This window comes from Streptomyces sp. NPDC012835 (assembly GCF_042900885.1).
GTDB lineage: Bacteria > Actinomycetota > Actinomycetes > Streptomycetales > Streptomycetaceae > Streptomyces.
In genome coordinates, this window is record NZ_JBIBBW010000005.1 from 395,879 (window position 1) to 453,549 (window position 57,671).

Here is a 57,671-nt window from a genome sequence, read left to right on the forward strand (position 1 = left end):
GGCCCGGTGCCGAGTAGCCCGGTGCCGAGGGGGTCTGAGCCGAGGGGCCGGCCGACAGCGCCGGGAGCGCCCGCTGCTCGGGGCGCCGCGCCCGGCGCCCGTTCCCGGCGGGACCCGCCTCCACCGGCACTCCCTGCGGCGGTACGGCCTGACCGAGCGCCGCGCGCCCGGTCGGATGCGCCCCCTCGGCGGCCGTGACGACCGCTCCCTCGGAGGGCGCGGGCTGCGCGGGAGCGGGCACGGCGACGCCGGAACCGGCCGCCGCGTCCTCAGCGGGGCTCGGCCGGCCGCGCCTGCGACCGGTGCCGCCGTTCGTGCCGCTCGTACCTCCGGTGTCCTGCGCCGGGATCAGCTCCGCCGCACTGACACCCGGAGCCGGGACATCCGCGTCGGTGGTGCGGGCCCTGCGCCGTCCCGTGGGGGCGGACGCGGGCTGCTCCGGCTGTGCCTCGGGATGCGTCTGGGGGTGTGCCTGGGGGTGTGCCGGGGCCGGGGCGTGCGGCTCGGGCTGTTCCCGCTCGCCGGTGTCCTCGATCGGGGAGTCCAGGAACGCGTCCGTGGAAGCCCGCCGCGCCCGCCGCCTGCCGCCGCCCGACGTACCGGGACCATGCTGCGCCCCCGGACCCGTACGGGGCCCCGCGTCCTCCGCCGTACCCGTATCCGTGCCCGTACCCTCGCCCGTACCCGTACCCGTACCCGTACCTGTGTCGTCGGCGTGCCGCGACGGCGGCGCGGGCAGGGCCGGCTGGCCGCCGACGGGCATCGCTGCGGGCGGCTGAACGGTCCCCGCGCCCTGCCCCAGCGGCAGTTCCAGCACAAAGGCGCTGCCGCTCATGCCCGGCACCTCGTGGGTCTGGAGCACCCCGCCGTGCGCCCGTACGATCCCGCTCACGATCGGCTCGTGCACCGGGTCGCCGCCGCCGAACGGGCCGCGCACCTCGATCCGTACGACATCACCGCGCTGCGCCGCGGCCACCACGATCGTCGAGTCGACATATCCCCCGCCGGGCATCAGCCGGGCCCGGCCCGTCGAGTCGACCCCGGCCACATCCGCGATCAGATGCGCGAGAGCCGTCGCCAGCCGTCCCGCGTCCACCTCGGCCTCGATAGGCGGCGCGTGCACGGCGAACTGCGCCCGGCCGGGACCGATCAGCTCGATGGCGCCCTCGACCCCGGCGGCCACCACTCCGTCGAGCAGGACATTGGCCTTGGCGAGCGGTTCCGTGCCTACATCGAGCCGCTGGTAGCCGAGCACGTTGTCGACGAGCGTCGTCATCCGCGCGTAACCGGCGGACAGGTGGTGCAGGATCTGGTTGGCCTCCGGCCACAGCTGCCCGGCCGGATCGGCGGCGAGCGTGGTCAGTTCGTCACGCAGCTCGACGAGCGGGCCCCGCAGCGACTCGCCCAGTACGGCGGTCAGTTGGGAGTGCCGCCCGGCCACGTCCCCGTACCGCTCGGTGAGCTTCTCGATCTCGGCCGCGTACCGGTCGCTGCGGTCCGCCAACTCCGCCGCGTGCGCCTCCGACGCCTCCGCCAGCTCGGAGTTGAGCCGCTGCGTCGTCTCCTTCAGCTCGGCGGCGAGCCGCTCCCTGGTCTCCTTCAGCTCCGCGCCGAGCCGCTCCCGTGTCTCCTTGAGCTCCGCCGCGTGCCGCTTCTCGGCGGCGGTCACCTCGTCGGCGTGCTGCTTGGTCAGCTCGTCGTACGGACGCCGGTCGGTGAACGTCATCACGGCGCCGACGAGCTGGTCACCGTCCCGTACGGGCGAGGTCGTCAGATCGACCGGCACCTGCTTGCCGCTCTTCGCCCACAGCACCTGCCCGCGCACCCGGTGCTTGCGGCCCGACCTGAGCGTGTCGGCGAGCGGCGAGTCGGAGTACGGGAAGGGCTCCCCGTCGGCGCGCGAGTGCATGACGAGCGTATGCAGCTCACGGCCGCCGAGATCGCCGGCCCGGAACCCGAGGATCTGCGCGGCGGCGGGGTTGACGAGGACGACCCGGCCGTCCGTGTCCGTACCGACGACCCCCTCGGAGGCGGCGCGCAGGATCATCTCGGTCTGCCGCTGCGAACGCGCCAGCTCGGCCTCGGTGTCCACCGTCCCCGACAGATCCCGTACGACCAGCATCAGCAGCTCGTCGCCGGTGTAGCTGTGCGAGTCGTTGTACGCGTCCCGGCCGTCCTCCAGGCTCGCGCTGGTGACCTCGGCGGGGAACTCGCCGCCGTCCGTACGCCGCGCGACCATCCGGGTCGGCTTCGTACGGCCACGGGCGTCCGCCGACGCGGGTCGGCGCATCGAACCGGGGATCAGCTTGGAGTCGAACTCGGGCAGCAGATCGAGCAGTCCGCGCCCCACGAGCGCCGTACCGGGGGTCTCGAACATGTCCAGTGCGATGGTGTTCGCGTTGACGACCGTGCCGTTGGCGTTGACGAGCACCAGGCCGTCGGGGAGTGCGTCGAGTATCGCCGCGAGGCGAGCAGCGCCCCGGGATGGCCTGCTGCTCACGAGACGCTTCCTCCCTGACCTACTGCACCTGGCGGACGGCGGCACCCATCTTGCCTCTCGGGTTCCGGCCTGTCACGGAAGGGAGTCTAAAGGCTGGGACGGTGCCCGCGACGGCGGATGAGGCGGAGTTCCCCCTCCGGAGCGGGCACGAGGGGGCGCGCGGCCTGCGGCCGACCGCCCCCTCGCCGCCTGCTTCAGGCCAATGCCCGTACGGATCGTGGGCGTTGTCCCGTGCGCTGCCGGGGCGGGGCTCAGGCGGTGGTGGCCGGAAGTACGGGTTCCAGCGCCCGCCAGCGGGAGATCTCGCAGCCGTTGGCCTTGTTGAAGGACGAGTCGACGGTCCGGCCCTGCCAGGTCCCGGTGATCCGGGCGGTGGCGGGGCCGCCGTACATCATGGTGCACATCGTGTCCTTCGACACGGGCGCGAAGGGGTCCTGCCCGCCGACGGCCAGCTCCCCGCCCAGCTGCCCCAGCCGGTCGCACGCGGCGCGCGCCTGCTGGTGCGTCCCCCCGGCCGGCCGGCAGCTCAGCCGGAACGTGCCGTCGGCACCGTCGACCCCGCTGTCGGCGATGGTGACGGTCAACACATCGACGCCCTTCGCCGCGCCCGTACCCACGCCCGAGCCCGCGCCCGTGCCGCCGGCCGGAGCCACGGTCCAGGCCGGAGCCCCGGTCTCCGTCATGGGCAGCGGTACGGGGAAGCCCCCGGCCCCGGCGAAGGCGGCGGGCGCCCCGGCGCCCAGAACGGCGAGGGAGGCGACGGCGGCGAGGGCGAGACGACGCAGCGGCTTGGCGGGCATCGCAGGCGTGGCGGGCATGACGGGCATGACGACTCCTTGTGCTCCGTGACGGACGGGGCGCGAAGGGCCCCGGGTGGTGTCACCCGTCTAACGCGCGACAAGCCCCGGCGTTGCGCACCGGCTTTGTGCTTTGCCCTCGGGGCCAACCTCCTAGTACCGTGAGCAGCGATTGGTGACACCCCACCCGGTTGTGTCATCATCTGCACGCACCATCCGCGCCCGCGCGGATGTGCTGGAGGCGTCGCCTAGTCCGGTCTATGGCGCCGCACTGCTAATGCGGTTTGGGTCTTAAAGCCCATCGAGGGTTCAAATCCCTCCGCCTCCGCGCACGCACCACCCGAAGCCCCGGCCCACCGGCCGGGGCTTCGGCCGTTCCGGCAGACTTTCGGGCTTTGCGTCGTTTCCGCAGGTCAGACCAGGTGCGGTCAATGGATTTCACCTGACGCCGCAGGTCATGTAATGTTGTTCTCGCAACGCCAACGGGGCACAAAAGCCCGGAAGGCAACACCAGCGGTCCAGGCCGCAGGCGGGCACTCGTAGCTTAACGGATAGAGCATCTGACTACGGATCAGAAGGTTGCAGGTTCGAATCCTGCCGAGTGCACAGCAGGCCAGAGGCCCTCAGGAGAAATCCTGAGGGCCTCTGGCGTATGCCGTGACGGCAGTGATTGACGGCAACCGCTTCGATCGCGCCAGCCCCTCGCGGAGGCGAAGGGTGAATAGATTCCGGCGATCCTGCGATCAAATCGGGGTGAAACATGGCAAAACAGCTCACTCCCTGCCGGCCGAAGCAGTCGAAGGGGCGAGCTGTCCAAAGTTTCTTTACTGGATCAAGGCGGCCCGCTGGCGCGGGCCGCGCGGCGCGGCGGCCCGTGGCCGCCGCCGCTCCCCGTCTCCGCCACCGCTCCGGCGGCCCCCCCGCCGCTCAGCGCGCAGCACCGCCAAGGCTGTCGACCAGGCCAGGAGGGAAAACCCACCTCCCCGAGCACGAGGACCAGGCCGACGCTGACCATGCGTGACCACACCGCCCAACCGGCCACCGTTTCGAGCCGGATGGGCCGCAGAGCCGCATGCGGTGCCGATGCGTCATGCAGCGCTGACAACGCTCCGGCCGGAATGGAACCGAGGACCGTGACGCACTGAAGAAGCGTGGTCGAGGCCGGCGGGTGGTCGCTGGAAACACACGTGACGGGTGCTCGTTCGGCGCACCCGCCGTCGTGGCTGACTTTCGGTGGCTCAGGTCAGAACTCCTCTCCAACTCGACAACGAGGGACCGGGGTTCCAGCAGCACCCGCATACGAGCACGCCAACCGCCCCGGTACCATCGGCACCAGGGTCCTGACCAGGGATTCCGCGACCGGGCCGCCCTGAATGCTGTCCAGGCGGAGGAGTGGTCCGGTCTTCTGCTTGTGGGTCTACGGCTCAGCTCAGGGCCTCACCGACCTCGTAGATCGTGGGCCTGTCCTCGGGCGCCGGACTGAGCATGGCGTCGATCAGTTCGCCCAGCTCGCCATGCACCTTCACAGGCCGGCGCTTGCCGCTCGCGACGGCTTGTCTCTGCTCGGGGCGCGGTGCGTCGTCCGGGTACTCGACGGCCCGCCAGCCCGTGGCGGAAATGAGCAGGGACGCGCCGAGCGCATAGATGTCCGCTTCCTGCGTAGGCTGCGCCTCTCCGGTCGTAAGCACGCTGCGCGCGATCTCCGGCGCCTCGTAGTGGACGAGGCAGCCGCGGAACGGAAAGTCGTACCCCTCGGGGATATGTCCGCCGCGCGCCAAGGCCAGGTCGATGAGGTGCGTGCGATCCGGTCCGATGATGAAGTGTGCGGGCTGCACGTCGCCGTGGGTCCAGCCCTTGCCGTGCAACTCGGCCAGCGCCTCTACGCAGCCGAGGGCCGCGCTGGTATGAGGTTCCGTGCGAGAGTCCGGCTCACGACAGGGCTTCCACAGCTCGTACAGGTCGGGCCCTTCGTACCACGGCTGGAAGTTCCAGGTGCCCAGCTCCCATTCGCCGTACGCGAAGTCATCGAGGCCGAGTCGGTACAGCACGGCCCCTTCACGCGCGGGGGCAAGTGCCGTCCAGGGCTGGGCGGGCCAGTCGGCCGTAGCATCGATCGGGTAACCGACCTTCACGGCGTACTGCCCCCGATGGCTCTCGACCTCCCAGACCATCGAGCCCCGGCGATTAACGACCAGGCGCTGAGCCTTGGGCATCAGTGCGTCGAGCACCACGATCGGCAGTTCAGGGGGTGTCCCGGACAACGTCAGTTCTCCTTCCGGGCTGCGCGGCCGACCCCGCATCGAGGCCGGCCGCGTCGCTGGTGTCGTGTCGCTACGCCTGACCGTACGGACGGCCGCAGTCCGCGTCGCATTGCGCGAGGTTCGTGCCGTCCACGGTCCAGAGGTCGTCGAAGACCATGAACCCGGCAGCCTTCATCGCGTGTGCGGACGCGGCGACCTTCTTCGGGTCACGGGGCCCTCCGCCCGGCATGGGGTTGTGGTGGAGGAAGCGGCCCGCGTACCGGTCGCAGAGCGCGGCGTACTCCTTCGTGTGCAGGATGAGCGCGTGCAGACCGAGGTCCGCGTCATCGGACGGGACCATGGGGACGGTCGCGGTCGCGGCAGTGACCACGAAGGCCACCGCCTGGTCCGCGATCCGCTCGGCCCGTCCGCGGGACTGCCTGTTGTGGACGATCACGAAGTGGGTGAGGCTGTCGAACAGTTCCTCGCCAGCCACCGCGCGACCGGTCTTCTGGTCGTTGGCCGTTGCCGTCATGCGAATACTCCTTGAGTGTCGCTGTGCTCTGGCACTTGCGCCCGCATCGGTCGCCGAGGCACGGCCTATGGCGACCGGGGGATGGAAGGCCGACCCCGAACGGGGAAGGGGGAGCCAGGGAAGGTGGCACCCCGTTCGGGGCGGCCGGTCTACTGGCTGGTACCTAGGGCCATGCCGATCACCAGGCCACACGATCCGCTGATCACGATGATGAACAGGACCCCGGCATACCGCCCGATGGCGCGCATCACAGGCCGTCCCGGCTGTTGCCGTTCTTGATGGCCAGGTGGGCGCTCAATTCTTCCCGCGCGGTCGGCGCCACCACGTTGTCCGGCAGGGCATCCCACTCGACGCCGCCACCGACGGGCCTTATCTGCACCCGGGCGCCGACCTCGCCCATGACGACGCCGATACGTCCAATGGCAGCGTCCTTTGCCAGTTCACCGATGCCTGGTCTGGTCTGCTGGTTGCTCGCCATGCGGACGAGCATCCTGCCGCCCATCGGGACGTCGGAACCTCCGACAAACCCCACTTCGGGACGTCCCGCATCGGGTAGAACGTCCCTGGTGCCGTCCCCAGGTCTTAGGAGAGATTGAAATGCCGAACGAGAGGTTACGAGCTGCCATGGCAGCCGGCGGCTGGACGTATAGCGCCCTCGCGGACAAGGTGGAAGTCGATCCCAAGTCGATCGAACGATGGGTCAACCAGGGGCGAACACCGCGTCGTGGAACCGCCATGCTGGCAGCGGAAACGCTAGGAGAAGACGTGCACGCTCTATGGCCCGCGCTCCGGCAGGCTCGCCCTGCCCGCGCTGTCAGTCCGGAACTGGTGGCTCTGTACGACAAGCGGGCGGACATCCCCGTGTCCACCTTCGTGGACATGCTGACCCAGGCGCGCGAGCACATCGACGTGCTGGTGTACGCCGCCGTCTTCCTGCACGAGGCGTACCCGCGGCTCAACGACTTGTTGCGAGAGCGGGCGGACGACGGGTGTGCGGTCCGTATCGCGATCGGCGACCCGGACAGTACGAATGTCCAACAGCGCGGCGCGGAGGAGAGGTTCGGCCACGGGATCGAGTCCCGTTGTCGACTCGCCCTCATGCACTACCGCCCGCTTGCCGGGGTACCTGGCATCGAGGTGCGCACCCATGCCACCACGCTCTACAACTCGATCTATCGTGCGGATGACCAAGCACTGGTCAATGCCCATGTCTGGGGCGTGAATGCCTACGGTGCTCCCGTGTGGCATCTCCGGCGCAGCGGGAAGGGCGGCATGTTCGACACCTACGCCAGCAGCTTCGACGCGGTGTGGGAAACCGCGACGCCGGTACGAGAAGGGTGACCATGGCGCGAACCGAGTACTACGACGACCCAGCGGCACCGGAGCCGAACAGCCTGGTGGTCGCAGCGTCCGCCGTGGTCACCGACGACGAAGGGCGCATTCTCCTTCAGCGTCGACGGGACAACGATCTCTGGGCGCTGCCAGGTGGCGGCATGGAGATGACCGACTCACTCCCGGGAACGGCCGTCCGCGAGGTGAAGGAAGAAACCGGTCTGGATGTAGAGATCACTGGGCTTGTGGGCACGTACACCGACCCTCGCCACGTCATCGCCTACTCGGATGGCGAGGTGCGCCGGCAGTTCAACGTCTGCTTCACCGCCCGTGTGGTCGGAGGCCGGCTCGCGATCTCGGACGAGTCCACGGAACTGCGGTTCGTCCAGCCGGATGAGATCGAGCAGCTGCCGATGCACCACACACAGCAGCTTCGAATCCGTCACTTCTTGGAGCATCGCGAGCGACCGTATCTCGGTTGACCGTATTCTCCGGCCATTGTCCAACTCATTGGATGGTTTCACCTGCGCTAAGGGCTGTCCCGTCATGCCTGGTGGATCAGCGCGAGGCGTCAGATGCGGTGCATCGCAAGGCGGAGGAGCGTCCGCATACTGGATGTACGCGGATGTTCCGACAACGCGGCGAGGTGCCGTAGCTGTCGTCGCGCGCCCGCCGGGCATTACGGGACAGCCCTTAGGCCCTGGCATCGGTGGTCATAGATCTTGACTGTGACTACTGGGATAACCTGTGCAAGCCGAAGACGGTTCTTGCTACTTCTGCCAATCCTCGACCACGCGCATAAACTCTACGTCCCGCCACGGCTTAATCCACTCCGCCATGTACCTAACGTCGCTTGAGGAAGGGGCGGGGCGAGCCTGCTCCATCACAACCCGGATGCCACCACAGCCTCGCCGTGACCGGCGACGACAACGCTCTCCTCACCTGGGGGCAGAACACCTCGGGCCAGCTCGGCGACGGCACCACCGACAACCGGAACAAGCCCGTTCCGGTGCCGGGAGTGAGCGGCGTCAAGCTGGTGGACGGCGGCCGGGAACACACCATCGCCCTGCTCGGCGACAACACGGTCCGCTCTTGGGGCGACAACGGCTCCGGGCAGCTCGGGGACGGCACCACCGACCACAGCAGCAGCCCGGTGACCACGCTCACCGCGCTGACCGGCGTTGACAAGATCGCCGCCCCGGTGGGCGGCGACTTCAGCATCGCGAACTGACCCGGAACCACACCCGAGCGCATCGGCCCGATGTTGAGGCCCGCCGCAGGAACATCCGCGGCGGGCCTCTCCCCGCTCGGCGAGCCCGACGGCGGTAGGCAACCGACAGGCATCCGGGTAGGCGCTGTCCGTGACGGCATCCCGGTGGCAGGTGCCGGGTCTCACAGAGGGGCACGATCAGCCAGCCCAGAGGGAGCCGAACCGGCCGCCGGCGGTGACCGCCGGCGGGGAGGTGCCGGCCATCCACGGGGAGATGAACGTGGCCGCTGACAGAGTCGGTGTCGTCGGCCCGGCATGGTCGTCGGCTGAACGTTGCGCGGCTCGATCGCGGCTCGACCGCGGCTCGACCGCGGCTCGCCGCGAGCACTCGTCGACGTGGACGTACGGGGCCATGGACGACTCGGACGCGTGCCCGAGCAGATCGGAGACCACCGACCGGTCCGTGTCCTGGCGGACCCCCTCGGTAGCGGCACTGTGGCGGATCATGTGGGGCCGGGCGATCAAGTCCGCCCGCTGGGCGAGCCGGTCGAACAGCCCCTTGGCCCCGGAGTGCGTCATCGGCTGTCCCAGCGGCTCCCGGAAGAGGTTGACCAGGACCTGGTCGATGTAGTCGGCCTGCGGGACCGCCGAGCGCCCATGAAGGTAGTCGGCGTAGCAGATGCCCAGCTCGCGCGATCTGCTCGACCGTCAGCCACTTGATCCCCGAGTCGACGCCCGCGCGCCTCGATATGCGAGAACGGACCGTGCGGTACCGGTCGTTCTCGCCCGGGTCGAAGCCCTTGGGCAGGTACCGGAGGTACCGGAGGTAGCGGAGGTAGCGGGGCTTCGGGGCGGATGGCCTGCCGGGGGGCCTTTCCCGGGGTCAGTCGCGTCGTTCCGTGGCGTGGGGGACCACGACGATCTGGTGTTCGTCCTCGTAGACGATCCGGCCCGGGTCCGGCGAGCGCACCGTGGCGCACTCGATTCCGTGCGCGGCGAGGATCTCCAGGTAGCCGGCCACCCGCTGGATCAGTTCCCCGGCGGACGGCTTGAACCAGGCGACCGCGCCCGGGTTGAGGTCCTGGTCGTAGGCGGTCGGGTCGACCGTGGACGGGTTGGTGTAGTTGGTGTCGTACCAGTCGTTGTGGGTGCGCCAGAAGCGCCACTGCTCGGCGGTGAGGGCGCCCGTGCGCTCCAGGTTGTTGGCCAGCGCGAAGACGCCGGGGAAGTGGCCCCGGGGGCTGCGGACCGTACCTTGGAAGCGGACGTAGGAGGCGTCGCACTCCGTCGCGCTCGGCTCCGTCGCGCTCGGTCGCGGGGCGTGCGGGGGCGGGGTCTCCGGGGCGGTCATGCGGTCATGGTGCCATCGGGTCCCGGGGCGCGTCCGTCCGACCTGGGACGGCCGACACTGGGGACGGCCGACCCGGGGACCGGCGACAACGGGCCGGGCGACGAGAGGGACGGCGGTGCGGCGGTGGGCAGGGTGGGCTGGCGGTGTGACGGGATCCGGTGGGGCGGTGGGGTGCCCGCTCTGGGGTGGTCGCGGGGGGACGAGCGGCGGGAGAGCGCCCTGGGGTACGGGCGTGAGCTGGCGTTTCGCGCGGTGGGGACCCGTGAGTGCGTCGGCGCGCGGGGGAACGTCTGCCCCGTGCACGCGGCCGTTCCCGGCCGCTCCACCGGTGGGCGGTGTGCCGAGTGCGCGCGGCTGGAGCGGGCCCACTCGGTGGCGGCGGACACCGTGGCCGACGATCCGCGTACGTACCGCGTCTACCTCGCCTGGTTCGGGCCCGGGATGGTGAAGGTCGGGATCACCGCCGAGCAGCGCGGGCCGGCGCGGCTGCTGGAGCAGGGGGCGGTGGCGTTCAGCTGGCTGGGGCGCGGGCCGCTGATGGCCGCGCGCCGCACCGAGGAGCTGCTGCGCACGGCGCTGGGCGTGCCCGACCGGGTCCCGTACGCCGCGAAGCGGGCCGTGCGGTCGGCGCTGCCGGAGCCGGGAGCGCGGGCGGCGGAGATCCGGCGGATGCACGAGTCGGCCGTGGCCCTGGAGGGGTGGCCGCCGACGCTGGAGCGGATCGCGTTCGCGCCGGTCGACCACGCCGGGGCGTTCGGCCTCGCCGGGCTGCCGCCCGCCACGGGCGTGATCGGCGAGCTGGCCGACGGCGGGTGCGTCGCGGGCCGGCTGATCGCCGCCGCCGGGCCCGATCTGCATCTCGCCGCCGACTCCGGGGTGGTGGTGCTGGACACCCGGCTGATGAGCGGATGGGAGCTGCGCGGCGGCGGTGGCGTGGACACCCGGGGTGCCGTCACCGTGCCCGTCGTTCCCGTCCGTGACCCTCGTGGCGACGGGGCGCAGGACTCGCTGTTCTGAGGTCCGGCCCCCGTGTCGCGGCGGCCCGTCCCGGTCCGGCCAGGGACTGCCCCTGGTGGACGAGGTCCGGCCCCCGCGCGGCGGGCCCCCGCAGGGCGGTCCCGCGCGGCGGGCCCCCCGCAGGGCGGTCCCGCGCCGCGCGTCCCTCCGCAGGGCGGTCCCGCGCTGCGCGTCCCTCCGCAGGGCGGTCCCGCGCTGCGCGTCCCTCCGCAGGGCGGCCCCCGCGCCGCGCGTCCCTCCGCAGGGCGGTCCCCGTCCCCGCACAGCTCCGCACAGCTCCGCACAGCTCCGCACAGCTCCGCACGGTTTTCTCAGGGAATTCACAGGAAGAGGAAAGCCCCCTCTCAGAGCGCTTGCCCAGGGTGAGCACCATGACCATCACCTCGCCCCGCGGGCGTTCCGAAATGCTCAGGCCGGACGGGAGCCCCGTGCGGGTGCTCGTCGTCGACGACGAGGCGTCGCTCACGGAGTTGCTCTCCATGGCCCTGCGCTACGAGGGCTGGGAGGTGCGCAGCGCCGGGGACGGCGCCGGTGCCACCCGTGCCGCGCGGGAGTTCCGGCCGGACGCCGTGGTGCTGGACGTGATGCTGCCCGACATGGACGGGCTGACGGTGCTCGGCCGGCTGCGGCGCGATCTGCCGCAGGTGCCGGTGCTGTTCCTCACGGCGAAGGACTCGGTCGAGGACCGCATCGCCGGGCTGACGGCGGGCGGCGACGACTACGTCACCAAGCCGTTCAGCCTGGAGGAGGTCGTGGCCCGGCTGCGCGGCCTGATCCGGCGGTCCGGCGCGGCGGACGTACGGAGCGAGTCGCTGCTGGTCGTCGGGGACCTCACGCTCGACGAGGACAGCCACGACGTGACGCGCGCCGGCCAGTCCATCCATCTGACCGCCACCGAGTTCGAGCTGCTGCGCTACCTCATGCGCAACCCGCGCCGCGTGCTCAGCAAGGCGCAGATCCTGGACCGGGTGTGGTCGTACGACTTCGGCGGCCAGGCCAACGTCGTGGAGCTGTACATCTCCTATCTGCGCCGGAAGATCGACGCCGGCCGCCCGCCGATGATCCACACCCGGCGGGGCGCGGGCTATCTGATCAAGCCGGGTGAACAGCCGGGCGACGCCCCGCGATGAGCGGGACCCGAGGCGCGGACACCGGCATCGGCGGGCGCGGCCGGCACTGGTCGCTGCGGACCCGGCTGGTGGTCTCGGCGGTCGTGCTGATCGCCGTGGTGGCCTCGGTGATCGGGGCGGTCACCACGATCGCGTTCCGCTCGAAGCTGTACGACCAGCTCGACACCCAGGTGCACGCCATCGCGAAGCGGACGGCGGGCTCGCCCCTCGGCGAGCCCGCGCCCGGCAGGCCGCCCGGCGGGCCCCAGGACGGCGTCGACCCGCTGAAGATCGTGACGGGCGGCGGCGCACCGGTCGGTACGGTCGGCGGCCAGGTCGGGGCGGACAGCAGGGTCAGCCGCGGGCTGCGCCTCGCGACGGTCGAGAACGCCAGTACGGGCCCCAAGGTCACCGAGAAGGACCTCACGTCGGCCCAGAAGAACGCCCTCGACACCGTCGCCCACGACGGGGACGAGCACACCGTGGCCCTGCCGGGTCTCGGGGACTACCGCGTCGAGTACATCGCCGGGTCCAACGGCGCCTTTCTCGTGGGTATGCCGCTCGCCGATGTCCAGGACAACCTCAACACCCTGGTGATCGTGGAGATCTGTGTCACCGTGGCCGGGCTGATCGCCGCCGGGGTCGCGGGCAGCGCCCTGGTCAGCGTCGCGCTGCGGCCGCTGCGGCGGGTGGCCAACACCGCCACCCGGGTCTCCGAACTCCCCCTGCACAGCGGCGAGGTGGCTCCGCTCGTCCGGGTCCCGGACGCCGAGGCCGACCCCAGGACCGAGGTGGGCCAGGTCGGTGCCGCGCTCAACCGGATGCTCGGGCACGTCGGGTCGGCGCTCGCCGTCCGGCAGGAGAGCGAGACGCGGGTACGGCAGTTCGTCGCCGACGCCAGCCACGAGCTGCGCACACCGCTCGCCTCGATCCGCGGGTACGCCGAACTCACCCGGCGCGGGCGCGAGGAGACCGGCCCCGACACCCGGTACGCGCTCGGGCGCATCGAGGCCGAGGCGGAGCGGATGACGGGCCTCGTCGAGAATCTGTTGCTGCTGGCACGGCTGGACGCCGGGCGCCCGCTCTCGTACGAGAACACCGATCTCTCCCCGCTGGTCGTGGACGCGGTCAGCGACGCGCACGCCGCCGGCCAGGGCCACCACTGGCGCCTCGAACTGCCCGAGCCCGACGAGCCCGAGGCCGTGGTACGGGGTGACGCCCCCCGCCTCCAGCAGGTGCTCGTCAACCTTCTGGCCAACGCCCGTACGCACACCCCGCCCGGCACCACCGTCACGGCCCGCGTCCGCACAAGCGGCGCCGCTGGGGGGACGACGGGCGCCGGACAGGGCTGGTCCCGGCCCGCCCCGCCGGGGGTCGTGCTGGACATCGAGGACGACGGCCCCGGTATTCCGCCCGCGCTCCTTCCCCATGTCTTCGAGCGCTTCGCGCGCGGCGACGCCTCGCGCTCCCGCACGGCCGGCTCCACCGGCCTCGGCCTCGCGATCGTCCAGGCGGTGGTGACGGCCCACGGCGGCACCGTGAGCGTCGAGAGCGTGCCGGGCCGGACGGTCTTCTCCGTACGGCTCCCGGCCGCCCCCGGAGCGGTGCCGTATCCCGCGCCCCGAAGGGTCCCCGCGCCGGGTCCCGCCCCCGCGCCGCCGGCGGCCGCACCCGCCCCCGACGCGCCCGACGCCCCCGACGCGCCCGGCGCCCCGCCCGGTGTCCGGCCCGGCACCCCGCCCGGCGCCCCGAACAGTGCCCCGCCCGGTCACCCTCCCCGCGCCCCGGCCCAGCCGTATCCGCGGCCGTGACACCCGCCCTTCACCGGCCCCCGGTGTCCCCGCGCGACTCACAGACAGGGCACAGGCTCACCACACGGCCGTGACAGCGCGGATCGCGAATCTCGAATCATGCGAACCGACACTTCATGGGGCACCCTCCCGGCCCGGGAGCATCTCCCGGTCGAGGTGACCGATGCCCCCGTGCTTGACGTGACGATCCCCGTCTACAACGAGGAGCAGGACCTCGAACCATGTGTGCGGCGCCTGCACGACCATCTCGCCCGTACCTTCCCCTACAGCTTCCGCATCACGATCGCCGACAACGCGAGCACCGACCGCACCGCCGACGTGGCGGCCCGGCTCGACTCGTCGATCCCCGAGGTGCGTTCGTACCGGCTGGAGGAGAAGGGCCGCGGCAGGGCGCTGCGTACGGTCTGGTCGCATTCCGACTCGCCCGTCCTCGCCTACATGGACGTGGACCTGTCCACCGACCTCAACGCGCTGCTGCCGCTGGTGGCCCCGCTGATCTCGGGCCACTCCGACCTGGCGATCGGCTCCCGGCTGTCCCGTTCGTCGCGGGTGGTGCGCGGTCCGAAGCGCGAGTTCATCTCGCGGGCCTACAACCTCATTCTCAAGTCCTCCCTGTCGGCCCGGTTCAGCGACGCGCAGTGCGGCTTCAAGGCCATACGGGGGGACGTGGCGCAGCGGCTGCTGCCGATGGTCGAGGACACCGGCTGGTTCTTCGACACGGAGATGCTCGTGCTCGCCGAGCGCGCCGGACTGCGCATCCATGAGGTGCCGGTGGACTGGGTGGACGACCCCGACAGCACGGTGCACATCGTGCGGACGGCGACGGAGGACCTCAAGGGCGTCTGGCGGGTGGGGCGCGCTCTGGCGGTGGGCGCCCTGCCGCTGGACCGGTTGTCGAGGCCCTTCGGGGAGGACCCGAGGGACCGCCGGATCAACGGGGTGCCGGGCGGGCTCGCGCGGCAACTGGTGGGCTTCTGTGTCGTGGGCGCCCTGTCCACGCTCTTCTATCTGCTGCTGTACTCCCTCTTCCGCTCGACGGCGGGCCCCCAACTCGCCAACGCCGCGGCCCTGCTCGTCTCCGCCGTCGCCAACACGGCCGCGAACCGGAGGCTCACGTTCGGCGTGCAGGGCCGGGCCGGCGCGGTACGGCACCAGGCGCAGGGCCTGGTCGTCTTCGCCATCGGTCTGGCGCTGACCAGCGGCTCTCTCGCGGCGCTCGACGCGGCGACGAGCACGCCCTCGCACTCCACCGAGCTGGCCGTGCTGATCGCCGCCAACCTCGCCTCGACGGTGCTGCGCTTCCTGCTGCTGCGCGCCTGGGTCTTCCCGGAGCGGCGTACGGACGGATCGGGCGTCGACGCGACGGGCCCGGACGCCGCCGGAGCCGCCCCCGCCGGAGCCGCCGCCGCCGGAGCAGCAGCCGGAGCCGCCCCCGCCGGAGCAGCGGCCGGAGCCGTCCCCACCGACGACACCGCCGTCCTCTACTCAAGGAACGCCCGATGACCATGACCCTTCAGCCCGACGGGGCCCTGTCGGCGGCGGACCGCCATGACCGCCGCGCCGCGGGCCGCGCCGCGCGCTTCTGGCGGGGCCGGCCCGAGGACGCGCGCTGGGTGCGTCCGGCCTTCCTCGGGCTCCTGCTGGCCACCGCGCTGCTCCAGCTCTGGAACCTGAGTGCCTCCGGTTACGCCAACTCCTTCTACTCGGCCGCCGTGCAGGCCGGCGGCGAGAGCTGGAAGGCGTTCTTCTTCGGCTCCTCCGACGCGGCGAACTCCATCACCGTCGACAAGCCCCCGGCCGCGCTCTGGCCGATGGCCCTGTCCGTACGCCTCTTCGGCCTCGGTTCCTGGCAGATCCTGGTGCCCGAGGTGCTGATGGGGCTCGGTACGGTGGCGGTGCTGTACGCGGCCGTGCGCCGCCGCTTCAGCGCCGTCGCCGGGCTGACCGCCGGGCTGGTGCTGGCGCTCACCCCGGTCGCCGCGCTGATGTTCCGCTTCAACAACCCGGACGCGCTGCTCGCGCTGCTGATGACGGTCACCGTCTACTGCGTGCTCCGCGCGCTGGAGGCCGGACGTACCAAGTGGCTGCTGTGGGCGGGCGTCGCGGTCGGTTTCGCGTTCCTGGCGAAGACCCTCCAGGCTTTCCTGATCCTGCCGCCGCTGGCGCTGGTCTACGCGGTGTGCGCGCCGGCCCCGCTGCGCCGCAGGCTGGGCCAACTCGCCCTGTCCGCCGTGGCGATGGTGGTAGCGGGCGGCTGGTGGGTCGCGATCGTGGAGCTGTGGCCCGCGTCCTCGCGCCCGTACATCGGCGGCTCGCAGAACAACTCCTTCCTTGAGCTGACCTTCGGCTACAACGGCCTCGGCCGCATCAACGGCGATGAGACCGGCAGCGTCGGGGGCGGCGGCGGAGGGGGCGGTGGCGGCGGCACCGGCCAGTGGGGCGAGACCGGCATCGGCCGGATGTTCAACTCGGAGATCGGCGGCCAGATCTCCTGGCTGCTGCCCGCCGCGCTGATCCTGCTTGTCGCCGGGCTCGTCATCACCCGGAAGGCCGCGCGCACGGACACGGCACGCTCGGCGTTCCTCGTGTGGGGCAGCGCGCTGCTGATGACGATGGGCGTCTTCAGCTTCATGGCCGGGATCTTCCACCAGTACTACACGGTGGCGCTGGCGCCGTACCTCGCGGCCGTCATCGGCATGGGCGTGGCGGTGCTCTGGGAGGAACGGTCGCACATCCTGGCCTCCGCCGCGCTCGCGGTGACGGTGGCGGGGACCGCTGTCTGGGCGTACGTCCTGCTCGGCCGCACCCCGGACTATCTGCCCTGGCTGCGCTGGGCGGTGCTGATCGGCGGACTGCTCGCCGCGGCGGGGCTGCTGTCGGCGGGGCGTCTCGGGCGCCGGCTCGCGCTGGCCGCGGCGGGGCTGGGGGTCGCGGCTTCGCTGGCGGGACCGTTCGCGTACACGCTCTCCACGGTCAACAGCGCGCACACGGGCTCGATCGTGACGGCGGGTCCCGCCTCCATGGGCGGCCCCGGCGGCGGCGGTGGCCCGGGTGGCGGCGGCGGTGGCGGGATGCGTCCCCCGGGCCGGACGGGCACCGGCAACGGTACGGGTACGGGTACGGGTACGGGCACAGGCGCCGGCACGGGTCAGGGCCAGAGGCAGGGCCCCGGCGGGGGCATGGGCCAGCCCCCGACTGGCGGCGGCAACGGCAACGGCCAGGGCATGGGCCAGCCGCCCCAGCAGAACGGCCAGGGCAACCAGACCGGCCAGGGCAACCAGACCGGTGGTGGGCCCGGCACCGCGCCCGGCGGCCAGGACGGCATGGGCGAGCGCGGCGGCATGGGAGGCGGCGGCATGGGCGGCCTCCTCAACGGCCAGGACGTCAGCTCCGAGGTCGGGACCGCCCTCAAGAAGAACGCCTCCGACTACACCTGGGTCATGGCCGCCATCGGCTCCCAGAACGCGGCCAGCTATCAGCTCGCCACCGAGAAGCCCGTCATGGCGATCGGCGGCTTCAACGGAAGCGACCCGTCACCGACCCTCGCCCAGTTCAAGCAGTACGTCGCCGACGGCAGGATCCACTACTTCCTCGCGAGCAGCGGGGGCGGCCCCGGCGGCGGCTCCGGCAGCAGCTCCACCATCACCACCTGGGTGGAGGCCACCTTCAAGAAGGTCACCGTGGACAGCACGACGCTCTACGACCTGACCCGGAAGGCGTCCACCACGGGCTGAGCACCGCCGGTCGGTCCGACCGGCCACACCACCGGCCGCACCGGCCACACCACCGGCCGCACCGGTCCGACCGGCCCCACCACCGGCCGCACCGGCCCCACCACCGGCCGCGCCGGCCCCACCGACCGGCCGATCCGGAGCAGAGCTATACGACGTAAGAGACTCCTTGTACGGTGTATGACGACGATGTCCCATACACCGTACGAGGAGTCCGCCATGTCGGCGACGGCCGCCGAGAACCCCGCCTCCCCCGCCCGGCACCCTCAGCGCTGGCTCATCCTCGGCGTCATCGTGCTCGCCCAGCTCACCGTGATGCTCGACAACACCGTCCTCAGCGTCGCCATCCCCTCCCTCACCCGCGAACTGCACGCGACGACCGCCGACATCCAGTGGATGATCAACGCGTACTCCCTGGTCCAGTCGGGCCTGCTGCTCACCGCGGGCAACGCCGCCGACCGGTACGGCCGCAAGAAGCTGCTCATCGCCGGTCTCGCCCTCTTCGGGATCGGCTCCCTGGTCGCCGGGTTCGCCCAGTCCAGCGGCCAGTTGATCGCCGCGCGCGCCGGAATGGGCGTCGGCGGGGCGCTGCTGATCACCACCACCCTCGCGGTCGTCGTCCAGATCTTCGACGACACCGAGCGCGTCAAGGCCATCGGTATCTGGTCGACCGTCAACTCACTCGGCTTCGCCGCCGGGCCGCTGATCGGCGGGGCCGTGCTCGACCACTTCTGGTGGGGAGCGATCTTCCTGATCAACATCCCGGTCGCGGTCATGGCGCTGATCGCGGTCGCCACGCTCGTGCCGGAGTCGAAGAGCAAGCAGGGCGAACGCCCCGACCTGCTGGGCGCGTCGCTCTCCACCATCGGGATGACCGCTGTCGTCTACGCGATCATCTCCGGCCCCGAGCACGGCTGGACCTCCGGTCAGGTCCTGCTGCCCGCCTGCGCCGGACTGCTCGTCCTCGGGCTGTTCGTGGGCTGGGAGCTGCGGGTCCCGTACCCCATGCTGGACATGCACTTCTTCCGCGACCAGCGCTTCGTCGGGGCGGTGGCGGGCGTCGTCCTCGTGGCGTTCGGTATGGCCGGTTCGCTCTTCCTGCTGACCCAGCACCTTCAGTTCGTGCTCGGCTACGGGCCGCTGGACGCGGGGCTGCGCACGGCCCCGCTCGCCGTCGCCGTCGTCGTGCTCAACCTGTCGGGCATCGGCCCGCGGCTGATCGGGAAGCTCGGCACGCCGGGCGCCATCGCCGCCGGGATGACGCTGGTGTCCGCCGGGCTCGGCGCGATCGCCGTGCTCGGGGCGCACGGGTACGGCGGGATGCTGATCGGGCTCGTCGTGATGGGGACGGGCATCGCGCTCTCCATGCCCGCCATGGCCAACGCCATCATGAGCGCGATCCCGCCGGAGAAGGCCGGGGTGGGCGCGGGCATCAACGGCACGCTCGCCGAGTTCGGCAACGGGCTCGGCGTCGCCGTCCTGGGCGCCGTGCTCAACTCGCGCTTCGCCGCGCTGATTCCGGCCGCCGTGGGCGCGGCCTCGCTGCCCGCCGCGCTCGCGGCGGCGGAGAGCGACGTGGAGCGGCTGCGGATCTCCGACGCGTTCGCCTCGGGCCTGGAGACGAGCCAGCTGGTCGGCGCCGTGGCCGTCCTGGTGGGCGGACTGCTGGCCGCCCTGCTGCTGCGCAGGGCGGACCGCGCGGGACGGGCGGGCGAGCCGGACTCCCCGTCGGCGGTGCCGGGGGGAGCGGCATAGCATCGGGACCGGCCGGAGCGCCGGATTCCGGTGGACGCTCAATGACACGCGCGGCGGCCGGGGGCGTCGCGCCGGGGCCGGGCGGCTCGCGGAAGCGGCGCCCGGCCGGATGGAACCGAGGAGGCTCACCGATGGCGTCGGAACCCGACAGCGGCCGTGACGGCGTGGACGACGGCACGGGCCGCGACGACCGCGCCGGGGCCCGCACCCAGGGCGGCGGTACCGAGGGCCGAAGCGACGACCGCGCCGGGGCCCGCACCGAGACGCGCGGCGACGGCCGCGCCCCGGACGGCGGTGCCGACCGGCCGGCGGCCCGTACGAGCGTGTGGCTGGACGGGAAGCCCGCCGCGCGCGGCCGCAGGAACGACCGTACGGACCACCCCTCCGGACTCGACCGCGACCGCATCACCTCCGTCTCCGTACGGCTGCTCGACACGGAGGGCCCGGCGAAGTTCTCCATGCGCCGGCTCGCCGCCGAGCTGGGCGTGACGGCCATGTCCCTCTACTGGTACGTCGACACCAAGGACGACCTGCTCGAACTGGCCCTGGACTCCGTCTTCGCGGAGATCCGGGTGCCGGAGCCGGACCAGGACCTCGACTGGCGGGCGCGGCTGCGCGAACTGGCGGCCCAGTACCGCGCGTTGCTGGTGCGCCACCACTGGGTCTCCCCGCTCGTCGGCAAGTACCTGAACATCGGGCCGCGTTCGATGGAGTTCTCGGCGGCCGTCCAGGCGGTCGTCCGGGGCACGGGCCTCTCGCCGCGGGGACAGGCCGGCGCGACCGCCGCGGTCTTCCAGTTCGTGTACGGATTCGGCACGGTCGAGGGCCACTTCGTCCAGCGCTGCGCCGACGCCGGGCTGAGCCAGGAGGCGTACTTCCGGCGGGCCATGGGCGCCATCGGCGAACAGCCCCGGCTGGAAGAGGCGTTCGGGAGCACGGCTGAGGTGGCGGCGTCGCGCGGCGGCGGCACGGTGGAGGAGATGCGCGACCGGGACTTCGTCTTCGCGCTCGAACTCCTGGTGGCGGGCATCGAGGCGATGCGGGACCGGGACTGACTGACCGGGACTGACTGATCGGGACTGACTGATCGGGACTGACTCCTGGGTGTCGGTCCGGCAGCCCGCCCGTCAGTTCTCTCCCAGGACCTTGTCCGTACCGGGAGTTCCACGCGGCGCGGAGAACGGGGCGCAGCGGTCCCTGGAAGCGGCGGCGTCGCGCACTTCGGCGGCGCGGGTCCGGCCCCGGCGGGTGGGGAGCGGGGCCGGTGGGGGTGCGGAGGCGGGTGCGCCCCGGCCGGCGCCGCATTCCCCGTCACGCAGCGCTTACGGCCGTCCTGGTGCCCGGCAGGTGTCGCATTCCACCATGGCGGGCGCCACCGGGCTCGGGAGTGGTTCCGTGTCGGTCGGCTCGGGTGGCAGTTTGGCGGTGAGCCGGGAGCGTACGAGTCCGGCCGGGTGGTGTACGGGGAGAGTGATGGGGGCCCGGTGAACCGGTAGGCGCTGTTCCGCAGGGGCAGACGGTGCCGAACTCAGAACTCGCCGGCCTTTATGCTCGCCACGAAGGAAGTGAACGAGTGGACGGGGAAGCCCAGGACCGGGCCACTCGGGTTCTTGGAGTCCCGGACGGGGACGGTGCCGCGCGAGGCGGCGAGGTTGGCGGCGATCTCCACGCAGTCGCCGCCGTTGCTGCTGTGGGAGGACGTGATCCAGCGGGGGGATTCGGTCGTCACGGGGGGCCCTTTCGGAGCTGCTCGATCATGGCCACGGATGCCGCTTGCGACAGTGCTTCGGCCTGTAGCTGATGGTAGGCCGTCAGTATGGGTACGACGGAAGTGACTTCGCGCTCCAAGTGCCCCCGCGTCTGCGCCTCGGCGTACGCGAGCACGGACCGGTCGGCCATGGTGAGGAGGTTGACCGGCAGGTTGAACGACCTCCGCGCCCCTATCCCGAAGGGGGACACCTGGAGTACCCAGTGGGGGAGAGTGGCGATTTCGACCAGCCGCCGGAGCTGCGCTTCCATTACCTCGGCACCTCCGACCGTCTGACGGAGGCAGCTCTCGTCCATGACCACCAGCACCATGGGCGGCCGAGGTCGCTCCAGCGCGACTTGCCTCCCAGCCAGGAAGGAGACGCGCTCCTCGGCTTGTTCGGGCGTGATGGCTCCGCGCCGCACCTCGCCGTCGGCCACCGTCCGCGCGTACTCGGGTGTCTGCAACAGACCAGGGATGAGGCCCACCTGGAACAGCCGGATTTCCACCGCCCGCCCCTCGTACCCCACATACTCCGGGAACCCCTGCAACAGCACTCCGTGCTCGATCTGCTGCCATTCGCGCTCGAAGGTGTCCGCTGTCCCCTCGAATCCGAAGGCGACGTCAGCGGCGATCGAAAACTTGCGGGTTGGCGGTTTGTGGCACGTCTCGACCCCCGAAATGTGCCGTCCTGAATATCCCATCCGCACGCCCAGGTCGTCCTGTTTCCACCCGCGCGCCTCGCGTGCGCTGCGCAGTCGTGCCCCGTACGCCGCTTCCGGACTCGCGTCGGGGTTCAGCTCCTTACGGTTTACCAATGTTCTCCCCTTTGTTGGAACGTTGAGGTCCTCCCGATTCCAGGTCAGCATAACCACCCCTGGTAGTGCGTCCGCTACGGAGGGGAGTTGCTCTCTGTGTGGCGAAATTGACAGTTGACTTCTTGTGTCCAGAAGTTCGCACCCTGCCAGGGGCCGGGTGAGGAGAACTCGCATCGTCACCAAGAACGCCATATCGGAGATCCAGGAAGACGAGTGAAAGGGCAAGAACATGGCGCCTGCTGCGTTACCCGTCGAACAGACCACCACGGGGTTCTTGTGGTGCGATCTGACACGGAAGTGTCAGCTCGAATGCGCGCACTGCTACAACAAGTCTGGGCCGAAAGGCGCCCACGGCACCATGTCCCGCGAGGACTGGATCGGCGTCCTGGACCAGGCCGCGACCGTCGGTGTCACGGACGTGCAATTCATTGGCGGAGAGCCGACCATGCACCCCGACTTCGCGGAGCTGGTGGACCACGCGCTGACCGTCGGCCTGCGCGTAGAGGTGTACAGCAATCTCGTCCACGTGCCGGTGCGGTGCTGGGGCCTTTTCCAGCGCGCGGGAGTTTCCCTGGCCACGTCGTACTACTCGGACAAGGCATCGGAACACAACGAGGTCACGGGTCGTTCGAGCCACGCCAGGACTCGGGCCAACATCGTCAAAGCGATCGGGCTCGGGGTCCCGATCCGAGTCGGCATCGTCGGAGACAGCGAACAGATCATCGCCGCGACGAGGGCCGACCTCGCGTCGATCGGCGTCAGCCGGATCGGAGTTGACCGCATCCGGGAGTTCGGACGGGCGTGCGGTGGCCAGAAACCGGACGCGTCAAATTTCTGTGGCGGGTGCGGCGACGGCAGGGCTGCGATCGACCCGAGCGGTACCGTCACGCCGTGCGTCTTCTCCACCTGGATGGGGGTCGGCAACGTCCACGACGCTTCGTTGTCCTCTATTCTGAGCGGTCCCGCCCTGGCTGAGGCCGTGGACTCCCTCCGAGAGGTCTGGGGGTGGGGCAAGGACAAGGGCGGTGGCCAGAAACAGCCGTGCAACCCTGACTGCGTCCCGAAGAATCCGTGTGATCCAAGGTGCGAACCGAACGATGCCTGCGGCCCGGGTACGCCGCGCAGCGAATGCAGGCCCAAGAACTGACGTAACCGAGGAGACCCGACGTGGATGACCTGCCCGACGGTCACTTCAGGCATCTGCTCCTGCCGTACACCGGCGAAGTCACCCAGGTTCGGGTTCCGGCCCGGGGATTCGGGTCCGACTTCGCTGCGGTCATCGACAGCGAGAAGGGCCGGTTCTTCGTCAAGGCCATGTTCAACCATCCCGGGGGACGGAGGGACTCCATCCTCCGGGAGCGCGCGATCAACCCATACGTGCGGCCCCTCTCTCCGGCCCTGCTGTGGAGTGTTGACGAGGACGACGCCGGATGGTTCATTCTCGGATTCGAGGTCATCGAGGAGCGTGGTCTTGACTTCGAGCCGGGCTCGCCCGACCTTCCCCTCGCCGTGGATCTCCTCAACCGGGCGGCGGCTCTGGAACTGCCCGACGTCGCGCGGGACTGGACGGAAGACCGGTGGGACGCCTATGTGGGCAGCGAAGAGGAGCTGGTGTTCCTCCGTGGTGATGCTCTCCTGCACACCGACATCAACCCGTCCAACCTGACGGTGGGGAACGCGGGCTCGTGGATCATCGATTGGGGATGGCCCACGCGCGGGCCCGCTTTCATCGACCCGGCCTCTTTCGTCGTGCAATTGATCTCCGCCGGCCACAGCCCCGAGTCCGCCGAGTCCTGGGCCGCCGGATGCACGGCATGGGCGAACGCCGATCCGAAGGCGATCGACGTGTTCGCCGCAGCCGATCTGCGCATGCTCCGCGCCATCGCCGACCGGCGTCCTGATGAGGGGTGGCTGGGGGCCATGGCGGAAGCCGCCCGGGAATGGGCCGACCACCGAGGCATCCGCCGGACGGAGCGGTGAGCACACGGCCCGAGCGACCCGAACGGGGCGCGGTCCTGGTACTCAGCTGAGTACCAGGACCGCGCCCCGCCCGACCCATGAGGCTCTGACCTGGCCGTTCACAGGGGCTACGGGGCCAGGTGCGCCGGGAAGCCACCCGTGGCCAGCGGCCCCCAGCGCTCCGGGGTGACGCGGATGATCGACTTGCCCTGCTTCACCATCGCCGCGCGGTACTCGTCCCAGTCCGGGTGCTCGCCCGCGATGTTCCGGTAGTACTCCACCAGGGGTTCGACCGACTCCGGCGAGTCGATCACCTCGGCCGCGCCGTCGACCTGCACCCACGGCCCGTTCCAGTCGTCCGACAGGACGATCACGCTCACGCGCTCGTCCCGCTTCGCGTTGCGCGTCTTGGCGCGCTCGGGGTACGTGGAGACGACGATCCGGCCCGAGTCGTCCACCCCGCAGGAGAGCGGCGATCCCTGGGGGCGGCCGTCGGCGCGGGTGGTGAGCAGGATGGCGCGGTGCCGGGGGCGTACGAACTCCAGCAGCCCGGCGAGGTCCACGGTCGTGTTTGTCGCGATGTTCGGTGCCATGGGCCGCAGCCTATGACGTGCGGAACGGCCGGTGGGCCACCCTGTGCGGGCGGTTCACCGGCCGTCGTCGTGCCTCCGCGCGTCCTACACGCCCGGCAGGCTCTCCCCCTGCACCGCCTGGATGTCCAGCTCCACCCGCAGCGTCGTCCCGATGGCGGCGATGCCCGCCTGCACCACCTGGTTGTAGTTGATGGCGAAGTCCTCGCGGGGCAGCTCGGCCGTCGCGTGGAAGGCCGCGCGCACGCCGCCCCACGGGTCCGGGCCGGTGCCCAGGTAGCTCAGGTCGAGGTCGATGTCGCGTACGACACCGTGCAGCGACAGCGTGCCGTGCACCCGCCAGCGGTCGGGGCCCGACGGGGTCAGGCCCGTACTGCTGTACCTGATCTCCGGGAACCGCTCCACGTCCAGGAAGTCCGGCGACTTGAGGTGCTTGTCGCGCAGGCCGTTGCCCGTGTCGATGGTCGCCGCGCTGATGACGGCGTCGACCCGGCCCTGCGCGCTGTCCGCGCCCGCCTCGCCGATCTCGATCCGGCCGCTGAAGTCGGTGAACCGCCCGCGCACGCTGGAGATTCCCAGGTGCTGGGCCACCGCGCCCACCGTCGAGTGCGCGGGGTCGATGGTCCACACCCCCGGAGGTGGCAGCTCCACGCCGCCCTGTCTGGTCAGCGTCACCTTGCCCAGGTCGGCGCGGCCGGTTCTGGTCACCATCGCGGTGGAGGCGACGGGCGCGTACCCGACGGCCGTCACCACGACCGTGTACGGGCCCGGCACGAGCGGCGAGTCGTCCTGTACGGCGCCCGCCTCGTCGGTGCCCGTACGCAGTATCTGCTGTCCCGCCATGTCGGTCATGGTCACGATCGCGTGCTGAACCGCCCAGCCGTCCCGGGTCCGTACCTGTCCGCGAAGTCCCATCCCACTCATCTCCTCGATCTCACCCAAGAATCAGGTCCCGCCAAGAGTCCGGGCCCCGGCCCGGGGGACGCGCACACAGCCGGTGTGCGCATCCCCGTCGCCGGAGCCCGGTTCGCACGGACGGAACTACTCGCCGGGGTGCGCGAGTTCGATGTCGTGGCCGTCGACTCCCCGGCCCGCGACCGTCAGCGCACCGGCCACCGGAGGGTATCCGGTGGCGATCACCGTGTACTCGCCGGAGTCCAGGTCGGTGAAGGCGTAAGCCCCGTCCTCCCCGGTCGTCGCGGTGGCGACGACGTTGCCCGCCGCGTCGACGAGGGTCACCCGGGCGTCCGACGCGGGACGCCGGTCGGCACCCGCCCTGACCGTGCCCTGGACCAGCGCACCGGCCCGGAGGGGAACCTCGATACGGGTGGCGCCCTGGCCGCCGATCTCCACCGGCAGGGCCAGCGGACGGAAGCCGGCGGCGTTCACCGCGACGGTCACCGAGCCGGGGACCAGCTCGCCGAAGGCGAACTCGCCCTGCGCGGAGGACCTGCCGGTGGCCAGCACATCGCCCCGTACATCGGTCACGATCACCATCGCGTCCTCGACGGGCAGCCCGCCCTCGGCCGCGTGCACGGCCCCGGTGAGGCCGCTCGTACCGGAGAGCCGGATGTCGTACGGGAGCGGTTCGTCGCCGACGATCACCGTGGACGCCTGCGGCTGGAAGCCGTCGGCGGAGGCGATCAGGACGTACGAACCGGCGCCGGGGGCGTCCAGCGCGTAGCCGCCGTCGGGCCGGGCGACCGCGCGGGCCAGCTGGCGGCCCGCCAGCGAGATCAGGGTGACGGCCGCGCGGGGCACCGGAACGCCCTCGGCGCCGAGCACCGTGCCGTGTACGGAGGTGCCGGAGGCGCCCGCCGAGCCGGCCGTGTCGTGCGTGGCCGCTGTCATGAGTTCCACCGTCCCGGTCTGTGTCCCCCCGGTCTGATCGATCCCGCTCTGCGCGAACCCGGTCCGGGCGGCTCCGGCGTACCGGTCCGAGTCGTGGGGACCCGAGCCGTACGGAGCCGGGTCCTGCGGCGCGTGCGCCTGGGCCGGTATCGGTGCCTGCGCGGCCTCCGCCGGAGCGGTCACCGCCGCGGCGGCCGTCTCCACGGCCTCCGGCGACTCACCGGCGGACCGCGAGCGCAGCGCGACCTCCTTGATGAACAGCGTCAGCAGGAAGGCGATGAACGCGGCCGGGGCCGAGTAGAGGAAGACGTCGCCGACACCGTGCCCGTACGCCCCCTCCACGATCTGCCGCATCGGGGCGGGCAGCGCCGCCAGGTCGGGGATGCCGCCGCCGCCGGTGCCCGCGTGGTTCGGGACCTGCTCCTCGACGTAGTGCGTGACCCGGTTGCCGAGCACCGCGCCCAGCGCCGAGACGCCCACCGCACCACCCAGGGAGCGGAAGAAGGTGACGACGGAGCTGGCGGAGCCGAGGTCCGCCGGGGCGACCTGGTTCTGCGTGGCCAGGACCAGGTTCTGCATCATCATGCCCACGCCGAGACCCAGCAGCGCCATGAAGACCGCGACGTGCCAGTAGGGCGTGTCGTACCGGATGGAGCCCAGCAGCCCGAGCCCCGCCGTCAGCAGCGCGCCACCGCTGACCAGCCAGACCTTCCACCGGCCGGTCTTGGTGATGATCATGCCGGAGACGGTGGACGAGATGAACAGGCCGCCGATCATCGGGATGGTCATGACGCCGGACATCGTGGGCGACTTGCCGCGGGCCAGCTGGAAGTACTGGCTGAAGAAGACGGTGCCCGCGAACATCGCGATACCGACGAAGAGCGAGGCCAGCGAGGCCAGGGTGATCGTGCGGTTGCGGAAGAGGCGCAGCGGGATGATCGGCTCGCTGGCCTTGCTCTCGATGAGGACGAAGAGCGCGCCGAGGACGATCGAGCCGCCGACCATGACGCCCGACTGCCACGAGACCCAGTCGTACTTGTCGCCCGCGAAGGTGACCCACAGGAGCAGCAGCGAGACGGCGGCGCTGATGAAGAAGGCGCCGCCCCAGTCGACCTTGACCTCGCGCTTGACGACCGGCAGCTTCAGGGTCTTCTGGAGGACGATCAGCGCGATGATCGCGAAGGGCACGCCGACGTAGAAGCACCAGCGCCAGCCCAGCCACGAGGTGTCGGTGATGACACCGCCGAGCAGCGGGCCGCCGACGGTGGCGACGGCGAAGGTCGCGCCGAGGTAGCCGCTGTACCGGCCGCGCTCGCGCGGGGAGATCATGGCGGCCATGACGATCTGGGCGAGGGCGGAGAGCCCGCCGACGCCGATGCCCTGGACGACACGGCAGGCGATCAGCATCCCGGCGTTCTGGGAGAGACCGGCCACCACGGAGCCGAGGACGTAGATGGTCAGGGCTATCTGGACCAGGAGCTTCTTGCTGAAGAGGTCGGAGAGCTTGCCCCAGAGCGGGGTGGTCGCCGTCATCGACAGCAGCGCCGCGGTGACCACCCAGGTGTAGGCGCTCTGCCCGCCGCCGAGGTCGGAGATGATGTGGGGGAGGGCGTTGGAGACGATCGTCGAGGAGAGGATCGCGACGAACATGCCCAGGAGGAGCCCGGACAGGGCCTCCATGATCTGACGGTGTGTCATCGGCGCGCCGGCCTCGGAGGCGGGATCGCCGCCGTGCTTGGCGTGGCCGCCCCGCACACCCGTTGGTGTGGTCGTAGCCATTGAATTCCTTTGTCTCACGTCTCTTGCCGCATGGGTGTACGGGTGTGCGAATTCTGGTAGTGCCAGTCCCGGCAGTCGCCGAAGCTGCTGCGCAGCCGGGCCAGCAGGGTGTTGAGCTGCCCGACCTCGTCGTCGGTCCAGTCGTCGAGCGTGCGCGCGAACATGTCGGTCGTCCGCCGGGCCAGCTCGTCGAGCAGTTCCCGGCCGGCGGGGGTCAGCCGCAGGATGCGCGAGCGCTTGTCGGCCGGGTCGGGCATGCGCTCGATCCAGCCGCGTTCCGCGGTGTGTGCGACATGCCGGCTGGTGACCGACATGTCCACGGAGAGAAGTTCCGCGAGGCGGCTCATCCGCATCTCGCCGTGCCGCTCCAGCAGGGTCAGTACGGCGGCGGAGCCGCCCGGGCACTCGGCGGGCAGAATGCGGCTGAGGCCGCGTTTGACGGCTCCTACCGCACTGAGCTGTCGGGACAGTTCCGCGTACTGGCTCTGCGATGCGGCCACTCTTCTTCTTCTCCCCAGGCTTTCGTTGCTTAGGGCAACCATGGAACCATAGAAGAAGTTGGTTGCCGCAGGCAAACTAAATCGGGCCTACGGGGGTAAAGGGAACCAAAAACCTTCGCATGGTCGAGGTCAATGCCCGGCGCGTGGGTGCGCGGCTCCGTAAAAGGGGCGCGAGGGGGCCGACAGAGGGCCCGGGGTTGGGTGCGGCGGCCCAGGTTCGCTAGGGTCCTGGCCCATGGCACACAATCCCCATGCCCCGCAGGGACCCGAGGGAAATCCCGACCCCGCGGGCAGCACCCAGATGTTCCGCGCGTTTGTCGACGACGGCGAGCCCGAGCGCCGGCAGGCGCCTCAGCAGCAGGGCGGGCCGAAGGTCGGAGTGATCGTCGGCGTGGTCGTGGCCGTCGTCGTCCTGGCCGTGGTCGCCTGGCTGGCCTTCTGACGGCCGGTCAGCGGCGGTCGGCCCGGCGTCACGCGTCGGCCGACGGTACGTCATGTCCGAACCCCGCCCGGGAGTTCGCCCGCAGACGCGCGGACGATGGGCGGGGTTCGCGTACCTCAGTCCGAGATCAGACCTTCCCGCAGCTGCGCGAGCGTACGGGTCAGCAGCCGGGAGACGTGCATCTGCGAGATGCCGACCTCCTCGCCGATCTGCGACTGGGTCATGTTCGCGAAGAACCGGAGCATGATGATCTGCCGCTCACGGGGCGGCAGTTTGGCCAGCAGCGGCTTGAGGGACTCGCGGTACTCCACGCCCTCCAGCGCCATGTCCTCATAGCCCAGCCGGTCGGCGAGCGAGCCCTCGCCGCCGTCGTCCTCGGGGGACGGCGAGTCCAGCGAGGACGCCGTGTACGCGTTGCCGACCGCGAGGCCGTCGACCACGTCCTCCTCGGACACGCCCAGCACGGCGGCGAGTTCGGGAACGGTCGGCGAGCGGTCGAGCTTCTGCGCCAGCTCGTCGCTGGCCTTGGTCAGCGCGAGGCGCAGCTCCTGGAGCCGGCGCGGCACCCGGACCGACCACGACGTGTCGCGGAAGAAGCGCTTGATCTCCCCGACGACCGTCGGCATCGCGAACGTCGGGAATTCCACGCCGCGTTCGCAGTCGAACCGGTCGATCGCCTTGATCAGGCCGATGGTGCCGACCTGGACGATGTCCTCCATCGGCTCGTTGCGGCTGCGGAACCGGGCCGCCGCGTAGCGCACCAGCGGCAGGTTCAGCTCGATGAGGGTGTCACGCACGTAGGCGCGCTCCGGGCTGTCCTGTTCGAGCACGGCGAGCCGCAGGAACAGGGAGCGGGACAGCGTGCGGGTGTCGATGGCTTCCGGCTGGGACGCGCGTGGCAGCACCGGGTCGGCCACCTGGTCGAGCGCATGGCGCACTGGCGCGCTCTTCGTGAGCGTGAGCACCTTCGAGCTGCCCTGTTCTACGGACATGCCACCCCCTTGAGGTCGCGGACGGTCGCGGCGGCGCTCCCGTCGGAGGAACGCAGCCTCCACCTGAATACCGGCGGCGGGACTGCGGCAAACGCGGTTCCAGCAGAATGTCACATGTCGGCAACACGCTGTAGTGACTTGTCGACAAGTGATGGAGCGTTGCGTCCTGTTGTGCGGGGGTTTGCTGGTTTTCGCGCGGTGGGCTGAGCTGACGGGTTTTTACCTGTGAGGGTTACGCCTCGATCCGATTTGCGGATCGCAACCGCGCGAAGCTGCGGGCCAGAAGTCTTGACACGTGCATCTGGGAAACGCCCAGTTCCTGGCTGATCTGCGACTGCGTCAGGTTGTTGTAGTAGCGCAGCATCAGGATGCGCTGTTCGCGCTCGGGCAGTTGCACCAGCAGATGGCGAACCAGATCGCGGTGCTCCACACCGGCCAGCGCGGGGTCCTCGTAGCCGAGCCGGTCCAGCAGCCCCGGCAGCCCGTCGCCCTCCTGTGCCGCCTCCAGCGAGGTGGCGTGGTACGAGCGTCCGGCCTCGATGCAGGCGAGCACCTCGTCCTCGGAGATCCGCAGCCGCTCGGCGATCTCGGCGGTGGTCGGGGAGCGGCCGTGGGCGGTGGTCAGGTCCTCGGTCGCCCCGGTCACCTGGACCCACAGCTCGTGCAGCCGGCGCGGTACGTGGACGGTCCGCACATTGTCCCGGAAGTAACGTTTGATCTCCCCGACGACCGTCGGCATCGCGAAGGTGGGGAACTGCACCCCCCGGTCGGGATCGAACCGGTCGATGGCGTTGATCAGACCGATCGTGCCGACCTGGACGACATCCTCCATCGGCTCGTTGCGGCTGCGGAACCGGGCGGCGGCGTAGCGCACCAGCGGCAGATTGGCCTCGATCAGCGCACCCCGTACCCGTGCGTGCGCGGCGCAGCCCGGCTCCAGCCCCTTCAGCTCGGCGAACAGGACCTGGGTCAGCGCCCGGGTGTCGGCGCCCCGGCTCTGCGCGGCGGGGCGCGCGTCGGTCTCGACGAGGGTCGGGGCCGCGGGCTCCGCCTGGGGCAGCACTTGAGGTGTCGTACTGGCCGGCACGATTACGCCCACCCCTTTGCGGTCGACTACGTCAACTCATCCGTCAAAAGCGGTCATAGCATCACAAGACATGTCCACTGTGTGCAAGCACCCGAAAGAACCGTGTTGACGGCGAAATGGGGTAATAAACCCAAAAACCCCGCACCGGGTGGGTGCGGGATGGGGAGGGCGGTGGCTCAGAACTCGTAGTCGGCGATCACCCAGGTGGCGAATTCGCGCCACTGTGCGACGCCGGCCCGGTGGGCGGGGTGGTCGAGGTAGCGCTGGAGGGCCGCCCGATCGGCGACCGCCGAGTTGATGGCGAAGTCGTACGCGATGGGCCGGTCGGTGATGTTCCAGGCGCACTCCCAGAACTCCACCTCCGGCACCTGCCCGCCCAGCTCCTCGAAGGCTCTGGCCCCGGCGATCACCCGGGCCTCGTCACGCGTGACGCCCTCGTCGAGCTTGAAGAGGACCAGGTGGCGGATCAACGGGTACTCCTTGGGTCCGGGGCGTGACCGGGCGCCGCGACCCGCTTCCGCCGTACTGCCGTGCGCGCTAATTGACGAGCGACGACATGAACTGGCCGACGCCCTGGGCGGCGCTCGAAATGCCCTCGAACCCTACCTGGACGAGCTCGGCGGCCCGTTTGGGAGACGTGATGATCGTGTAGAGCACGAACACGGCGAGCCCGTACAGCACGATCTTCTTTACTTGCCCCATCTGCCGCGGCCTTCCCGTGCGCTCGCCTGTACGGTCGCGAGAGTCTAACCGTATGAACGCCGTTGGCCAGAGGTCGCGCGGTGCGGGCGACGGGGTACGGCCGGTGCGGGCCACCGCGACGGCGGGTGCACGGGGCGAAGCGGGCGCGGCTCGCCGCCCGGCCGGCTGATTGCCGTACGGCAACAGTCGTGATGCGGGAATCACGCGCCGCGTCCGGTGTCCGGCGTCCGGCGGACCGCCAGGGCGAGGGTGTCGTCGGCGTGCAGGACGACGGTGAGCATGTCGGCCGCCAGCGCGCCGGGGATCTCGTGGACGGCGCGGTTCCGGTGCCGGCGCGCGCTGTCGATGAGGCGCCGTTCGCCTTCCTGCGGATCTCTGCGGCTCTCGACCAGGCCGTCGGTGTACAGGACGAGCAGATCGCCTTCGCCGAGCCGCGTGCGCAGCAGCCGTTCACTGCCGGGCAGCGGATAGCCGACGCCCCGGCCCCGCACCTCCAGGTATTCGGCGGCGCCGTCGGCCCGTACCACCAGGGCGGGCGGATGGCTGCCGTTGGCCAGCCGCAGTTCGCCGGTGGCGGGGTCGAGCCGGGCCAGCAGGACGGTGGCCATGAGTTCCGGGTCGAAGGGGGCGAGGATTTCGTGGGTGCGCGCCACGATGGACTGGAGCGGGTGGCCTTCGAGGGCCAGGGTGCGTACGGCGTGCGTGACGTTCAGCGCGCTGCGGGTGCTGCGTACCCCGTGGCCCAGGGCGTCCACGACGGTGATGTGGATCGTGCCGTCGGGCAGGGTGAACCAGTCGTAGTGGTCGCCCCCGGTGGGCGCGTCGGTGCCCGCCGGGGCGTAGTGCACGGCGAGTTCCAGCCCGTCGACGGCTATGGGCAGCGGGCGCAGGGCGTCCTCCAGCTCGCGGAGCATCTGGCCGTGCGCCGTGCGGAGCTGTTCGTCGCGCTCTTCGAGCTGGACATAGAGCGCGAGAACTCCGCTGTTGGTCTCGGCCAGTTCGTGCTTGAGGCGGCGGTGCTCGGCCGCGAGGGCGTCCACATGGGCGAGCGCGGCCCGCAACTCCTGCTCCAGCGAGGCCGTTTCGTCCGGTACGGAGGCGACGGCGCGGCCGAGCCCGCCGCTCCGTGGCGGGGGCGGGACGAACGGGGCACCGGGGGCGCGCGGTGGGGCGGGGATGTGCCAGACGGTGGCACCGTCCGGGGTCGTCCGCGCGGGCAGCGGCAGTTCGGTCGTACGGCCCGGGCACGGTGTGCGCAGGGTGATGGAGAGCAGCGAGCCCTCGCGGTCGGAGCCATGGTCCCGCGCCGGGCTCTCCTCGCGGGCGGACTCCAGCGCCACGGAGCGGCCGTCGCCGAAGTGGGGCGCGGCCAGGGCGGCGACGGACAGCACGAGCCGGGCCCTGGTCTCGGCGGGCAGCCGGTGCGCGTCGCCGATGCCGCGCACGGCTCGGCGCAGCTGCGGCAGGGAGTGGAGGGTGTGGCGGGTGGGCGCGGTCACGGGTGCCTTCGGTGGGGGGTGGTGGCCAGCACGGTCGCGTCGTCGCGGCTGAGCCGGTGGCTGTGGGCCAGTGCGGCCGGGAGCAGAGTGGGGGGAAGGCGCAGCAGGAAGGGCGAGGGGGCGTGGGTCCACCGCTGGTCGATGCCGTCGGTGTGCAGGACGGCCGTGCTGCCCGGCTCCAGCGGAATCCGGTGGACCCGGGGGGCCCGTACGGTGAGTCCGGCGACGCCGGGCTGACCGGTCAGCCGGTGATGGACGCCGCCGGGGCCGAGCGCGAGCGCGCGCACGTTGCCCACGCCGCAGTACTCGGCGTGGCCGGGGTGCAGCCGCAGCAGCGCGAGGGCCGCGCCGCGGGTGTGGCGCAGGGCTCGGTGGACGGCCGTCAGGATCTCGGGCAGCGGGCTGTCCGGCGTACGGCCGAAGGCGCGCAGGGCGGCGTGGGCGGGTTCGGCGGCCCCCGGCCCGTGGCCCAGACCGTCCACCACGATCGCGGTGCGGACGCCGTCGGTGTCGATGACGGAGCAGGCGTCGCCGCTGGTCCGTTCGCCCTCGGCCGCGAGGCAGATCGCCGCGATGTCCTGGCCGGCCGGGGGCGCGAGGCCCGGCGGCGGGTCCGGCGGGGCGAGCCGGGCGCAGACGAGGGTGCCGACGCCGGACTGGCTGCGGATGGTGAACGACGTGGATATCCGCCGGGCCGCGCCCAGTCCGGTGCCGAGGGTGTGGGTGGTCGTGTAGCCGTCGGTCAGGGACCGGTCCAGGTCGAGGATGCCGGGTCCCCGGTCGGCGGCGAGGATCTCCACTCCCGCGCCGAGCGGCAGCGGGTGGAGGAAGAGGGCGCCGTTGGTGGCGTGTTTGGCGAGGTTGCTGCCCAGCTCCGAGGCGACGACCGCCGCCTGGTCGGGCATCGCTCCGGGCAGTCCGCACGCGCGGGCGACCGACCGGGCCGTCTCGGCGGCGAGGTGGACCGCGCTGTAGTGGTCGATCCGGATGTGCGCGGTCGGGCGGATGCCGGCCGCTGTCACCGGCCGGCCCAGCGGGTGACGGTGACGGTGGTGCCCCGGCCCGTGGCCGTACGGATCTCGAACTCGTCCATGAGCCGCCGGGCGCCGCCGAGTCCGTGGCCCAGGCCCGCGCCCGTGGTGAAGCCGTCGGCCAGGGCCGCTTCGACATCGGCGATGCCGGGGCCGTCGTCCCGGATGGTCAGCCTGATGCCACCGCCGCCGGGGCGGTCCGGGCTCTCGATGGTGAGGGTGCCGCCGCCGCCGTGGATGTAGGCGTTGCGGGCGAGTTCGCTGGCGGCGGTGACGACGCGGGTCTGGTCGACGATGCTGAAGCCGTTGCGCAGGGTGGCCGCCCGTACCGCGTGGCGGATCGCCAGCAGGTCTTCCTCGGTGCGTACGTCGTGCACGAGGGCCGATGTTCCCGGCGCCTCTGTCGCTTCTGCCGCCTGCGCGGCGGCCGTGGGCGGTGCCGCGGCCTCGGAGGGCGCGGCAGTTGTCGGCGGTGCGGCCGTCGCGGGGTCGCCACGGCTGTTCGTATGGAGCAGGGTGGTGGTGCCGGCCTGGCCGGTGCGTGTCACGCGAGTGCCCCTTCCGGAGGTGGTGAACTCTGGCGCCAGCCGAGAGCGGCCATGCCGCGTTCGGCGTTGAGCGCGGTCTCCACGCCGGTGAGCTGGAGCCCCAGTTCCACCAGGGTGATGGCGACCGGGGGGCGCATGCCGGAAACGATCACTCGGGCTCCCAGCAGCCGCGCCATGGTGGTGAGTTCCATCAGGGTGCGGGCCACGAAGGAATCGATGATCTCCAGCCGGGAGATGTCGATCAGTACGCCGCGTACCCCGTCGCCGGTGATGCGTGCGGTCAGCTCCTCGCTGAACGCGATGGCGGACTTGTCGTCGAGCTCGTTGAGCAGCCCGGTGACCAGGACGTCCCCCAGGCGCAGGATCGGGACACCGGTCGGGGAGGGGCCGTTCACAGCTCCGCCAGGGCGCCGGACCGTGCGAGGACGCCGGAGGAACCGGGAGCGCCGGAGGCCCCGGGGGCTCCGGAGGGGCCGGAGGTCAGCCCGACCGCGGCCGACAGCGCGTCGGCGAGCGTCGCCCGGGTGAGGATGGTCGACAGGTCGATCCCCAACTGGGCGATGGTCTGGGCGATCGGTGGCCGGATACCGCTGATGAGGCAGTCCGCGCCCATCAGCCGCACCGCGTTGACGGTCTGCATCAGATGCTGCGCGACCGCCGTGTCCACGGTCGGGACGCCCGTGATGTCGATGATCGCGACCTGCGCCTCGTGCTCCTGGATGGCCTGGAGCAGATTCTCCATGACGACCTGGGTGCGCGCCGTGTCCAGCGTGCCGATGAGCGGCACCGCCAGCACGTGCCGCCACAGCCGCACCACGGGCGTGGACACCTCCAGCAGCTGCCGGCTCTGCCGGCGGATGATCTCCTCCCGGCCCTCCACATAGGTCTCGAAGGAGAGCGCCCCGGCGCTGTCCAGCAGCCGGTTGACCAGCAGGGCGGAGCCGAACAGCCCGCTCCCGTCGCCCGCTCCGCGCTGCACGGCCTCCAGCAGCGCCTCCTTCAGGGACAGGACCGCCAGCGAGGTGGCGGTGGGGCTCACCCCCTCGCGGGCCCGGCGCAGGGACAGCTCGGTCACGGCCCGGTGCAGGTCGCGGTGTCCGCCGACCACGTGCCGCACCGGCATGCCGCTCTCCAGCGCCGTCGCCAGCGCGCCGACCAGGGCGTCGGCCTCTTCGCGCAGTTCGGTCTCGCTCACCCCGTTGCCCCAGGAGGGCTGCGCCAGTTGGAGCTGCACCCAGCGGTCCGCGATGGCGTCCGCGTCCGTACGCAGCGCGTCGGTGACGCGCTCACGTGCCTCGTCCTCGGCTGTAGTCAAGCCGCCGTCCTTCCGTACTCGATGACATGTGCGGGGATCGCGCCGACGCGTGGATCGCGCCGTCCGCCGCTCTCCGTCACACCCGCTTTTTGTTTGTCGCTCGACAAACGTTATCGACCGCAGTCAAGCACGGGAAGCGCCGATATGGACAGAGTCCCTCGTCAAGCCCCTGTCGCGGGTGCCTCCGTACGGCGTTACGGAGGTGGCGGGCGCGGTGGACGTGACGGGCGGGACGGGCACGGCGGGCGTGACGGGCGGGACGGGCGCGGCGGGCGCGGCGGGCGTGAAGGCGCGGTGGCACGGCGGCACGGTGGTACGGCGGCGCGGCGAACCGGCCGTCCCGTGGAGCGTGCCGAAACGGTCCTCTCGCCTGAAAGGGGTCGAACCGGCCAGTCCGGCCGGCCGGTACGTCAAGCGGGCCGCGCGGTCTCATCCAGTCGCGTGGCGCCGGGCATCGGGGAGACGGCGTCCACCGCGCCCCGGAATCCGGTCAGCCCCTCCGTCAGCGCCCGGCGGGTCGTCGGCGGCAGCGTCGCGATGGCCGACAGCAGGGCCTCCTCGCGGCGCACCCGCAGATCGAGCAGATAGGACTCGCCCCGGCTGGTCAGCCGCAACTGCCGCTCCCTGCGGTTCACTTCGCTCGGCGCCCGCTCTATGAAGCCCAGCGCCTGGAGCCGGTCGCACAGCCGGCTGGCCGAGGACGGCGCGGCGCCCAGCGCCTCGCCGAGCGTGCGCAGATTGATGCCGTCGCCCCGCTCCAGTACGTACAGGACACGCAGCTGGGACGTCGAGACGGGCGCGGGGGAGACGGCGTCCCGCCCCCGCTCCCACAGCATCTCCAGCAACTCGATGACCTCACGCGCCGCCTGCGCGGCGTCATGAGATTCTCTGTGCGAGGCAGAGAGATCCACACCCATACCGTGACACTCCGAACGGCCTTGGCGGCCCGGATGGTCCGGACAGCGCCTTACTCCTTATTTCAGTTCTCCGAGAAAGCGGTCGTCACATGGCGGACAGAATCGTGGCTGTGGAACGCGCCCTGCGCGGCGCGGCCCCTCACGAGCTCCTCGACTCCGTCCGTACGGCACTGACGGAACATTTCGGCGCGAGCGCCGTCGACCTGCTGATGGCCGACTACGCCATGACCATACTCCAGCCGGTCGACGTCCTTCCATACACCGCACAGCCGCTCTCCGTGCACACCAGCCCACCGGGGAGAGCCCTCGGCGCGCAGAGACCCCACGTCGTCACCGACGACCCGCCGTCCGCCGTGACCGCTCACCTCCCCGTCACCGTGCGCGGGGACCGGCTCGGCGTGCTCTCCGTCACCCTGCCCGCCGACCGGTACTCCCCGCGGGCGCTCGACGAGCTGGAGGAGATCGCCGACGTGCTCGGCCGGGAGATCGTCGTCGCCGAGCGCGACACCGACCTCTATCTCCAGGCACGGCGCGCGGACCGCCTCACCCTCGCCGCCGAGATGCAGTGGCAGCTCCTTCCCGGGCGGGCCTGCTCCCGGGCCGAGTACTCCCTCGGCGGACAGCTGGAACCGGCCTACGCGATCCACGGCGACAACTTCGACTGGTCCGCCTCCGCCGACCACCTCACCCTCACCGTCACCAACGGCATGGGGGAGGGCATCGAGGCGGCCCTGCTCACCAACCTCGCCGTCAACGCCCTGCGCAACGCCCGCCGGGCCGGACTCGACCTGGTCGGCCAGGCGAGCCTCGCCGACCAGGCGCTGTACGGGCACTACGAGGGCGCGGCGCACCTCTCGGCGCTTCTGCTGCGCTTCCATCTGGCCACCGGCCGGGTGGACCTCATCGACGCGGGCTCGCCCAAGATCTGGCGGCTGCGCGGGGGCACGGTCGAGCTGATCGAGCCGGAGGCACAGCTCCCGCTCGGCATGTTCGAGGACACCGCCTACACGGTGGAGCGCTTCGACATCCTGCCCGGCGACCGTCTGCTGTTCATCAGCGACGGCGTCTATGACGTCGCCTCCCCCGGCGGCGAGCGCTACCGCGAGGGCGCGCTCGCCCGGGCCATGCGGGACACCCGGCTGCTGCCCCCGTCGCACGTACCGCGCACGATGCTCGAAGAACTGGCGGGCCACCGGGGCCGGTCCCGGGCCGACGACGACGCGATGATCGTCTGCCTCGACTGGTACGGGCGTACGTCCTGACGCGGCGGTACGCGGCCGACGCGGCCGTGCGTACCGGCGCTCCCGCGCGCACCGGCCCTCGCCTCCCTACGTACCCGCCCTCCCGCCGTAGGACCGCCCCGCCGCGCGACGCGATCCGCGTCGGGGGCGGAGCAGGAAACAGCTCACCGACAGGATGAGCAGGGCGCCTTCGAAGGCGAGACTGACCAGCCCCAGGGGATAGGTCCAGTTGCCCACGTCGCCGTGGTCGTCGGGGAGACCGGGGCCGCGGGTGAGGACGTATCCGAGGATGGGCCCGGCGGCCACGCCCATCGCGAGGAACCAGCCGGGCCCGATGGCACCGGCCAGCAGGAGCAGGGCGGTGAGGACGGCGACGATCTCCAGCGCCCAGTAGAGGTAGGCGATGTACGGGGGCGACTGGGAGCCGGGGATTCCGCCCTGGTCCCTGACGTGGATGGCGGCCACGCCGAGGCACAGCAGCGCCCCCACGAGGCGGGTGATCCCGTTCGCGGCGACTGCGCTGCGCTCTCTCACCTGATCCGGCCCTCTCTGCCCGTACCGCCCGCGTGCCGCGTCATCGGCTCCGGCTCCGGCTCCGGGAAGCGGGAGCGGGATCTGTTCAGTCGACCCGGCCGGCGGCCGGATCGCACGCCCGGCTGGGCCAAGTGGCAGAGTTCCGTCGCCGGACCGGTCCGTACGTCGAGTTCGTACGTGAGTACGTGTACTCACGCCCGCGCGCGGGCCGTCGCGCAGGATGGTCCGCACCGACCCAGTCGAAGGAGACACTCATGCGTGCCACCGCCGGATTCCGTACCACCTCTCCCGTACGCGGCAGGCGCGTCGCGCGCTCGGCGGCCGGCCTCGCCCTGGCGTGCGCGGCCGTCGCCGCGCTGGCCGGCTGCTCGACGGAGGACGCGATCTGCGGCGGCGGCGAGTACGGGGTGATGACGGTGGGCAGCACCGGCAAGGCGTGCGTGCCCAAGGGCGAGGAGCCCCCGAAGGGGTACGTCCGCTACCCGGAGGGCAAGGTGCCCCAGCACGTCGACGACAAGTGGGACATCTACTGGCAGACCCACACCGTCGACGAGAAGGGCGACATCATCGAGGCCCCCGACGACAAGTGACGCGTCCCGCCCGCCTCTTCGGCGCCCGGCGCCCGCTGACCCGCCGCCTCGCCGGCTCCGCCCCCGCGTCGGCGCGGGGGCGGGCACCATCCGTCAACGGCGCGTCGCCGCCGTCTCCGGGGGCAGGTCCTCCGGCAGCAGCAGGCGCAGGTCGTCCAGGTCCGGCGCGGACATCCCGCCGATCCGGCCCGCCTGGCGGGTCATCATTCCCTCCAGGATCTGCCGGGCCGTGCGCGCGTTGCCGAAGGCGTGATCGCGCGGCAGGGTGTCCAGGTAGTCGCGCAGCGCGGTCAGCGCCTCCGGGGAGCAGTCGTAGCCGTAGCCGGTGGCCTGCGTGGAGAGGATTTCCAGCAGCTCGTCCGTGGAGTAGTTCTCGAACTCCACCGTCCGCGAGAACCGCGAGGCCAGACCCGGGTTGGAGTCGAGGAAGCGGCGCATTTCGCGGGTGTAGCCCGCGGCGATGACGACGACCTCGTCGCGGTGGTCCTCCATCAGCTTCAGCAGCGTGTCGACGGCCTCCCGGCCGAAGTCCGAGGTCGCGCCCTCCGGGGTGAGCGTGTACGCCTCGTCGACGAACAGCACACCGCCCAGGGCGCTTTCGAACGCCTCCTTGGTGAGCTGCGCCGTGTGCCCCACGTAGCGGCCCACCAGATCGGCGCGGGCGACCTCGACCAGCTGGCCCTTGGGCAGGACGCCGAGGGAGCGCAGCAGGTCCGCGTAGAGCCGCGCGATCGTGGTCTTACCCGTACCGGGCGGCCCGGAGAAGATGAGGTGGTTGCTGATCCTCGGGGTGGGCAGCCCGGCGGCCTTGCGCTGTCTGGTCGCGGTGAGCAGGTTGACCAGGGCGGTCACCTCGTTCTTCACCGCCGCGAGGCCGATCATGGAGTTCAGCTCGGCGAGCAGTTCCTCGGAGCCGGGACCGCTGTCCGCCGATGTGCCGGCGTCCGCCGCCACGTCCTCGGGCAGCAGGAGGGTCAGGTCGCTCTCCGCCGGGTTCGTCATGGAGGCGAGCCGGGACGCCTGCCGGTCCACCATCTCCTCGAACACCCGGCGCGCCGCCCGGCCGTTGCCGAACGTGGCGTCGCGCGGCATCCGCTCGTAGTGCCGGGCGAGGGCGTCCAGGGTCGCGGGGTCGAGCGCGTAGCGGTGCCCCGCGCACATGTTCTCGGTGATCGTCACCAGCTCGTCGACCGAGTAGTTGGCGAACTCGATGGTGCGGGTGAAGCGGGAGGCCAGGCCGGGGTTGGAGGAGAGGAAGGTGTCCATCTCGCCGGTGTAGCCGGCGGCGATGACGGCCACCTCGTCGCGGTGGTCCTCCATCAGCTTCAGCAGCGTGTCGACGGCCTCCCGGCCGAAGTCGGCGCCGGAGCCCTTGCTGTCGGAGAGCAGCGTGTACGCCTCGTCGATGAACAGCACGCCGCCGAGCGCCTCGTTGAACGCCTCGGTCGTCTTGATGGCCGTACCGCCGATGACCTGCGCCACCAGGTCGGCCCGGGAGACCTCCACCAGGTGCCCGGAGCGTAGGACGCCCAGATTCGCCAGGATGCCGCCGTACAGCCGGGCCACCGTGGTCTTACCGGTGCCGGGCGGTCCGGAGAAGACCAGGTGGCGGCTCAACTGGGGTACGGGCATGCCCAGCTGGGCGCGGCGCTGGTTGAGCTGGTTGAGGTTGACGAGGGTCCGCACCTGGTTCTTGACCTCGGAGAGGCCGACCAGCGCCTCCAGCTCCTCCAGCGGGCTCGCGGGCTCCTTGGCCGACTCCCCGGCCCCGCCGTTCGCGGCGTCCAGCGGGAGGGTGTCGCCCCAGGCGTCCGGGGCCACGTTGCCGGCGCTGTTCAGGTCCTCCACCGTGAGGCGTTCGTTCACCCGGGTCTGCCGGAGACCCGCGCCGCGGTTGTCGCGGACGGTGCAGCCGGTGACGGTGACGGGCTCGGCGCTGTCGATCCGGACGCCGTCGCCGACGCAGCCGATGACCTGGGAGGAGGTGAGCGTGGCGCGGGAGCCGTTGGCGAGCAGGACGCCGTGGGCGCCGCAGTCGGTGATGTGGGCGCGCAGGACGGTGAGTTCGCCGCCGTTGTCCACCGTGACGCCGCCGGCCGCCGCGGACTCGATACGGCAGTCCCGCAGGGCGCCCCGTCCCTCGGCGCCGACGGACACGGTGGCGTCGGTCGCCGCCCGCATGACGGTGTCGCGGATCTCGGGGTTGCCGCCCGAGGCGATCCGTACCGCGGCGCCGCCCGCCCGGTCGATCTCGCAGTGCTCCAGCCGGCCGCGCCCGTCGTCGACCACCTCGACGCCGTGGCCGCCCGGCGAGGTGATCCGCGCCCGGCGCAGCAGCGGGTTGGCGCCGGTGCGTATCCGTATGCCGGTGCCGGCCGCGTCCGCGACCAGCAGGTCGTCGAACTCCGCCGACGACTCCTCCTCCAGCAGCACGGCGCCGCTCGCGTCCGCGCAGTCGTGCACCGCGCAGCCGGTCAGGGTGGGCGCGCTGGAATTGATCACCCGGATCGCGGGCGCGGCGGCGGTGTCGAACTCGCAGTCCTGGAAGGTGCCCCGGGAGCGCTCGGTGACGGCGAGGCCGTTGCCCTTGGTGCGTGAGGTGCGGCAGTTCAGGAACTCGGGGTCGGCGCTCGCGGCCAGCATGATGCCGGGGCCCGAGGTGTCGGACACGGTGACGTGTTCCAGGACCGGGCGGGCGGAGCTGGTGATGTAGACGCCGACGGAGGTGTCGTGCACCGAGGTGCGCACGACCCGGGTGCCGCTGCGGCCCTCCAGGGCGATGGACGGCTTGTCCGTGCCGGAGATGTCGCAGTCCTCCACCAGGCCCTGCGCCTCGTCGGAGGTCAGCACGCCGTTGGCGCGGGCGTCGCGGATGCGGCAGTCGCGCACGGTCGCCCGCGCCTCCGCGCCGATGACGACGCCGGAGGTGCCGAGGTTCTCGATGAGGCAGCCGGCGATGACGCTGCCCGTGGGCGCGGAGTCCACGACTCCGGCGCCCTTCGGGTTGCTGACCCGGCAGTCGCGCATGGCGAGCGAGCCCGACTCGCGGGCCAGGACGGCCGTCCAGCCGGAGCCGATGACCGTGCAGCCGTCCATCGCGACCTGGCCGCGCGGCGCGTCGACCACCGGCAGGTCCTCGCTCCCGCCGCGCAGGGTCAGGTCGGTGAGCATGACGGCGTCGGCGACGAGGACCACGGCGGTGCCCCGGCGCGGACAGATCTCCACGCTGCCCGGATCGCCGTCCGCGACGATGGTGACCCGGGTCCTGACCGTGAGGTTCTCCGGGTAGCGGCCGGGGTGGACCCGGATCACCGCGCCCGTGCGTGCCTTGTCCAGGGCATCACCGATCGTCCGGAAGCTGTCCGGTTGTTCCGACCCGACCCTGAGCAACTGCCGTGACACGCTCGATCCTCCTCGCTGTGGTGCCGCCGCCGCGTGCCTCTCCCACCCAGGGGGCCGGCAGGGGACTGGTTCGCGTCCGGGTACGTACGGCTGTGCGCACGCCGTGAAGGCTACGGGACCGGTGCGGCGATGTTCCAGGAGGGACGGACGAGTTCGGGCGCGATCCGCCGGGACCGGACGGGCGCGCGCGGCGGGGCGGGGGCCCGGCCGCGCGTCCCGGCCCGTACCTCCCGCGCGTCCCGCCCGGTACTTCCCGCACGTCCCGGCCCGTACCTCCCGCTCGTCGCGCCGTCACGCGCGGCGCCTATCATGCGCGCCATGCCCCGTGCCCGAGTTCGCGCCCGCCGCCGCCCCCGGGCCTCGGCCCTGGCCGCCACCTTGCTGATGACCGTGATCCCGGCCGCGCTGGTCGCCGTCGGGACCGTGCCCGCCGCGGCCGACTCCGTGGGGCTGCCCGTCGTACGGTCCGTCCTGGCGGAGGACGACACCTGCGTCTCGGTCTCCAGCGAGAAGGCCGAGGCCGAGCCCTGGACGCTGGGGGCCCTGGGCGCGTCCCGGTCCCGGCCGCTCTCCCAGGGCGCCGGTACGACGGTCGCGGTCGTGGACACCGGAGTGGCCGAGGCCGCGCCCGCGCTGTCCGGGCGGGTGACCGCGCTCGGGGCGGCCGGCGAGGACTGCGTCGGGCACGGCACCTTCGCGGCCGGTCTGATCGCGGCGACGCCCGGCGAAGGCGGTGGTCCGGCGGGGCTGGCGCCGCGGGCCAGGATCCTGGCCGTACGGGGCACGGACGAGCGCGGCGGGACGACGGCCGACCAGGTCGCCGAGGGGATACGCCAGGCGGCGGACGCGGGCGTCTCCGTCATCTACGTCGCCGTGGCGCTGGACAGCGGCAAGGCGACGCTGACGGAAGCGGTCGCGTACGCGAGCGGCAAGGACGCGCTGGTGGTGGCCCCGGTGGCGCCGGACGCGCTGGCGCGGGACACGGAGCCGGCGCCCTGGTACTGGCCCGCGGCGGCGCCCGGCGTGCTGGCCGTGACGGATTACGGCCCGGACGGCGGGCGGCCGTCCAACGCGCCGCCGGTGCGGGGCGCGGACCTGGCGGCCCCCGGCGACGCGGTGGTGAGCATCGGCCCGAAGGGCTCGGGCCACTTCATCGGCTCGGGCGCCTCGTTCGCCGCCGCGCACGTCGCGGGCGCCGCGGCACAGGTACGGGCGCGCTACCCGGAGTTGAAGGCCGCCGAGGTCGCGCGCCGGCTGACGGAGGCGGCGTACCCGGCGGCGCCGCCCCGGCTCGACCCGTACGCCGCGCTGACGGCCGTACTGACGGACGCCAAGGGCGCGACGCCCGAGCCGCAGAAGGCGGTGGTCCCGCCCCCGCCCGCGACGGCGCCGCGCACGCGCGCGCTGGTGGTGGCGTGCGCGGGCGGCGGGCTGGTGCTGCTGGTGGCGGCGGGCGCGGTGGTCATCCCGCGCGGCCGGGCCCGGAACTGGCGCCCGGCGGGCAGCTGACGCGTCCACGCGCGGGGCGGGCGCGGGAACACGGGAGCGGGGGCTCGGCCGCCGACGGCCCGGCCCCCGCTCCCGTCCGCTACGACGCGTCGTCGTCCTCCAGGATCGCCGTCTGCACCTGGGTCTGCTTGCGGCGCGTCACCCGCGTGCCCCGGCCGGGCGGCAGGTTGCGGCCCTTGACGCTGCCCATGATGAAGCCCTCCGACGGCGGGCACGACAGCAGCAGCGTCGGGGTGTTGACCTCCTGCATGCGACGCAGCATCGCTTCGCCCAGGCCCCGGCCCGCGCCCGCGGCGGAGCGGGAGACGACCATGTGCAGGCCGACCTCGTAGCCGAGGGCCAGGTGGTTCAGCAGCGGGTCGAAGGGGGCGTTCATCGGGCTGGTGCCCAGCATGTCGTAGTCGTCCACCAGGATGAACAGCCGCGGCCCGTCCCACCAGTCGCACTTGCGCATCCGGGCCGGTGTGATCTCCGGACCCGGTACGCGGGCCGCGACCGCCCGGGCGGCGCCCGCGATCAGGTCCTTCAGGGCGTCCATCGACACCGCGTGCCCGAGGCGGTACTCGTCCGGGATCGCCTCCACCAGCTCGCGGCGGTAGTCCACCACCATGATCCGGGCCTCGGCCGGGCTGTACCGGTCCATGATGGCCTTGGCGGTCAGCCGCAGCATGTTGGTCTTGCCGCTCTCCGTGTCGCCGACCACGATCATGTGCGGGGTCTCGGAGAAGTCGTGCCACACCGTGGAAAGACGCTCCTCCTCCAGACCGATGGGCATCTTGAAGTCGCCCTTGGGGGCCGGGAGTTCGGAGAGCCGGAGCTTGGCCGGCAGCATCCGGACCGGCGGGGCCGGCGGGCCCTGCCAGCTCTCCCTGACCGCCGCCACGAGTCCCGCCACCCCGTCGGACAGGTCGTCCGCCGACTCCGCGCCGTCGATCCGCGGCAGCGCGGTGAGGTAGTGCAGCTTGGCGTCCCGTGTCAGCCCGCGGCCCGGCAGCCGCGGCACGGTCGCGGCGCGCCGCATGTCGATCTCGGAGTCCATGGGGTCACCCATCCGCAGCTCCAGGTGGGTCGCCGCCTGGTCGCGGATGGACGAGGTCAGCTCCACCCAGCGGGCGGTGGTGACGATCAGGTGGATGCCGTAGTTGAGGCCGCGGGCGGCGATCGAGCCGAAGGTCTGGATGTACCGGTCGAAGTCCTGGCGCACGGTCGACCAGCCGTCGATCACCAGGAACACGTCGCCGTGCCGGTGCTCGGGGAACTCCCCGGCGGCCAGCCGGCGCCGGAAGGTCGCCATGGAGTCGATGCCGTTGTCCAGGAAGAACCGCTCGCGCTCCGCCAGCAGCGTGGTGACCTCGGAGATCGTCCGGCCGACCCGCTCGGTGTCCAGACGCGCGGCGACCCCGCTGACGTGCGGCAGGCCGGCCAGTCCGGCGAGCGTGCCACCGCCGAAGTCGAGGCAGTAGAACTGCACCTCGCGCGGGGTGTGGGTGAGCGCCAGCGCGGTCATGATGGTGCGCACCATCGTGCTCTTGCCGCTCTGCGGGCCGCCCGCGACGGCGATGTGCCCGCCCGCGCCCGAGAGGTCGACGGTCAGCAGGTCACGGAGCTGGTCGAAGGGGCGGTCGATGATGCCGATGGGGATGGTGAGCCGGCCCCGGCTCGCCGAACCGACGGTCGTCAGGCCGAGTTCGGGGTCCGGGGTGAGCGGCGGCAGCACCTGGTCGAGGGTGGCCGGGAGGTCCAGCGGCGGCAGCCACACCTGGTGGGCCGGCGGCCCGGCGGTCAGCAGCCGCTCCACGGCGACGGACAGCAGGGTGTCGCCGGTCTCCTCCGGCTCGGCGGTGGGCTCGGGCTCCGGGGCGTCGGGCAACTGGCGCGGCACGACGTAGCTGTTGGTCCACGGTACGGTCTGGCTGGCCACCCGCGCCTGGTTGGCGCTGCCCCGCCGCTGGGCGTACGGGCCGGAGACGTAAGCGGCGCGGAAGCGGGTCAGCGCCTCCACGCCCGACTTCAGGAAGCCGCTGCCGGGCTGCGACGGCAGCTGGTACGCGTCCGGCACACCGAGGACGCCGCGGCTCTCCATGGCGGAGAACGTCCGCAGACCGATCCGGTACGACAGATGGCTCTCCAGCTGGTGCATCCGGCCCTCGTCCAGGCGCTGCGAGGCGAGCAGCAGGTGCACCCCGAGGGACCGGCCGAGGCGGCCGATCATGACGAACAGCTCCATGAACTCCCGGTGCGCGGCGAGCAGCTCGCTGAACTCGTCGACGACGACGAACAGGCTGGGCATCGGTTCCAGCGGCACGCCCGAGGCGCGGGCCTTCTCGTAGTCCAGCGCCGAGGTGTAGTTGCCCGCCGACCGCAGCAGCTCCTGGCGGCGCATCAGCTCACCGTGCAGGGCGTCCTGCATCCGGGAGACGAGCGCGGCCTCACCGGCCAGGTTGGTGATGACGGCGGAGGTGTGCGGGAGTTCGTCCAGACCGAGGAAGGTGGCACCGCCCTTGAAGTCCACGAGGACGAAGTTGAGCGTCTCCGAGGAGTTCGTCAGGGCGAGCGAGAGGACGAGGGTGCGCAGCAGCTCGCTCTTGCCGGAGCCGGTGGCGCCGATCAGCATGCCGTGCGGTCCGGTGCCGCCCTGGGCGGACTCCTTGATGTCCAGCGTGACCGGTTCGCCGTCCGCGCCGACCGCGATCGGCACCTTCAGCCGGGAGGGTCCGGTGTGCTGCTGCCACAGCGTGTCCGGGTCGTGGCGGTGCAGGTCGGGAATGCCGAGCAGCGCGGTCAGTTCGACGTTCGCGGACAGCGGCTCCGACGAGTCCGATGCCGTGCCCAGGCCCATGCGGTACGGGGCGAGCCGCCGCGCGAGCGAGGCGGCGCTCGTCAGCCCGAAGGTGTCGGGCCTGCCGAGCCGGGTGGCCTGCTCCTTGCGCTCGCGGTCGGTGCGGACCAGCCCGAGGTCGTCCTCGGCGACCTCGAAGCGCAGCGTGATCCGGCCGGGCCGCCAGGTCAGCGCGCCGCTCAGGTCCAGTACGACGGTGTTGCGGAAGCCGGCGCCGTCCACGCGGTGCCCGGCCGGGACGGTGCCCCCGTCCACCACGATCACGGTGAACGGCTCCTCGCGCCCGGGGACGGCGTCCGGGTCGAACGGGGGCCGCTCCAGGAACTCGGCGCCGAGCAGGTCCTCCAGCTCACCCAGGGCTGAGACGGTCATCCGGGTCGGGCCGGCGCCGTCGGTGTCGTGCGGGTGGAGGCTGTGCGGGAGCCACTTCGTCCACTCCCAGTCCGCGCGCCGCTCGTCCGAGACGCACAGCGCGATCCACACGTCGTCCGGCGAGTGGAAGGTGGCCAGCTGGGCGACCAGGGCCCGCGCGGTGGACCGTATCCGCTCCTCGTCGCCCCGGAACAGCACCCGCGCCCAGGCCCGCAGATAGATCGCGATGGGCTGCTCGGGGACCGTCGAGTAGGCGCGGATGAAGCTGCGCAGGGCGTGCGCGCTGAGCGGTTCCAGGTCCTCGACGGGGTTGCTGGAGTTCGGGTTCAGCTTCAGGCCGAGCTTCTGCTCGCCGACCGCGATCCGGACCTCGCCGAAGTCCTCGTCGCGCGGCCGGCGTTCCCACAGCCGGGTGGTGCCCACCATCGACCACAGGGCGGCGGGCTCGGGATGGCGCCAGGCCAGGGCCCGCTGCTGGTCCACGACGGCGCCGCGCACCTTGCGCCGGATCTGGGTGAGGTAGCGCAGGTAGTCCCGGCGCTCGCCCTTCAGCTTCTGCTTGCGTTCGGCGGCCTTGCGCATGAACTGGCCGATGAACATCGCGGCGGCGCCGAGCACCATCAGGCCCAGGGCGATGTAGATGAACCCGCCGGTGCCACGGGTCATACCGGGCCGCATGAACATGAACATCATGGAGACCGACATCAACGCCATGGGGAGATATGTCCACACGGCGGAGGTGTCGGGCACCGTCTCGGGGAGGATCGGCGGTTCCTGGAGATTCAGCTCCCCGTCGGGCATCTCCGGGCCACGGCGTCGGGCCGGGCGGCGGAACAGGACCACACTCAAGGAACCGTCTCCTTACGGGGCAAGGGGGGAGAGAGCGGGCGGAACGATGACGTCGATGTCGAGGCCGACGTCGTCGCCGGGCGCCGCCCGCCGTCGCTGCCGGGCCGGGACACGACCGGCACCGGAAGACCCGGGTCGTCATGTCGCTGCGGCATGTCATGGCGGGGCCATGTCACGGTCTCGCCACAACCCGGCCCCGCCGTGTCACAGTCCTGCTACGTCACACGTCCGTCACCCGGCAGGTCGGTGCCACGCCATGTCGCGTGCCACGCACCATCCGTACCACGACGGCCTCGGCGCCGCGTCGCCGCGCCGACCTCCGTGCCGACTTCCGTGCCGACTTCCGTGCCGCGTCGCGCGGTTGCCACGCGCCCGCCCGCGCCACGTCACCGCGCCGCCGCTCCACCCTGTCGTCACGCCGCCTTCCGCACCCCGCACAGGGTGCGCCGGCGGTCACCTCGCCTTCTGTGCCACAGGCCACATCGTCCACAGCAGGCGGCTGATACTACGATCGTCGCGCCGACCGTCGAAAACCGGCCCTGTCCCGAGGCTTTGGAACGCGTCCAACGAGTGAGATGCCCGGCGGTGCGTCAACCCGCGTCCCCCTGCCCGTTCTCAGCAGTAACCCGGAGAAGCGTGAGCCATTCCGATGAGTGACACTCAGGTGGCCGAGCTGTGCCGTCTGACGGTACGAGCCCCTGCCAAGAGCATCGATCTCGCCGTGCCCGCCGACGTCCCCGTGGCGGACCTGCTGCCGGCGGTGCTCGGCTACGCCGGCGACAACCTCGAAGAAACCGGCATCGACCACGGCGGCTGGGTGCTCCAGCGGCTCGGCGGCGAACCACTCGACGAGGAACGCACCCTCGACTCGTACGGTCTGCGCGACGGCGACACCCTCTACCTCAGACCCCGCACCGAAGCCCTGCCCGAGGTGCACATCGACGACCTGGTCGACGGCATCTCCACCACGATGCGGGACCACCCCTACGGCTGGACCCCGAAGGTCAGCCGCTGGGTGCTGCTCGGCATCGCGGTCGCCGTGCTCATCGGCGGCATGGTGGTGATCGCCTGGCCCGGCGGCTCCGCGCTGCCCCGGGCCGTGTTCGCCGCCGCGACCGGCCTGCTGCTGCTCGCCGGCGCGGGCGCGGCGAGCCGGGCGGTCGGGGACGCCGGCGCCGGAGCCGCGCTGGGCTTCATGGTGGCGCCCTACCTGGCGCTGGCCGGCTGGCTGCTGCCGGGCGGCGCGCTCAGCGGGCCGCACGCCTACGAGACGCTGGGCGCGCGGCTGCTCGCCGCCAGCGCCGCCGCGGCGGGCGGGGCGGTGCTCGCGCTCGCCATCGTGGCCGCGTTCGCCGCGCTCTTCCTGGGCATCGCGGTCGTCTCGGTGTTCGGCGCACTCGCCGCCGTCCTGCTCATCACGACGGACCTGGCGCCCGTGCACACCGCCGGGATCATCGCGGTCCTGGCGGTGGTCCTCGGCGCGTTCGTGCCCTCGCTGGCCTTCCGGATGTCCGGGATGCGGATGCCGCCCCTGCCGACCAACGCCCAGCAGTTGCAGGAGGGCATCGAGCCGCACGCCACCTCCGTGGTCTCGGCCCGCGCCATCCTCGCCGACGGCTGGATGACCTCGCTGTACGGGGCGGTGGGCCTCGTCGGCGCCGGATGCGTCGTCGTGCTGGGCCGGGAGCGCGAACTCTCCGACATCATCATGACGGTGGCACTTTCGCTGCTGCTCATCCTGCACGCGCGCGGACTGGGCAACATCTGGCAGCGCATGTCCCTGGTGGTCCCCGGTGTGGCCGGGCTGATCCTGCTGGTGCTGGTCGCCGCCCCGGCCGCGGCGCCCGGCATCCGGCTGGTGACGGCCGCGGGTCTGCTCGCGGCCACGGCGGCCGTCGCGATCGCCGCCTGGACCGTCCCCGGCCGGCGGCTCGTGCCGTACTGGGGCCGTGCGGGCGAACTGCTGCACTCGGCGCTGGCGGTCAGCATGCTGCCGCTCGCGCTGTGGGTGCTCGGCGTGTACGGCGCCCTGCGGTCCATCAACGGCTGACCGGAAGGAAGACACGCTGCCATGCAGTCCAAACGCGATCAGGTCCAGGCGCACATGTTCGTCATGGGGCGGCTGACCTCGGGCATGCTGCGCGCGGATCCGGACGCCCCGGAGAGCCCGCAGGGCCGGACCAACCGGGGGGTGGTGATCGGCATCGTGATCGCCGTCCTGCTGTCGGCCGGGTCCTTCGTCCTCGGTCTGCTCAAGCCCGGCACCAAGGACTCCTGGCGTACGGCCGGCGCCCTTGTCGTGAACAAGGACACCGGCTCCCGCTACCTCTACCTCGACGGCCGGCTGCGGCCGGTGCGCAACTACGCCTCCGCGCGGCTGCTCGGGGGCGCCGACCTGAAGGCGACGTCGGTCGGCACCGGCTCCCTGAGCGGTACGCCGCACGGGGCGCCCGTCGGCATCAGCGGCGCCCCGGACGCGCTGCCCGCGAGCGGGGACCTGGACACCGGTCCGTGGCAGGTCTGTTCGGGCAGTGACACGGACGCGACCGCCACCACCGTCGCGGTGAGCGTGCCGGCCGACGCCGCCGGTCTGCCCACCGACGAGGGGATGCTGGTGACGGGTCCCGACAAGGCCGGCTATCTGGTGTGGCGGGGCAGCAAACTCCGGCTCGACGAGGACAGCCGCGCCCGCGAGGCCCTCGGCTACGGCTCCACCCCCCGGCTCCCCGTCTCGGCTGCGTTCCTGAACGCCCTGCCGACAGGCCCCGACCTGCGCTCGCCCGACGTGCCGGGCAAGGGGCAGGACGGGCCGTCGCTGGGCGGACGCGAGTCCCGGATCGGCGAGGTGTTCCGGGTCACCGTGCCGGGCTCCGCCGAGCGTTACTACCTGCTGCGCAAGGAGGGCCTGGCCCCTCTCACCGCGACCGGCGCCGCGCTCGTGCTCGGTGACCCGGAGACCCGCGAGAAGGTGTACGGGGGCGGCGCCGCGAAGGTGACCGCCCTGGGCGCCGACGTGCTGAGCGGTCATCTCGCCCCGGGCGCGGGCGAGACGGCGGAGGACCCGGACCTGCCCTCGACGCCGCCGGAGGCGGTGGCCCTCGGCGAGGACCGTACCGTCTGCGTCCGGGTCGAGCCGGGCGAGCGCGGGCCGCGGATCAGCGTGGCGCTGACCGCGACGGGTACCTTGGGCCCTGCCGCGCAGGCGCCGCCGGAGGGGCTCACCCCGGCCTGTATGCCGGTCGGCACGATCACCGTACGGCCGGGCGGCGGGTCCCTGGTGCGCGCGCTCGGGGCGAGCGGGAGCAAGGTCGGCGCCACCGTCTACCTGGTGACCGACACCGGGATGAAGTACCGGGTGGGGACGGCCGAGGCGCTCACCTCGCTCGGCTACTCGGAGGGTCAGGCGCGCGGACTGCCCGCGCCGCTGCTGGCGATGCTGCCGACCGGCCCCGACCTGACGAAGGAGTCCGCCGCCCTGGGCAGGACCGCGACCACGACTCCGCGCTGCGACCGGAAATGAGCCCCCGCGAACGAGGTCCCGGACGGCCGCACCGCGGACGCGTCGCACCCACCGTGACGGCGGCACAACACACCGCGCACACCGCGGTGGTGGGCGAAACACACCGCACAGTGACGTGCGGCGAACACACCGTGGCGGGAGGTCGGGTGAACATTGTGTGACACGGGAGAAAGCGACCGTGTCACCGCAACGGGACGTGATGTCGGGGCGTCCTAGGACAAGAAAGCGCAAGGGTGTAGAAGTACAAGGGGCTCAGCTGACGGCCAGGTCGAATCCCCGCCCGCGAAACACCGGAAACACCGGTTCGGAGCGGAAAGGTGACTCAGGCCATTGAACCGTCAACTCTCTTTTCCTTAGGCTCCGTTTGTCCACACCATCCGGACGCCGGTCCTCCGGCCGCGTCCGAACACGCAGCGCGCCGCCCGGATCCGACAGTCGGGGGCGCGACATTCCAGGAGGCACAGGCACATGGCAGGTACAGGCGGACAGCAGTCACTGGCATCGGCGACACAGAATGGTGTCAGCGCTCTGGAAATGGCCTTCAGCGGCGTCCAGAACAGCCGTCAGGACGTCGAGAACATGAAGCACAACCTGTCCTCCGGGTACGCGGGTAGTGACGGTGGCGCGTTCCAGAACCTGCTCGACCGGTGGGACGCGCAGGCGGAGATCATCTCCAGCAACCTCCGCGACATGATCGGGACGCTGGAGGAGACCATGCGCGCGCAGGGCATCCAGCAGTCCACGGCGAACGAGTCCATCCAGCAGGCGTACAACCGCTCGGAGGAGATCTTCAACGCGCTGGCGGGCTCCACCGCCGGTCGCTGACGCCCCCTCCCGCCCCGGGAGTTGTGACCGGCTCCCGGGCATGGCACGACACCTTCCCTGAACCACCCGCCGCGAGACGAGGACGACCATGACCCCCCCGCTTGACTTCACCGACGGCCAGATCTACGTCGACTACTCCCACATGCAGAACGCCGCCGACGACATGGTCCAGCAGACCAAGTCGATCGACAGCATCCTCACCAACCTGGAAGCGGAGCTCCAGGAGCTCCAGCAGACCTGGGAAGGTGACGACAAGGCGGTGTACGCGGAGAAGCAGGCGTCCTGGAACAACGCCGTCGAGGAGATGAAGCGCATCCTCGCCGAGAACTCGGCCCTGCTGAACGACGTCTCCGACAGCTACCAGTACAGCGAGAAGTCCCTGACGTCGCTGTGGGAGAGCGTGCGCATCGGCAGCTGACCGCGGGCGACACACCCTTGGTTTCTTCGGGCGGCCGTCCGCGTGTGCGTCACGCGAGCGGCCGCCCGCTGTCGTGAGGGCGGCGCTTCACCGCCCGCCGTCCGCCCGGACCGCCGGCGTCGCGCGCCGCAGACCGCCCTGAATCCGGCGGACCCCTATGGAAACAGGAGAAGTACGGAATGGCTGAAAATTCCCCCACGGTCAACCTCAACAAGGCCTGGCTGCAGAGCTTCCTCGACAACGACGTCGTTCCGTTCCTCGCCGCGGTCAAGAAGATCAGGGAGGACGGGAACTCCCCGGCCGGGGTGCTCGTACCGGCGATCCCCAACCTCCAGGGCGGGGAGGACGGGTCGAACAAGGCGCCGGGCTTCTACGACGGGCAGAAGGTGCCGCTCGCCATCGGGACGATGGCGGGCGACAAGGACGGGCGCACCAACGGTGGTTACCTGGTGAAGTCCCTGAACGCGATGGTGGATCAGCTCGACGAGATCCTCAAGCTCCAGGTCGAGCTCTTTGAGGAGATCGAGGACAACCTTGAGGACACCATCGAGGAGATGTTCGAGACCCAGGAGGACAACCTGGAGAAGATCGACGGGAAGAAGCTCGTCAACTTCTTCGAGGGTGTGGACGACGTGCTCTCCGACATGGGTGGCGGCTCGAAGAAGAGCGGCAGTGAGGACGAGTGAGCCCGTGCGGCTGCCGGTCCGCACGCGCCGGTCGAGGTCTCCGCGCGGGGGCGTCGTGACCATGTGACCGTGCCGCCGTGCGGCAGCGTCCCCCGGCCCGTTCTCCCCCCATCATCCGCCCTGACCGAAAAGGCATCCTGGCATGGCGCTCGACTCCAGCAAGATCACAAGCGAACTCACCAGCACCAATGACAAATGGGCTGAGGCGATCGGTTTCTTCACGGGATACAAGGCGCCGGCCAGGAGCGACATCTTCGACACCCTGGTCGGCAACGAGGGTATTCCGCTGATGAAGGTGGAGATATCCGACGTGGGCTATGTCGACTACGTCGACACCGATGACATGAGCTGGCTGGCGGACAACGCCGGGTACAAGATCGAGAACACCGACTTCGTCATCCCCTTCTACTACACGTCGGGCGGCGAGGGCTCCGATGTGACGATGCACAAGGCCCGTATCTCGATGCTCGGCAACACGGGTGACGGAAAGACCCCGATGCAGGGGTATTACGAGGGCGGGCAGTTCTCCAGCCACATCAGCGGCCACCTGGGGATGGACGGCAAGCCCACCTGGGACTCGACGCCGCTCACCCAGTACGCCTTCGGCACCGGACTGGCTCTGGAGGAGCTGCGCAACAAGGAGGACATCGGCACCTACGGCTTCGGCTGGAGCGGCAAGGACGTGGCGGACGGGGATTCCGTCACCCTCGGCAACTTCGATGTGGTGGCCGGCGCCTTCGACCGCGTCGCCCAGTTCTTCGCCACCCAGCAGAAGGTGGTGGAGGAGTGGCAGTCCAGGGTCGGCAAGGAGAAGAACGACGCCTGGCGGGGCAAGGCGGCGGGCGTCTTCTGGGACCTCGTCAAAAAGGTGAACAAGCAGTACTCGGACTATGCCGAGGACATGACGTCGGCCAGCGGGTATTCGAAGCAGGGCAATGAGATAAGGCAGGCGAAAAAGGACTTCAAAGAGGCCGTGGTCGATCTCCACAACGCGTGGATGAACTGGGAGTGGCGGTACGGGAATCCGCTGATCCTGCTGCACCAGCTGCTGTCCGCGGTGATGAAACATGTGTGGGACCACAACATTACGAAGATCACCTATGAGATCGACGGGGCCGGGGAGTACTACTACACGAACTACATCGCGGAACCCGGCTTCGACAACAAGGCGGCCTTCGGCGAGATCAAGGCGTACGACGGGGAACTCGTCGTCGCGGCCGGCGAATTCGGTGATCTCAAGGATCTCGGCACCTGGCTGAAGGTCGGCAACAAGGCTGTCGAGATGTGGCAGCAGACCGTCGTGGAGCAGCTCGACGCGGCCGCGATCTCGGCCATGGAGAAGGTACGGAACAGCTGGAGCAACAGCAGCTTCGACCTGGGGTCCGTGAAGTCCCGGGGCGGCAGCACCCTCGACCAGGATTACAAGGAGGACAAGGCCGACGTCGCCGCCGACGAGGCGAAGGACAAGGAGGACAAGGCCAACGCCGCCGCCGAGGAGGCCGCCAAGAAGCAGGACGCGTTCATCCAGTGGCAGAAGGACCAGGCCGCCAAGGCTGAGGCGCTGCGGCTGAAGGAGAAGGAAGAGGCGGAGCGCAAGGAGCGGGAGGCCAAGGCCGAAGCCGAACGCAAGGAGAAGGAGGCCAAGGAAGAGGCGGACCGCAGGGAGCGGGAGGCCGAGGCCAAGGAGGCCGCTGCCAAGGCCGAGCAGGAGGCGAAGGAGAAGGCGGCCGAGGCCAAGGCCGAGGAGAAGGAGAAGGAGCAGGAGGCCAAGGCGGCGGAGGCCAAGGCCGAGGCGGAGGCCAAGCAGGCCGAGCAGGAGGCGAAGCAGGAGGCGAAGGAGAAGGAGGCCGAGGCCAAGCAGGCGGAGCAGGAGGCCAAGGCGGAGGCCAAGCAGGCCGAACAGGAGGCCAAGCAGGAACAGGTCCGCAAGGACCAGGAGGCCAAGCAGGCCGAGGCTCAGGCCCGTTCGGAGAACATGCAGCTGTTCCAGATGAGGCAGGCCAAGACCCAGCAGGAGGAGGCGAAGAAGGAGCAGGAGGCCAAGGAGGCCGCGGCCAAGGCCGAGCAGGAGGCCAAGCAGCAGGAGGCCGAGCGGAAGCAGGCCGAGCAGGAGGCCAAGGCGGAGGCCAAGCAGGCCGAACAGGAGGCGAAGCAGGAGGCCAAGGAGCAGGAGGCGAAGGCCCAGCAGGAGGCGGCGAAGAAGGAGGCCGAGGCCAAGCAGGCCGAGCAGGAGGCCAAGCAGGACCGCATCCGTACCGAGCAGGAGGACCGCCAGGAGCAGCAGCAGGCCGAGCAGGAGAAGAAGCAGGCCGAGCAGCAGGCCAAGGCGGAGGCCAAGCAGGCGGAGCAGGAGGCCAAGCAGGAGGCCAAGGAGAAGGAGGCCCAGCAGAAGCAGGCCGAGCAGCAGGCCGAGCAGGAGAAGAAGCAGGCCGAGCAGGAGGCCAAGGCGGAGGCCAGGCAGGCCGAGCAGGAGGCCAAGCAGGACCAGATCCGCAAGGATCAGGAGGCCAAGGAGGAGCAGTACCGGTCCGAGCAGGAGCAGCGGCAGAAGGAGGCCGAGGCCAAGCAGGACCAGGTCCGGCAGGAGCAGGAGAAGAAGCAGGCCGAGGCGCAGACCGCTTACGACAACACCCGCCGCGAGGCCCTGAACGCCGGCGATCTGCCCGACCTGTCGTCCACCCGCATCTCCGGCCCCGTCAACGACGGCGTCCTGGACATCCCCGGCGGCGGCGAGTCGCGCATCGACTCCAGCGGCCGGGTGATCACCGACTTCCCGGACGGCTCCACCACCGTGATCGACCCGGTCACCCACTCCTCGACCGTGACCGGCCCCGACGGTACGACCCTCTCCGGCCCGCTCAACACCGGTGACCTGCTGTCCAACCCCGGCGGCAGCATCACGCACCTGGACTCCGGCGGCAACGTGGTCACGGAGTTCCCGGACGGCTCCACCCAGACGATCAACCCGGACACCGGCACCACCACGATCACCCGGCCGGACGGCTCGACCAGCTCCGGCTACCTCGACGACTCCAACCCGTCCTCCTTCGGCTCCGGCCAGCTCAACAGCGGCTCGCTCGACTACACGCCTCCGTCGTACGACTACCCCTCCTACGAGGAGGAGCTGTTCGACGAGAACCCCTACGAGTCCCCCCTGGCCGGCACCGGTGCGTCCGCCGACGCTGCCACCCCGAGCCACAACCGCCCGTTCCTGAACAGCGGACCCTTCCCCGGCGCCGACGGCGTGGCCGCCTCGGCAGGCTCCGGCGCGACCGCGGACGGCTCGGCGACGGGCTCCGGCACCGGCGGCGGCATGGGTGGCGGTATGGGCGGCGGTATGGGTGGCGGCATGGGCGGTATGGGCGGCGGCAAGGGCGGCGGCCAGTCGGACTCCGGCGAGCGCGTCCGTAACGTCATCGACGGCGAGGTGGTCAACAACCGCCGTCCACGGCGCGGCGCCGGCACTCCCGTCAGGAACGGCCGGTACGCGGACGACGAGGTGCGCGTGGCGGCCGGCGGTCCCACCGCGGGCGGTACCCCCTTCCTCCCGCCGATGGCCGGTGGCGGTGGCGGCGGTGGCGGCCAGCAGACCCAGACCCAGAGCGGTGACCGCGCCCGTGACTCGTGGGTCCCGGAGGACGAGGACGTGTGGGGCACGGACGAGGGCGGCGCGCCCGCGGTGATCGGGCGGTGACCGGTACGGGGGCGGCCCTCGGGCCGC

General features: G+C 71.5%; 48 protein-coding genes and 2 tRNA genes (1 of these 50 cut by a window edge). 24 read left to right on the forward strand and 26 right to left on the reverse strand.

Going from position 1 to position 57,671, the window contains the following annotated elements:
• Positions 1-2,500 carry the 5' portion of a PAS domain-containing protein gene (locus ACFY6S_RS23245; protein ID WP_388824681.1) on the reverse strand. Its footprint begins 2,150 nt before the window's first position, so the window shows 2,500 of its 4,650 coding nt (coding positions 1-2,500); its start codon is at positions 2,498-2,500; the stop codon falls past the left edge of the window.
• Positions 2,501-2,751: 251 nt separating this feature from the next.
• Positions 2,752-3,327: an SSI family serine proteinase inhibitor gene (locus tag ACFY6S_RS23250; protein ID WP_388824684.1), complete on the reverse strand. Its 576-nt coding sequence runs from the start codon at positions 3,325-3,327 to the stop codon at positions 2,752-2,754.
• Positions 3,328-3,534: 207 nt separating this feature from the next.
• Between ACFY6S_RS23250 and ACFY6S_RS23255 the strand changes: the two genes are divergently transcribed.
• Positions 3,535-3,625 (forward strand) — tRNA-Ser (locus tag ACFY6S_RS23255).
• Between the two features lie 205 nt (positions 3,626-3,830).
• Positions 3,831-3,903: transfer RNA gene (locus tag ACFY6S_RS23260), tRNA-Arg, on the forward strand.
• A gap of 818 nt (positions 3,904-4,721) precedes the next feature.
• Here the strand turns inward: ACFY6S_RS23260 and ACFY6S_RS23265 are convergent.
• The 3 genes from ACFY6S_RS23265 to ACFY6S_RS23275 all read right to left on the reverse strand — a co-directional run bounded on the left by ACFY6S_RS23265 (position 4,722) and on the right by ACFY6S_RS23275 (position 6,562).
• On the reverse strand, positions 4,722-5,558 hold the full coding sequence (locus ACFY6S_RS23265) for a protein kinase (RefSeq protein WP_388824687.1): 837 nt from the start codon (positions 5,556-5,558) through the stop codon (positions 4,722-4,724).
• A gap of 70 nt (positions 5,559-5,628) precedes the next feature.
• Positions 5,629-6,072, reverse strand: a complete 444-nt coding sequence (locus ACFY6S_RS23270) for a hypothetical protein (protein ID WP_388824690.1) — start codon at positions 6,070-6,072, stop codon at positions 5,629-5,631.
• A 247-nt stretch (positions 6,073-6,319) separates the two neighbouring features.
• Positions 6,320-6,562 carry a hypothetical protein gene (locus ACFY6S_RS23275; RefSeq protein ID WP_388824879.1) on the reverse strand — a complete coding sequence of 81 codons (243 nt, stop codon included), beginning with the start codon at positions 6,560-6,562 and terminating at the stop codon, positions 6,320-6,322.
• Positions 6,563-6,669: 107 nt separating this feature from the next.
• On the opposite strand from ACFY6S_RS23275, the gene ACFY6S_RS23280 reads away from it, so the two are divergent.
• From ACFY6S_RS23280 to ACFY6S_RS23290, 3 genes are all read left to right on the forward strand, one after another.
• Positions 6,670-7,413, forward strand: coding sequence for a helix-turn-helix domain-containing protein (locus ACFY6S_RS23280; RefSeq protein ID WP_388824693.1), 744 nt, complete (start codon positions 6,670-6,672; stop codon positions 7,411-7,413).
• A gap of 2 nt (positions 7,414-7,415) precedes the next feature.
• Positions 7,416-7,886 (forward strand): NUDIX domain-containing protein, encoded by a 471-nt coding sequence (locus ACFY6S_RS23285; RefSeq protein WP_388824696.1) that lies wholly within the window; start codon positions 7,416-7,418, stop codon positions 7,884-7,886.
• A gap of 431 nt (positions 7,887-8,317) precedes the next feature.
• Complete coding sequence (locus ACFY6S_RS23290; protein WP_388824699.1) at positions 8,318-8,635, forward strand: RCC1 domain-containing protein; 318 nt, start codon at positions 8,318-8,320, stop codon at positions 8,633-8,635.
• Between the two features lie 177 nt (positions 8,636-8,812).
• Here ACFY6S_RS23290 and ACFY6S_RS23295 read toward each other — a convergent pair whose 3' ends face one another.
• Positions 8,813-9,301, reverse strand: coding sequence for a tyrosine-type recombinase/integrase (locus ACFY6S_RS23295; protein ID WP_388824882.1), 489 nt, complete (start codon positions 9,299-9,301; stop codon positions 8,813-8,815).
• Positions 9,302-9,497: 196 nt separating this feature from the next.
• Positions 9,498-9,965 (reverse strand): hypothetical protein, encoded by a 468-nt coding sequence (locus ACFY6S_RS23300; protein ID WP_388824702.1) that lies wholly within the window; start codon positions 9,963-9,965, stop codon positions 9,498-9,500.
• A 123-nt stretch (positions 9,966-10,088) separates the two neighbouring features.
• Between ACFY6S_RS23300 and ACFY6S_RS23305 the strand changes: the two genes are divergently transcribed.
• From ACFY6S_RS23305 to ACFY6S_RS23335, 7 genes are all read left to right on the forward strand, one after another.
• A complete protein-coding gene (locus tag ACFY6S_RS23305; RefSeq protein ID WP_388824885.1) occupies positions 10,089-10,982 on the forward strand; it encodes a DUF2797 domain-containing protein in 894 nt (297 codons plus the stop codon).
• Positions 10,983-11,353: 371 nt separating this feature from the next.
• Positions 11,354-12,112: a response regulator transcription factor gene (locus ACFY6S_RS23310; RefSeq protein WP_388824705.1), complete on the forward strand. Its 759-nt coding sequence runs from the start codon at positions 11,354-11,356 to the stop codon at positions 12,110-12,112.
• A complete protein-coding gene (locus ACFY6S_RS23315) occupies positions 12,109-13,902 on the forward strand; it encodes an ATP-binding protein (RefSeq protein ID WP_388824708.1) in 1,794 nt (597 codons plus the stop codon). Before ACFY6S_RS23310 ends, ACFY6S_RS23315 begins: the two co-directional genes overlap by 4 nt.
• Before the next feature lie 99 nt (positions 13,903-14,001).
• Positions 14,002-15,405, forward strand: coding sequence for a glycosyltransferase (locus ACFY6S_RS23320; protein ID WP_388824711.1), 1,404 nt, complete (start codon positions 14,002-14,004; stop codon positions 15,403-15,405).
• A gap of 2 nt (positions 15,406-15,407) precedes the next feature.
• Positions 15,408-17,636, forward strand: a complete 2,229-nt coding sequence (locus ACFY6S_RS23325) for an ArnT family glycosyltransferase (RefSeq protein WP_388824888.1) — start codon at positions 15,408-15,410, stop codon at positions 17,634-17,636.
• A 216-nt stretch (positions 17,637-17,852) separates the two neighbouring features.
• Complete coding sequence (locus ACFY6S_RS23330; protein WP_388824891.1) at positions 17,853-19,388, forward strand: MFS transporter; 1,536 nt, start codon at positions 17,853-17,855, stop codon at positions 19,386-19,388.
• A 131-nt stretch (positions 19,389-19,519) separates the two neighbouring features.
• Positions 19,520-20,443: a TetR/AcrR family transcriptional regulator gene (locus ACFY6S_RS23335; protein ID WP_388824713.1), complete on the forward strand. Its 924-nt coding sequence runs from the start codon at positions 19,520-19,522 to the stop codon at positions 20,441-20,443.
• Positions 20,444-20,916: 473 nt separating this feature from the next.
• On the opposite strand, the gene ACFY6S_RS23340 is transcribed toward ACFY6S_RS23335, so the two are convergent.
• The gene (locus ACFY6S_RS23340) at positions 20,917-21,117 is read right to left on the reverse strand and encodes a DUF397 domain-containing protein (protein WP_388824716.1); all 201 of its coding nucleotides are present in this window, start codon (positions 21,115-21,117) and stop codon (positions 20,917-20,919) included.
• Positions 21,114-22,004 carry a Scr1 family TA system antitoxin-like transcriptional regulator gene (locus ACFY6S_RS23345; RefSeq protein ID WP_388824719.1) on the reverse strand — a complete coding sequence of 297 codons (891 nt, stop codon included), beginning with the start codon at positions 22,002-22,004 and terminating at the stop codon, positions 21,114-21,116. The genes ACFY6S_RS23340 and ACFY6S_RS23345 overlap by 4 nt, the downstream gene beginning before the upstream one ends.
• 178 nt (positions 22,005-22,182) lie before the next feature.
• Between ACFY6S_RS23345 and ACFY6S_RS23350 the strand changes: the two genes are divergently transcribed.
• Together ACFY6S_RS23350 and ACFY6S_RS23355 are read left to right on the forward strand one after the other, a co-directional pair.
• Complete coding sequence (locus ACFY6S_RS23350; RefSeq protein ID WP_388824722.1) at positions 22,183-23,100, forward strand: radical SAM protein; 918 nt, start codon at positions 22,183-22,185, stop codon at positions 23,098-23,100.
• 20 nt (positions 23,101-23,120) lie between these two features.
• Positions 23,121-23,933: a protein kinase gene (locus ACFY6S_RS23355; protein WP_388824725.1), complete on the forward strand. Its 813-nt coding sequence runs from the start codon at positions 23,121-23,123 to the stop codon at positions 23,931-23,933.
• A 107-nt stretch (positions 23,934-24,040) separates the two neighbouring features.
• Here the strand turns inward: ACFY6S_RS23355 and ACFY6S_RS23360 are convergent, their stop codons facing one another.
• From ACFY6S_RS23360 to ACFY6S_RS23375, 4 genes are all read right to left on the reverse strand, one after another.
• Positions 24,041-24,505, reverse strand: a complete 465-nt coding sequence (locus ACFY6S_RS23360) for a PPOX class F420-dependent oxidoreductase (protein ID WP_388824728.1) — start codon at positions 24,503-24,505, stop codon at positions 24,041-24,043.
• Between the two features lie 84 nt (positions 24,506-24,589).
• Positions 24,590-25,417, reverse strand: a complete 828-nt coding sequence (locus tag ACFY6S_RS23365) for a YceI family protein (RefSeq protein WP_388824731.1) — start codon at positions 25,415-25,417, stop codon at positions 24,590-24,592.
• Positions 25,418-25,543: 126 nt separating this feature from the next.
• Positions 25,544-28,132, reverse strand: coding sequence for an MFS transporter (locus ACFY6S_RS23370; RefSeq protein ID WP_388824734.1), 2,589 nt, complete (start codon positions 28,130-28,132; stop codon positions 25,544-25,546).
• Between the two features lie 14 nt (positions 28,133-28,146).
• The gene (locus ACFY6S_RS23375) at positions 28,147-28,632 is read right to left on the reverse strand and encodes a MarR family winged helix-turn-helix transcriptional regulator (protein ID WP_388824737.1); all 486 of its coding nucleotides are present in this window, start codon (positions 28,630-28,632) and stop codon (positions 28,147-28,149) included.
• A gap of 235 nt (positions 28,633-28,867) precedes the next feature.
• Between ACFY6S_RS23375 and ACFY6S_RS23380 the strand changes: the two genes are divergently transcribed.
• Positions 28,868-29,074 carry a hypothetical protein gene (locus ACFY6S_RS23380; RefSeq protein ID WP_388824740.1) on the forward strand — a complete coding sequence of 69 codons (207 nt, stop codon included), beginning with the start codon at positions 28,868-28,870 and terminating at the stop codon, positions 29,072-29,074.
• Between the two features lie 116 nt (positions 29,075-29,190).
• On the opposite strand, the gene ACFY6S_RS23385 is transcribed toward ACFY6S_RS23380, so the two are convergent.
• From ACFY6S_RS23385 to ACFY6S_RS23430, 10 genes are all read right to left on the reverse strand, one after another.
• Positions 29,191-30,066, reverse strand: a complete 876-nt coding sequence (locus ACFY6S_RS23385; RefSeq protein WP_388824743.1) for an RNA polymerase sigma factor SigF — start codon at positions 30,064-30,066, stop codon at positions 29,191-29,193.
• Positions 30,067-30,298: 232 nt separating this feature from the next.
• A complete protein-coding gene (locus ACFY6S_RS23390; RefSeq protein ID WP_388824746.1) occupies positions 30,299-31,153 on the reverse strand; it encodes an RNA polymerase sigma factor SigF in 855 nt (284 codons plus the stop codon).
• Positions 31,154-31,329: 176 nt separating this feature from the next.
• The gene (locus tag ACFY6S_RS23395) at positions 31,330-31,623 is read right to left on the reverse strand and encodes a Dabb family protein (protein ID WP_388824749.1); all 294 of its coding nucleotides are present in this window, start codon (positions 31,621-31,623) and stop codon (positions 31,330-31,332) included.
• A gap of 67 nt (positions 31,624-31,690) precedes the next feature.
• Positions 31,691-31,855 (reverse strand): hypothetical protein, encoded by a 165-nt coding sequence (locus ACFY6S_RS23400; RefSeq protein ID WP_388824752.1) that lies wholly within the window; start codon positions 31,853-31,855, stop codon positions 31,691-31,693.
• Positions 31,856-32,055: 200 nt separating this feature from the next.
• The gene (locus tag ACFY6S_RS23405; protein WP_388824755.1) at positions 32,056-33,354 is read right to left on the reverse strand and encodes a PP2C family protein-serine/threonine phosphatase; all 1,299 of its coding nucleotides are present in this window, start codon (positions 33,352-33,354) and stop codon (positions 32,056-32,058) included.
• A complete protein-coding gene (locus ACFY6S_RS23410; RefSeq protein WP_388824758.1) occupies positions 33,351-34,376 on the reverse strand; it encodes a SpoIIE family protein phosphatase in 1,026 nt (341 codons plus the stop codon). The genes ACFY6S_RS23405 and ACFY6S_RS23410 overlap by 4 nt, the downstream gene beginning before the upstream one ends.
• The gene (locus ACFY6S_RS23415; protein ID WP_388824894.1) at positions 34,373-34,762 is read right to left on the reverse strand and encodes an ATP-binding protein; all 390 of its coding nucleotides are present in this window, start codon (positions 34,760-34,762) and stop codon (positions 34,373-34,375) included. Before ACFY6S_RS23415 ends, ACFY6S_RS23410 begins: the two co-directional genes overlap by 4 nt.
• 167 nt (positions 34,763-34,929) lie before the next feature.
• Positions 34,930-35,328: an STAS domain-containing protein gene (locus tag ACFY6S_RS23420; protein ID WP_388824761.1), complete on the reverse strand. Its 399-nt coding sequence runs from the start codon at positions 35,326-35,328 to the stop codon at positions 34,930-34,932.
• On the reverse strand, positions 35,325-36,248 hold the full coding sequence (locus ACFY6S_RS23425; protein WP_388824764.1) for an STAS domain-containing protein: 924 nt from the start codon (positions 36,246-36,248) through the stop codon (positions 35,325-35,327). The genes ACFY6S_RS23420 and ACFY6S_RS23425 overlap by 4 nt, the downstream gene beginning before the upstream one ends.
• Positions 36,249-36,658: 410 nt before the next feature.
• Entirely contained in the window at positions 36,659-37,165 is a 507-nt protein-coding gene (locus ACFY6S_RS23430; RefSeq protein WP_388824767.1) for a MarR family winged helix-turn-helix transcriptional regulator, read from the reverse strand.
• 89 nt (positions 37,166-37,254) lie between these two features.
• Here ACFY6S_RS23430 and ACFY6S_RS23435 point away from each other — a divergent pair, with 89 nt between their 5' ends.
• Positions 37,255-38,427 carry a PP2C family protein-serine/threonine phosphatase gene (locus ACFY6S_RS23435; protein WP_388824770.1) on the forward strand — a complete coding sequence of 391 codons (1,173 nt, stop codon included), beginning with the start codon at positions 37,255-37,257 and terminating at the stop codon, positions 38,425-38,427.
• A gap of 66 nt (positions 38,428-38,493) precedes the next feature.
• On the opposite strand, the gene ACFY6S_RS23440 is transcribed toward ACFY6S_RS23435, so the two are convergent.
• Complete coding sequence (locus ACFY6S_RS23440; protein ID WP_388824773.1) at positions 38,494-38,940, reverse strand: hypothetical protein; 447 nt, start codon at positions 38,938-38,940, stop codon at positions 38,494-38,496.
• Positions 38,941-39,194: 254 nt separating this feature from the next.
• Between ACFY6S_RS23440 and ACFY6S_RS23445 the strand changes: the two genes are divergently transcribed.
• Entirely contained in the window at positions 39,195-39,530 is a 336-nt protein-coding gene (locus ACFY6S_RS23445) for an SCO0607 family lipoprotein (RefSeq protein WP_388824776.1), read from the forward strand.
• A gap of 93 nt (positions 39,531-39,623) precedes the next feature.
• On the opposite strand, the gene ACFY6S_RS23450 is transcribed toward ACFY6S_RS23445, so the two are convergent.
• Complete coding sequence (locus ACFY6S_RS23450) at positions 39,624-42,932, reverse strand: right-handed parallel beta-helix repeat-containing protein (protein ID WP_388824779.1); 3,309 nt, start codon at positions 42,930-42,932, stop codon at positions 39,624-39,626.
• A gap of 309 nt (positions 42,933-43,241) precedes the next feature.
• On the opposite strand from ACFY6S_RS23450, the gene ACFY6S_RS23455 reads away from it, so the two are divergent.
• Positions 43,242-44,441 carry a S8 family serine peptidase gene (locus ACFY6S_RS23455; RefSeq protein ID WP_388824782.1) on the forward strand — a complete coding sequence of 400 codons (1,200 nt, stop codon included), beginning with the start codon at positions 43,242-43,244 and terminating at the stop codon, positions 44,439-44,441.
• Between the two features lie 79 nt (positions 44,442-44,520).
• On the opposite strand, the gene eccCa is transcribed toward ACFY6S_RS23455, so the two are convergent.
• Positions 44,521-48,495, reverse strand: coding sequence for a type VII secretion protein EccCa (gene eccCa / locus ACFY6S_RS23460; RefSeq protein WP_388824897.1), 3,975 nt, complete (start codon positions 48,493-48,495; stop codon positions 44,521-44,523).
• A gap of 655 nt (positions 48,496-49,150) precedes the next feature.
• Between eccCa and eccD the strand changes: the two genes are divergently transcribed.
• The 6 genes from eccD (at position 49,151) to ACFY6S_RS23490 (ending at position 57,644) form a co-directional block, all read left to right on the forward strand.
• Positions 49,151-50,551 carry a type VII secretion integral membrane protein EccD gene (gene eccD / locus ACFY6S_RS23465; protein WP_388824785.1) on the forward strand — a complete coding sequence of 467 codons (1,401 nt, stop codon included), beginning with the start codon at positions 49,151-49,153 and terminating at the stop codon, positions 50,549-50,551.
• A 21-nt stretch (positions 50,552-50,572) separates the two neighbouring features.
• Positions 50,573-52,021, forward strand: a complete 1,449-nt coding sequence (gene eccB, locus ACFY6S_RS23470; RefSeq protein WP_388824788.1) for a type VII secretion protein EccB — start codon at positions 50,573-50,575, stop codon at positions 52,019-52,021.
• A 468-nt stretch (positions 52,022-52,489) separates the two neighbouring features.
• On the forward strand, positions 52,490-52,846 hold the full coding sequence (locus ACFY6S_RS23475; protein WP_388824791.1) for a hypothetical protein: 357 nt from the start codon (positions 52,490-52,492) through the stop codon (positions 52,844-52,846).
• Positions 52,847-52,934: 88 nt separating this feature from the next.
• Positions 52,935-53,264, forward strand: a complete 330-nt coding sequence (locus ACFY6S_RS23480; RefSeq protein ID WP_388824794.1) for a WXG100 family type VII secretion target — start codon at positions 52,935-52,937, stop codon at positions 53,262-53,264.
• 179 nt (positions 53,265-53,443) lie between these two features.
• Entirely contained in the window at positions 53,444-53,950 is a 507-nt protein-coding gene (locus ACFY6S_RS23485; protein ID WP_388824797.1) for a type VII secretion system-associated protein, read from the forward strand.
• Positions 53,951-54,092: 142 nt separating this feature from the next.
• Entirely contained in the window at positions 54,093-57,644 is a 3,552-nt protein-coding gene (locus tag ACFY6S_RS23490) for an AAWKG family protein (protein ID WP_388824801.1), read from the forward strand.
• Positions 57,645-57,671 lie beyond the last annotated feature (27 nt).

What these genes read in the sequence shown, in the direction of transcription:
- ACFY6S_RS23250 (WP_388824684.1), bottom strand. Translation starts at nt 3,327, where the DNA reads ATGCCCGTCATGCCCGCCACGCCTGCGATGCCCGCCAAGCCGCTGCGT.
- ACFY6S_RS23270 (WP_388824690.1), bottom strand. Translation starts at nt 6,072, where the DNA reads ATGACGGCAACGGCCAACGACCAGAAGACCGGTCGCGCGGTGGCTGGC.
- ACFY6S_RS23275 (WP_388824879.1), bottom strand. Translation starts at nt 6,562, where the DNA reads ATGCTCGTCCGCATGGCGAGCAACCAGCAGACCAGACCAGGCATCGGT.
- ACFY6S_RS23280 (WP_388824693.1), top strand. Translation starts at nt 6,670, where the DNA reads ATGCCGAACGAGAGGTTACGAGCTGCCATGGCAGCCGGCGGCTGGACG.
- ACFY6S_RS23285 (WP_388824696.1), top strand. Translation starts at nt 7,416, where the DNA reads ATGGCGCGAACCGAGTACTACGACGACCCAGCGGCACCGGAGCCGAAC.
- ACFY6S_RS23300 (WP_388824702.1), bottom strand. Translation starts at nt 9,965, where the DNA reads ATGACCGCCCCGGAGACCCCGCCCCCGCACGCCCCGCGACCGAGCGCG.
- ACFY6S_RS23310 (WP_388824705.1), top strand. Translation starts at nt 11,354, where the DNA reads ATGACCATCACCTCGCCCCGCGGGCGTTCCGAAATGCTCAGGCCGGAC.
- ACFY6S_RS23315 (WP_388824708.1), top strand. Translation starts at nt 12,109, where the DNA reads ATGAGCGGGACCCGAGGCGCGGACACCGGCATCGGCGGGCGCGGCCGG.
- ACFY6S_RS23320 (WP_388824711.1), top strand. Translation starts at nt 14,002, where the DNA reads ATGCGAACCGACACTTCATGGGGCACCCTCCCGGCCCGGGAGCATCTC.
- ACFY6S_RS23325 (WP_388824888.1), top strand. Translation starts at nt 15,408, where the DNA reads ATGACCCTTCAGCCCGACGGGGCCCTGTCGGCGGCGGACCGCCATGAC.
- ACFY6S_RS23330 (WP_388824891.1), top strand. Translation starts at nt 17,853, where the DNA reads ATGTCGGCGACGGCCGCCGAGAACCCCGCCTCCCCCGCCCGGCACCCT.
- ACFY6S_RS23335 (WP_388824713.1), top strand. Translation starts at nt 19,520, where the DNA reads ATGGCGTCGGAACCCGACAGCGGCCGTGACGGCGTGGACGACGGCACG.
- ACFY6S_RS23345 (WP_388824719.1), bottom strand. Translation starts at nt 22,004, where the DNA reads ATGCTGACCTGGAATCGGGAGGACCTCAACGTTCCAACAAAGGGGAGA.
- ACFY6S_RS23350 (WP_388824722.1), top strand. Translation starts at nt 22,183, where the DNA reads ATGGCGCCTGCTGCGTTACCCGTCGAACAGACCACCACGGGGTTCTTG.
- ACFY6S_RS23360 (WP_388824728.1), bottom strand. Translation starts at nt 24,505, where the DNA reads ATGGCACCGAACATCGCGACAAACACGACCGTGGACCTCGCCGGGCTG.
- ACFY6S_RS23365 (WP_388824731.1), bottom strand. Translation starts at nt 25,417, where the DNA reads ATGGGACTTCGCGGACAGGTACGGACCCGGGACGGCTGGGCGGTTCAG.
- ACFY6S_RS23370 (WP_388824734.1), bottom strand. Translation starts at nt 28,132, where the DNA reads ATGGCTACGACCACACCAACGGGTGTGCGGGGCGGCCACGCCAAGCAC.
- ACFY6S_RS23380 (WP_388824740.1), top strand. Translation starts at nt 28,868, where the DNA reads ATGGCACACAATCCCCATGCCCCGCAGGGACCCGAGGGAAATCCCGAC.
- ACFY6S_RS23385 (WP_388824743.1), bottom strand. Translation starts at nt 30,066, where the DNA reads ATGTCCGTAGAACAGGGCAGCTCGAAGGTGCTCACGCTCACGAAGAGC.
- ACFY6S_RS23400 (WP_388824752.1), bottom strand. Translation starts at nt 31,855, where the DNA reads ATGGGGCAAGTAAAGAAGATCGTGCTGTACGGGCTCGCCGTGTTCGTG.
- ACFY6S_RS23430 (WP_388824767.1), bottom strand. Translation starts at nt 37,165, where the DNA reads ATGGGTGTGGATCTCTCTGCCTCGCACAGAGAATCTCATGACGCCGCG.
- ACFY6S_RS23435 (WP_388824770.1), top strand. Translation starts at nt 37,255, where the DNA reads ATGGCGGACAGAATCGTGGCTGTGGAACGCGCCCTGCGCGGCGCGGCC.
- ACFY6S_RS23445 (WP_388824776.1), top strand. Translation starts at nt 39,195, where the DNA reads ATGCGTGCCACCGCCGGATTCCGTACCACCTCTCCCGTACGCGGCAGG.
- ACFY6S_RS23455 (WP_388824782.1), top strand. Translation starts at nt 43,242, where the DNA reads ATGCGCGCCATGCCCCGTGCCCGAGTTCGCGCCCGCCGCCGCCCCCGG.
- eccD (WP_388824785.1), top strand. Translation starts at nt 49,151, where the DNA reads ATGAGTGACACTCAGGTGGCCGAGCTGTGCCGTCTGACGGTACGAGCC.
- eccB (WP_388824788.1), top strand. Translation starts at nt 50,573, where the DNA reads ATGCAGTCCAAACGCGATCAGGTCCAGGCGCACATGTTCGTCATGGGG.
- ACFY6S_RS23475 (WP_388824791.1), top strand. Translation starts at nt 52,490, where the DNA reads ATGGCAGGTACAGGCGGACAGCAGTCACTGGCATCGGCGACACAGAAT.
- ACFY6S_RS23480 (WP_388824794.1), top strand. Translation starts at nt 52,935, where the DNA reads ATGACCCCCCCGCTTGACTTCACCGACGGCCAGATCTACGTCGACTAC.
- ACFY6S_RS23485 (WP_388824797.1), top strand. Translation starts at nt 53,444, where the DNA reads ATGGCTGAAAATTCCCCCACGGTCAACCTCAACAAGGCCTGGCTGCAG.
- ACFY6S_RS23490 (WP_388824801.1), top strand. Translation starts at nt 54,093, where the DNA reads ATGGCGCTCGACTCCAGCAAGATCACAAGCGAACTCACCAGCACCAAT.